Genomic DNA, 42492 nt, shown 5'->3' with positions numbered 1-42492 from the left:
TCCGGTCGGCGCTTTTTTTATGCTCTCTTTTTCTACTCTCCGGTGCGAGGTTTCGCTAGCCGCAGCGGTAAAGGCGCTCATCGGTTGCCACCAGGGCGAGCGGAATGTCCCAGCTTTCCATCGTTAGCTTTTCCACACACTGCAGCTGGTGCGCCACGCCCACCAGCTGTGGGCCGCTGCCTGGCCGCAGGTGCTTGAACGCGAAGGTGCGGTCGTAATAGCCCGCCCCCATACCTAGGCGTGCCCCACTTGGGTCAAAGGCCACCAGTGGTACCAGAACGATGTCCAGCTTCTGAGGCCTACGGGCCTCGCTGCGGCTAAATGCTGGCTCGGGGATACCGTAGCGGTTGCGATAGCGCAACGGCGCACCGTGCCAGCGCAAAAACGTCATGGTGTTGCGCCCCGGGCGCGGTAAGGCGGGCAGGTAAAACTGTTTGTCCGGGAAGCGTGTGTACAGTGCGCGGGGGTCGATTTCTCCATCCATGGGCCAGTAGATACCGATATGCCGTGCGCGTTTAAGCTCGGGACTGCGAGCGATGCGCAAGCACAAATGCCGGCTGGCGAGTCGTTGTTGGTGAGGGGAGAGGGCACGGCGCGCGGCGCGTATCTGTTTGCGCAGTTGGTGTTTATTTGGGAGCGCTGAGAGATCGGGCATCGACTTACAGGTATGCGCAGGTATGCGCGCTCCACTGCGTTCCGCAGCGAAAGCGCGAGCATGGGAATTAGGAGCCCCGAAGATGCGGCTGAAGACATAGCCTTGAACCGTAAGGCTCAAGGTGGGGGTCTCCGGGATGCATAAGGCTTTCCGCTACATGGCGGACTTGCACACCAACACCCGCTGGAAACCTCCAGGGTAGAATTATCGGCTCAGGACATAGTCAACTGGCCAACACTTCAGGGCGAGTAAGCAGTATACCTCTTGTGGAAGGTCTTGGCTAAACGCACTTTCGCGCCAAAATGGACTTTTTTACGCTAGTCAAGTTTGTGGCGCGCAGCGGGGAAGGGGCTAACTTAACGCGTTAGATGTTGTCGAACTTGTTCAGGGCAGCCTGAACTTTTTCGTGCAGTCGGTCGAGCATCTGCTCTTCCACGGGCTGGCGTGCGAGGTCGGCTTTGGCCTGAATCAATTCGTGTGCAATATTCAGCGCAGCCATCACCGCGATACGCTCGGCGCCGATCACGGAGCCGCTATTGCGAATTTTCGCCATTCGCTCATTGAGTAATTTTGCGGACGCCTGCAGGCCAGCCTGCTCATCTTCAGAGCAGGCAACCCGATACTCTTTGTCGAGTATGGTTACTGCGACGGTGGCGGATTGGTTGGTATTACTGCTCATGGATCATCAGGGCTCGGGCGTTTTGACTCTTGCTACCAGGATTTAGATTCTGATGTCAGCCGTCAGGGTTGATGCCTTTCAGGCGGTTGATGATGGTCTCAACACGGCTGCGGGCAATTTCGTTGTTTTTAATAAGTCGTTGACGCTCTTGCTGCCACAGGCCTTCCTGCTCGCGCAGGGCCTGATTGTCGGCCGCCAGCTGCTGATACTGCTGAATCAGCGTGTCTAGCTTGAGTTCTAACGCCTGTACTTTGTCCATAATTCCTGCGTATCGTGTGCGCCGCCTGCTCCAATGACCTGCGCAAGTCGGGGTATTCCGCTACTATATTGCCGGTATATTGGAGGGTCAATTACCTGCAATAGGCGTATACCCGCACGATCGCCCGCCGGGGGAGTGAATTAGCTATTATTTCGCCAGATTGGCGATTTATTCGCACATTTAAATTTGCGGTAAAGATTATTGCATGTGCGGGTGGTTAATTCCCGGCGCTAACGCAAGTTTTCAAGTTCCTGTCACCAATGCTGGAAAAGCGTAAGGCACATTAGCCGAAAGTCAGTGACTGGAAACTGGCAGTGTTAGTAGTGAAGGTAGGGCAGGAGAGGTGGTGCCCGCCCGATACACTCGCTGTGTCGTGAACACGGCCCCACGTAACGTCTTGGTTTTTTGGAGTATGTATGTCCGCAAAAAAGTTGTCGTTTGATGACCTCGCCAATCAGATCGTCGCTGCGGGAGGCAAGGTTGGCCCAAGTGAGTTACACGGATTTATCTGTGGGTTACTTGCCGCGGGTGCCCGTCCCGATGCGGCGCGCTGGCAGAAAGAAGCCGGTGAATTTCTCGACCTGGAAGCGGTACCTGCAGACCTGAACAGCGGCGTACAGGCTCTGGCAACAAAAAGCCTGCACGACTTTTCCGAAAAAGATTTCTCGTTTGAACCGCTGCTGAGTGACAGTGACGAACTGGCGGAGCGCGGCCAGACCCTGTGCCTGTGGTGTGAGGGTTTTCTGCATGGCTTTGGTGTGGGCAAATACAGTGAAAAACTCCTGCCCACTAGCAGTGAGGCGCTAAAAGATATGGCAGAGATTGCCCAGCTGGATGCCGAAGGCATGGAAAATGGTGCCGAGCAGGAGCGCCAGCTGTTCGAGGTGCAGGAGTATGTACGTATGGCCGCGCTGAATATTTTTGTCGAATGCAATAATGCTTCAGTGGGTGATCCTGCCGCGGCAGCGAAGAAGCCTGCCGGCCCAACTCTGCATTGATATCTCACCGTCAGCGTCCTGAATGAATATCTCGAAAGCCGAATACGCCCGCCGCCGTCAGCGCTTGGTGGATGCATTGCCGGAAAACAGTGTCGCCATCGTTCCTGCCGCGCGGGAACAGCTGCGCTCCCGCGATACCTACTTTCCGTTCCGCCAGGATAGTGATTTTCTCTACCTGACGGGGTTTAGCGAGCCAGAATCCCTGCTGGTCATTGCGCCCGGGCGTGCCCAGGGCGAATCCGTGCTGTTTTGTCGCGAGCGCGATGCAGACAAGGAAATGTGGGATGGCCCACGCCTCGGGCCGGAGCGGGCGGCGGAGAGCTGCGGTCTGTGCGATGCATTCCCGATCGGTGACCTCGACGATATTCTTCCCGGCTTGCTCGAGGGGCGGGAATTTATCTGCTACACCATGGGCCGTTACCCGCAGTTGGACCGGCGGCTGCAAGCCTATCTGCAAGCCATTGAAGGTGCGCCGGGTAGTAGCGGTGCACCGCAGATGGTGAGCCTCGACCCGCTACTGCACGATTTGCGCCTGTTCAAAAGCGCGGCGGAAATTCGCCTGATGGCGCGCGCCTCCGAGATCAGCGCGGCAGGGCATCGCCGGGCGATGCAGGCCTGTCGTCCCGGAGTGTACGAATACCAGCTGGAAGCCGAATTGCTGCATACCTTTGCCACTGAGGGTGCACGCGAGCCGGCTTACCCGAGTATTGTGGGCAGCGGTCGCAATGCTCTGGTCATGCATTACATCGCTAATAATGCACAGTTGAAAAAAGGCGACCTGGTTTTGATCGATGCGGGCTGTGAGTTTCGCGGCTACGCCGCCGATATTACCCGCACCATTCCTGTCAGTGGCCGGTTCAGTGGCCCGCAAAAAGCGGTGTATGAAATTGTGCTCGCGAGCCAGCAAGCGGCGATTGAAAAAATTCGCCCGGGGCATGACTGGGATCAACCACACCTCGCCAGTGTTGCAGTTATTGTGCAGGGATTAAAAGATCTGGGGTTGTTGCAGGGCAATATTGACGGACTGATTGAGTCCGGTGCTTACCGGCAGTTTTATATGCACAGAGTCGGTCATTGGCTGGGCATGGACGTGCACGATGTGGGTGATTACAAGGTGCATGGGCAGTGGCGGCAGCTGGAAGTTGGGATGGCGATGACGGTGGAGCCCGGTATTTATATCGGCGCGGATGCAGTGTCTGTGGCGGAAAAATTCCGCGGCATCGGCATTCGTATTGAAGATGATGTAGCGTTGACGAAAGAGGGCTGCAAGATCTTGTCTGCGGATGCCCCAAAATCCATTGCCGATATCGAACAGCTGATGAGCGCCGGTGATTTGGTTCAGGAAGCCCTGTTATGACTGACAAGCAAATGGTCGACACGCAACTGACCGACGTTGCCATTGTTGGCGGCGGCATGGCGGGGGCCAGCCTGGCACTGTTGTTGGCTCACCACTGCCCGGGGCTCAAAGTGACGTTGCTCGAGCGCCAGTCGATTGTTGCCGATGCGGGTGAGCTCAAACTGCCGAGCTTCGATACCCGTGCCACCGCCATTGCTGCGGGTAGCCTGCGAATTTTTGACGAGCTGGGTCTGTGGTCTGAATTGCAGAAGTACGCCGCACCGATCCGTCGGGTCCAGGTGTCTGATCGCGGTCACAGCCTGGGCGCCAGTTTGCAGGCGCAGCGGGAGGAGGATGCGAGCTTTGCAGGTATGCTCGGCGCGGTAATCGAAAATGCGGCCCTGGGGCCGATGCTGTATCGCGCCCTGTCAGCGTCCGCGGTGGATGTGTGGGCGCCCGCCGAAGTTGCCAAGGTGGCAATGCACCCATCGGGGGCCCGCCTTGAGGTGCACCGTGATACGCAGGCGACCCGCCTGGATACCCGCCTGCTGGTGGTCGCCGATGGTGCGGATTCCGCGTTGTGCCGCGAACTAGGTATTGCCACCGAGAAAGTCGATTACCAGCAACACGCACTGGTAACCACCGTGGGGTTGCAGCGTGACCATGGCGGGGTGGCCTATGAGCGCTTTACCGAGCGAGGTCCCATGGCCCTGCTGCCGCTGCCCAAGCGCGACGATATGCACCGGGCAGCGTTGGTGTGGACGTGTGAAAGCGGCAGTGAACAGGCGCTCACAGACCTGCCCGAAGCCGATTTTTTGCAGCGCCTGCAGGACAGTTTCGGCTGGCGCGCGGGGCGTATCGTGCGCGCAGGCAAGGTGCACAGTTACCCGCTGACCCTGTCGCTGGCGCGTGAACAGGTGCGCCGCGGGGTGGCGCTGGTGGGCAATAGCGCGCACTTTCTGCACCCGGTGGCGGGCCAGGGGTTCAATCTCACCCTGCGCGACTGCGAAACCCTGGCGCGAGTGATCCGCAGGGAAATGGCGGCAAAAGGCGCGAACTTCGCGCAAAGTGGCCCCGGCGAGCTAGAATTAATGCAGCATTTTTGGCGTGAGCGCCAACAGGATCAGATGCTAACCATCGGTTTCAGCGATAAGGTCCCGTCCTTATTCGCGTCCCGCAACCTGTTGGTCAGCGGTTTGCGCCAGCTGGGCTTGCTGGGATTGGCGCTGGCGCCAACCGCGCGGGCTGCTTTTGCCCGGCAAGCGGCTGGGATTGCACGATAAGCACACTATAACAGTTCGGATTTCTGCGGCGGTTCGGCAATGGATCGGGTCGCCCACTCCCCTCAAAATTTCTTGTCCGGAGACACTCTGCCTATGAACAGACAGCGAATGGATGTGACCATCGTTGGTGGCGGCATGGTGGGTATGGCGCAGGCGGCTCTGCTGGCTGTGCGTTGCCCACAATTACGCATTTCGCTGTTGGAGGCGTCGACCGTGGAGCAGCCGGTGCGCCCGGATGCCTACGACGCGCGAGTCGTGGCGTTGACGGAAGCCTCGCGCAAATTACTGGCGGAGACCGGCGCCTGGCAGCTGATCGAGGGCAAGCGGGAATGCCCGTACACCCAGATGCGCGTGTGGGATGCAGAAGGTACGGGTTCGGTCTATTTCGATTGTCGGGATGTGAAGCTGCCCAATCTGGGGCACATCGTGGAAAACAATGTGATCCTTGCCGCCTTGCGCCAGCGTATGGAAGAGCTACCCAACGTGAGCATGGAAACCGGCTTTAAGCTAGAGAGCTGGTGGCGGGACTGCGGCTTATGGCACCTGCAGGCGCGCAGCCCCAATCGTGACATGATCGATGGCCTGGACGACCAGTCCCCGATACTCACTACCCGCTTGCTGGTGGGTGCCGATGGGGCCCGTTCGCGCGTGCGTGACTTGCTGCGCATCCGTACGCGGGATGTGGATTATCGCCAGACCGCGCTGGTGTGTGTGGCGCGCTGTGAACAGCCGCACCAGAACACCGCCTGGCAGCGTTTTCTGGATACTGGTCCGGTGGCGATGTTGCCGCTGGCCGGTCTGGGTGACGATAAGCATTGTGCGGTGGTCTGGTCCGCCGATGATGAGCTGGCCCGCGAGCTGGTGATGCTGGATGACCAGGCGTTTGCATTAAATTTGGAGAAGGCGATTGAAAGCCGTCTAGGGGCGATCGAGTCGGTCAGTGAGCGCTTTTCGTTTGCCCTGCGTGCGCGTCATGCCGAGTCTTACTTCGGCCCGGGTGCCGCATTGATTGGCGATGCCGCGCATAGTATTCATCCATTGGCGGGGCAGGGCGCAAACCTCGGGCTGATGGATGCCCAAGTGCTGACGGAAGAGGTGGAGCGCGCCCTGAAGCGAGGTATTTCCCCAGCGCATGCGTCGGTACTGGCGCGCTACCAGCGTCGCCGGCGTGGCGAGAATGCCTCTACCCTCAAAGCGATGAGCGCCTTTAAATCTCTATTCGGAGCGGGCGATCTACACTGGCGCTGGCTGCGCAACACCGGGCTCAGTATGGTGGATGCCAGCCCGATGCTGAAAAAACGCATTATTATGCGCGCAATGTCGGTTTAAGCTGTGCGCGAAGAGATGGCGCAACAGCACAAGAGCGAAACGCGGCAAACCAGCCGCGTTTTTTTATTGGCCCTGAATGCGCATTGACTGAACAAGGATTACCGTTTGAATCAGTGGATTACCATATGTGAATTTCCCCTGGGTCGAGACTTGTCTCCGCTCGCGGAATTTATTCGCCGTCACGAACTGCCCGTGCGTATCAGTGAAGAAAATAATGCGCAGGTGGTTGCCAGTTTGGTGCCGCAATTGGTGGAACCTTTGCGTGATTTGTTCGCTCGCTGGCAGGACGGCAGTGTGGATCTGGCCCGAATTGAGCTGCAGGTCCACGATCCTTCTGAAGAGCAGGGTGAAACTGAAAATGTAAATAGTGGTGGCGCAGTAGATAGTGCGGCCGCGCAACCTGTCACCGAGGCCGGCGCGAAAAAAACGGCGCGAGCCAAAAGTGCCGAACCCGTATCGGCGATCCCGCAGTGGCCATTGCAGCAGACCCCGGTATCCCTGTTGTTGATTGCCCTGTGTTTTATCGGTTGGTTTTTACTGCGCCAGGGCTGGGCCGAGCCTCTGGTGATTTACCCGGAGCAGCAGGGCGATTTCGATTTGCCCGGTTCAATATTGAGCCAGCAGCTGTCCCGCGGCGAGTTCTGGCGGCTGTGGACGCCGGCGATGGTGCACTTCTCGATTCCGCACGCACTATTCAACAGCCTGGGCATCTGGATTGTGGGGCGCTCACTGGAGGCGCGCGCGGGATCACTGTGGTTTGCATTGCTGGTGCTGATCAGTGCGCCGGTGGCCAACATTGCCCAGTATGCCTGGTCGCCGGGTAACTTATTTGGCGGTATGTCCGGGGTGGTGTACGCATTGATCGGCGCGGCGCTGGTAATCCAGCGCTGGCAACCCCAGTGGCGCGATGTGCCCGCAGCATTGATCTGGCTTGCGGTGGTGTGGTTGCTGGTGTGCATGACCGGGCTGGTGGATTACTTTATTCCCGGTGGCATTGCCAATGCCGCGCATGCGGGAGGGTTTGCCGCAGGGCTTCTGCTTGGGATACTGTTTTGCCTGGGTGGTGGTGCGCAGCGGTATTTCACTCCATCCACGCAGTCAGGCGATCTCAAAACAAATACCGGTCAAAAATCTTTCTAAGCACTTATGTTTTTACTGATTACTTATGTTTTCGTCGCGCTGGGATTCTCTTTTCTATGCTCCATAGCGGAGTCGGTAATTCTCAGTGTGACCCGCCCTTACATCCGCCTGTTGGAGCGTGAGGGGCACAGTTCCGGTAAAGTGCTGGCGCAGCTAAAAGATGATATCAATGCGCCTCTCGCAGCAATTCTCACCCTCAATACCGTGGCACACACGGTGGGTGCGGCGGGTGCCGGTGCCCAGGCAGCCGCAGTATTCGGCAACCAGTATCTGGGTATTGCCTCGGCCATTCTGACCCTGCTGATTCTGGTATTTTCTGAAATCATTCCAAAGACCCTGGGTGCAGTGTACTGGCGCCAGCTGGCACCAGCCACGGCGTATGTGCTGCGCTATTTGGTGATTGTACTGAAGCCGTTTGTTTGGCTGTCCGAATGGCTGACCAAAGGCCTGGCCCATGGCGCTACGCTCACTGGCTTCAGCCGCGAGGAGTTCGCGGTTATGGCGGAAATCGGAGAGGCGGAAGGGCAGTTGGAACGGCAGGAGTCCAGCATTCTGCACAATTTGTTTTTCACCCTGCGCGATCACACCGTGCGTGAGGTGATGACGCCGCGCACCGTGGTGTTTTCCCTGTCCCAGGATATGACGGTGGCAGAAGCCTATGAACAGGTCGAGAAGAGCCGCTTCTCGCGCATTCCCGTGTATGAACAGGAGGATGCGGATTTTGTGGTGGGCTTTGTGCTCAAGCAGGACCTGCTGCTGGCTTTCGCCCGCGGCGAGGGCGACACATCGTTACGCAGCCTGCGTCGGGATTTGTTGATGGTGCCGGAAACCGCAGCCATCTATCAGGTTTTCCACAAAATGTTGTCGCGGCGGGTGCAAATCAGTGCGGTGGTGGATGAGTACGGCAGTCTGGAAGGGCTGGTGGCGCTGGAAGATATTCTCGAGACCCTGTTGGGTGAAGAGATTGTCGATGAAGCAGACAAAACCCCGGACCGCCAGGAGGTGGCGAAACGCCTGTGGCGCATCCGCGCCAAGCGACATGGCCTGCGGGTAGATGACGAGGCCCAGCAAGAGCAGGAAGGAGAGCGGCCCCTGGAAAAGTTGGAAAAGGAGGTGCAATCTGAAGTCGACAAGCTACGGGTGGGCGATAGCAACGGCAGCGAGTCTGATGAAGAGGACGCGGCGCCGAACAAGGACGCCGGTGACTCGTCAGAAAAGCGAAACCCCTGATCGGGTTGTCGCAAGCCCCAGAACAACTCGGCAGCAGGTACACCACTTCAGTGGGGTGTGCGGCACAGATCAGCGAGCCGGGTCAATGGTTTCCCCAAGGCTGTTGTTCACCCGGAACCAGCCGGTAACACTGTAGCGGGGGCGGTGGCTGGTGAGCACTTCGTGGGGGAATTCCTCCGAAAGGAAAATCACCATCTGCCCGAACCTTGGTGCCACCTTCTCGAGCACCTCATCGGAGTCCGGCGCATAAATCTGTAATTCACCACCATCCTGTGGCTGCCAGTTCGGCGTCAGGTACAGCACCGTGCTCACCACCCGATTGGTACTGCCCTTGAACGCATCCATGTGCTTTTTGTAAAAATTGCCGCGGTTGTAGCGCGCGTAGTGGCACTCGTAGTCGAACAAGCCCAGAAACAGGCGCCGGTTCAATCCCAGCCGTAATGTCTCCGCCCAGCTCAGATACGCCGCCACCGCCGGATTCGACTTATCCAGCCAAAAAATCTCATCCGTGCGTACAAACTGGTTCAGCTGGTGTTCTTGCTCGCGGCCAATACCCGCTGCCTGGAAACGCTCTCGATCGATCGAGCGGAAATGCCGCAGCATGGACCCGAGTAGCGAAGGCGGCAGCGGTGCCGGCAAGACAATATAACCGGTCTCACGCAGCGCGCAGGCAATACGATCCAGCGGATCGTCATCATTGGGGCCGCGGCGCCAGTCGCGTTCGGCATAAGCCTGCGGAAGTACTTCCGCAGTGGAAAAGGCAGCGTTCAATCAGGGGACTTCCTCAGGGGCTGCGCGGGAGGGAGAGGCGGTGTGGCGCCGGGCGCAGCGGGTTGAACAGGGGCGGCTTTATAACCCCGCCTGCACCGCCGCGCCAGAACTATTTATGTGTAGGAATCGATTTATATGTAGGTATCGATTTATATGTAGGAATAGGTAGTTCCGTTACTGGCCCAAAACCAGGTTCCAGTTGGTCAGCAGAACAATAATGGTCACCGTGCCTATCAGCAGGTTCATGGGGATCCCCACTCTCAGGTAATCGGAGAAGCGGTAGCCACCGGGGCCGTACACCATCAGGTTGGTCTGGTAGCCCAGGGGCGTGGCGAAACTGGCCGATGCTGCCATCATCACTGCAAACATAAACGGTTCCGGATTCAGGCCCGCACTGGCGGTAATCTGCAAGACGATGGGTACCATGATGATGGCCGCCGCATTATTGGTCACCATCTCCGTAAGTAATGAAACGCACAGGTAGACCAGAATCAGCATCAGCCAGGGATGTCCGTACGACAGCGAAATGACTCCCTCCGCCAATACCGCTGCGACACCGGTTTTCTGCAGCGCGACCCCCAGGGCGAAGGACGCGGCGATGGTGATCAGCACTGGTAAATCGAGACTTTTTTGCGCCTGGTTCACCGAGCAGCAGCGGGTAATCAGCATGGCGCCCGCGCCAATCAACGAGGCGTTCAGCATGCTGACCAATCCCGTGCCCGCCGCCAGGACGATGGCGATCAGGATCAGCCAGGCGGTGAGGCCTTTCTCATGGCGGGGGCTTTCTGCTTCCAGGTCGTTGATCAGCAGGAAGTCTTTGCTGTAACGCTGGCGCAGCACAAAGCCCGGGCGGGCTTCCAGCAGCAAGGTGTCACCGGCCATCAGTTTGGTGCTGCCCAGGTTGCCGGCTACGCGCTCCCCCTGCCGCGCGACCGCCAGTACCGCGGCGCCGTAGCGTTTGCGAAACTGGGCGTCGCGAATACTGGTACCGACCACTTCGCAGTGGGGTGAAACGACCACTTCCACCAGCCGGCGCTCTTCAAATCCGGTTTCCAGTACGGCTTCTTCGTGATCGTGATCGGAAGGGACGATACCGCGCATACGCAGCAGGTCGGAAATGGCCTCGGTGTCGCCGGCGAATACCAGGCGATCCCCACCGCGGAGTTTTTCTGCCGAGCGCACCGGGGTAATCACATGGTTGTCCCGCTCAATTTCCACCAGATACACCCGGCGCAGTCCACGTAGGCCCGCGTCTTCCACGGTCTGGCCTACCAATGGCCCGTTGCCATCGATTGCCACTTCGAGGGTGAATTCGCGCAGGTTGCCGAACGGGGTTTTTTCGCGACGGTCCGGCAGCCAGCGGGGGAAAAAAATGAGCATAAAGGCCACGCCAACCAGCGCAGCGGGCAGCCCCACTGCGGCGATGGAAAACAGTGAGAAGCCTTCATTGCCTGTGATGGCCTGGTACTGGCCGTTAACCACCAGATTGGTGCTGGTGCCGATCAGGGTGAGGGTGCCACCGAGGATGGCACCGTAGCTGAGCGGAATCATCAGCTTGGAGGGGGCAATATCGATGCGCTTGGCCCAGGCGTTCAGCGCTGGGATCATGGTGGCAACCACCGGGGTATTGTTCAGATAGCCAGAAAGCGCCACCACGGGTGCAAATACCCGCAGCATGGCCGCGCGCGTGCCTTTGGGACGCCCCAGCACGTGTTTCACCAGCATATCGATACCGCCGGAGGCGTGGATGCCGGTGGCGACAACGAACATGGCGGCTACGGTAATCAGGCCGCTGTTACTGAATCCAGACAGGGCCTCGATGGGGGTGAGAACACCGCTGACGCTCAACAGGGTGAGCGCTGCCATCATCACCAGATACGCGTGCACGCGGGTGAAAATGAGAGTGGCCAGTACGGCAAAAACAAGAGAAAGGGAAAACCAGCCAGACCAATCCATAGCGGGGACGCGTTGTTCTAATTCCGATGACGGGTAAAACTACTGCAAACGCCTTAGTACCAAAAGTTCTTTTTTTGCATATTTATATAGCGTGCCGCCAAATGTGGTGGCGCTTTCATCGCTGTTGCCAGGATTTTTATCGACCAACAGCGGTGTACGCCTGGCCAATCTCCCGGCAATACCCTTCACAGGGCCCAGCAAGTAATATTTTTCACTGCGGCTGCTAGTCTTTGCAGAGTATTGGCATCTGGTATCTGCCGCTCTGCCGCCGGTAGAATACGCCGCTTTAGCGATTGCCCGCGCCAGCCCTCGGCAAGTGGCGCTGCCTCTGGGGTTACCCGAGGCCCCAGGCAATCACTAGCAAGGCAAACACTCGATTGGGGAATCTGCTCAGAATGGGAAATAAAACCGCGCTCTACGATGCCCACGTCGCCATGGGCGGCAAGATGGTGGACTTTGGTGGCTGGGACATGCCATTGCACTATGGCTCACAGCTCGAGGAGCACCACAAGGTGCGCCAGGATGCCGGCATGTTTGATGTCTCCCATATGACCGTCGTAGATGTGGATGGCGCCGGTGCACGGGACTATCTGCGTACCCTGCTCGCCAACGATGTGGCCAAGCTGGACGGTAACCCGGGCAAGGCCCTGTATACCGGCATGCTCAACCCGCAGGGTGGCGTGGTGGATGACCTCATCGTTTACCTGCGAGACCCCGGCTATCGCGTGGTGGTGAATTGCGCTACCCGTGAAAAAGACCTGGCGTGGATGAATGAGCAGGCCCAGGCATTTGATGTGACCCTGACAGAGCGCCCGCACCTGGCCATGGTGGCAATTCAGGGCCCGCAGGCGATCGAGAAGGTGAAAGAGGTGATGGGCATTGACTGGACCGCCGCCATCACCGATCTCAAGGTGTTTAACAGTATTGCCCGTGGCGACTGGTTTATTGCCCGCACCGGCTATACCGGTGAAGATGGCCTCGAGATTATGCTCAATAACGAGGATGCGCCGGGCTTCTGGCAGGCGCTGGCGGATGCGGGCGTCGCACCTTGCGGCCTCGGCGCGCGCGACACTCTGCGTCTCGAGGCGGGCATGAACCTGTACGGCAACGAGATGGATGACGATACCTCGCCGCTGCAGGCAAATATGGCTTGGACCATCGGATGGGAGCCGGAAGATCGTCAGTTTATCGGCCGGGAAGCGCTGGCGCAGGAAAAGGCCGCTGGCGTCGAGAACAAGCTGGTTGGCCTGGTGCTCGAAGATCGCGGTGTTTTACGCGCAGGCCAGAAGGTTGTGGTGGACGATACGAATCGCCGCGGTATCATCACCAGCGGAACTTTCTCACCCACTCTGGGCTTCTCCATCGCAATGGCCCGCGTACCGGTGAGTGTTGGTGACTCCGCGCAAGTAGAAATCCGCAACAAGCTGGTTCCGGTGCGGGTAGTGAAACCGAGTTTTGTGCGCAACGGCAAACCACTGGTCTAAGCGCGTCGCTGCACTTTTTGATGAATACACTGTTTATCGCTTTTTTTGAGCTTATTTGAGGGAAGAACCCATGAGCGAGATTCGCAACGAACTGAAGTACGCCTCCAGCCACGAGTGGGCGCGGTTGGAAGAAGACGGCACGGTAACCGTCGGTATTAGCGATCACGCCCAGGACGCACTGGGTGATGTGGTTTACGTAGAAACCCCGGAAGTGGGCCAGACTCTGTCTGCCGGTGAAGAGGCGGGTGTGGTTGAGTCTGTGAAGGCCGCCAGCGACATCTACGCACCGATTTCCGGTGAAGTCGTTGCGATCAACGAAGCGCTGGAAGATGAGCCGGAAACCGTAAACTCCAGCCCTTACGACGATGGCTGGTTCTTCCGCGTGAAGCCCAGCGACGAAGGCGAGCTGGACAAGCTGCTGGACGCGGATGCGTACAAGGCAGAGAGCGAAGAGGGCTAATTGCCGTTTCGCTGACGAAAAAACGCCGGGCATTGCCCGGCGTTTTTGTTTGTCCAATTTTGTTTGTCCAATGCGTCAACCTGTCACGAATCGGAGCTGGTTTCCGTTTGCTGTGGCTGCATCAGCCCACCGATACCAAGGTCCTGCAGGTAGCCCAGCAGTTTTTCTTCGATCTGCTCCGGGCTCTCCATTTTCAGCACCTGCTGCAGCAGGCGGTCCAGGTCGGACTTGTTGACCTCGCGCAGGGCCGCCTTGACCCGCGGCAAGTTGGTCGCATTCATCGACAGCACATCGTAGCCCATGGCCACCAGCAGCAGAGCGCCGCCCGGTGATCCCGCCAGCTCACCGCAGATACCCACCTTGGTGCTGGTCTCGTGGCAAGCGGTAACCACTTGCAGCAGCGCCTGCAGCACCGCAGGGTGCAGGCTGTGATAGATGCTCGCGACCCGACTGTTGTTGCGATCCACCGCCAGCAGGTACTGGGTTAGGTCGTTGCTGCCCACCGACAGAAAGTCGACCCGTTTGGATAGTTCGCGGGCCTGGTAAACCGCCGAGGGAACTTCGATCATGATTCCCAGTGGCGGGCGCTTGATGGCATAACCCTCGTCCAGCAGCTCATCGTAGGCGCGATCCACCAGTTTGCGTGCCGCCTCCACTTCGCCCACCCCGGTCACCATGGGCAGCATGATGCGCAGGTTATCCAGCCCGAGACTGGCCTTCATCATGGCGCGCACCTGGCCAAGGAAAATTTCCGGGTGGTCGAGTGTGACGCGAATGCCGCGCCAGCCAAGGAAGGGGTTGGTTTCCTCGATGGGGAAGTAGGTGAGGGCCTTGTCGCCGCCGATATCCAGGGTACGCATGGTTACCGGACGGGGGGCGAAGGCCTCCAACTGCTCCCGGTAGATCTCGCGCTGCTCCTCTTCCGACGGGAAGCGATCCCGCAGCAGGAATGGCACCTCGGTGCGGTATAGGCCGACACCTTCGGCGCCGCGCTCCAGCGAGCGCACCACGTCAGCCATCAGGCCGGTGTTTACCCACAGTCGCACCCGGTGCCCGTCGGCGGTTTCCCCGGGCAACTGCGCCAGATGGTCCAGGTTGCGCGCCAGTTCCCGCTCTTCTGCCACAATGGCCTCATAGTGGCGGCGCAGTTCTGAACCGGGCTGCAGGTGCAGGCTGCCACGATAACCGTCGACAATCATGTCCACGCCATCGATCTGTTCCCAGGGCAAATCCTGCGCCCCCATCACCGCGGGAACGCCCATGGCGCGCGCGAGAATGGCCACATGGCTGTTGCCGGAGCCTTTTACCGACACCAGTCCCGCGAGCTTCTCCCTGGGCACGTCTGCGAGCACCGAGGCAGTCAGCTCCTCGCCGATCAGGATGGTGTTGTTGGGGTAGTCGCGCTGGCTCTGCTCTTGCTGGCGCAGGTGCATCAATACCCGTGCGCCCAGGTCGCGCACATCCGCGGCGCGGTCACGGAAATAGGAGTCGGACATGGCCTCAAAGCGGCGCACATGCTCAAGCATTACCTCTGCCCAGGCACGGCTGGCGGTTAGCTTTTGGCGAATCCGCTCGCACACTTCTACCGCGATGGAGCTGTCATCGAGCATGCTGATATAGGCATCGAACAGCGCGCGCTCTTCTCTGTTTAGCTCGCCCTTGAGACGCTCGCCGACCTCGCGAATTTCGCTGCGGGCCGCAGACAATGCTTGCTGGAACAGCGCCAGCTCTGCATCCACATCCATGGCGCAGGCGAAGGGTACGGTTGCCAGGTTGGCCGGCGGTGCGACGATATGGGCGCGGCCAATGGCGATGCCCGGAGAGGCCGCGAGGCCGTTGAACTTCGCCTCGTTGCGCTGCTGGCCCATGGTGGCAAGGGCACCGGTGGCTTCCGCATGGGCAATAACCCCGGCGAGCTGCGCGGACAGGGTGACCAGGAAGGCTTCTTCACCTTCATCAAAACGACGGCGCTCGGCCTGCTGTACTACCAGCACACCGAGCACGGAGCGGTGGTGAATAATCGGGGTGCCGAGGAAGGCCGAGAAGCGCTCCTCGCCGGTTGCAGGGAAGTACTGGAACGCCGGGTGCGCTTCCGCGTGTTCCAGGTTGATCGGCTCCTCGCGGGTGGCCACGTTGCCCACCAGACCCTCACCGGGCGCCATGTGTACCTGGCCGACCGAGTCTTGATTCAGGCCCTCGGTGGCCATCAGCACGTAGTTGCCAGAGTGCTTATCACGCAGGTAGACCGAGCAAACGCGCGTTTGCATCACCTCGCGCACCTGGCGGACGATAATATCCAGCGCCGACGGCAGGTCCCGAGCGGTATTCACTTGCTGAACGATACTGCGTAATGATCCGAGCAAAATGGCTGTCCTCGCCGTAATGCGGAGTCAGGCTGGGCTGCCTCCATCGCTGGCTCGCGCGACTATGTCACGATTATGGCGCGACTGTGTCGTGACTGTGGCGCGGTACCCGCATGTCCCTGGGGTGCCGCGGTAACAGGGTTACTGGTCGCGCTTCAGCCAGCGTCTTTCCAATTGTATTTGTGTGGGCGCCAGCTCTGTGAGGGCGCGCCGGTAGACCTCGCGTTTGAAGGTCACCACTTTGGTCAATGGGTGCCAGTAACTCACCCATCGCCAATGATCGAACTCCGGTTTGTAGCCGTTGTTGAAACTGATGTTGCTCTCATCTGCATTGAGCTGGAGCAGGAACCACTTTTGCTTTTGGCCGATACACAGGGGTTCCGAGCGGCGCCGCACCAAGCGTTGTGGCAGGCGGTAGCGCAGCCAGCCACGGGTACAGCCGAGCATGGTGACCTGGCTGCGGGTCAGGCCGACCTCCTCGTAAAGCTCCCGATACAGTGCCTGCTCCGGGGATTCACCCGGATTGATGCCGCCCTGCGGAAATTGCCATGCGTCCTTGCCGCCTACCCTGCGCGCCCAGAGAGCCTGGCCGCGCGCGTTCAGAACAATGATGCCAACATTTGGGCGGAAGCCCTCGCTGTCGATATTGCTGCTGTTGTCCGAAGTCGCACCAGCATCTGCCGCCTGCTTGCGCTGTGTCTTGTTGCCGCCAGAGCGGTCGTTGCGCGCGGAAGACCTGGTGGGTTTGCGGCGGTTTTTTCGCCCGGCGGGTGTGTGCTTGCCGTCGCCCAAAATACCGTCCTCAATCTTTGCGGTGCGCAAGCCGGGCGCCGAGTTCATCTCGACCAGCCGGCCGGGCGTAACACACCCAGCGCACCATAATGTCCTGCATTGTTCCACAGCGGTCGAATTACAGCAATTCAGTGACGGCGGTCGATGTATCCCGGCAGTCGGCAGGGTAAACTCTGCCGCCCCCTGACAGGGAAGCCTGGTTAGTGGCTGCATTGCTGCCTGGCCGCGGAGGCGACGGGATTGGCGCGAAAAGATTGTGTCAGGGCGCCGTGGGCGACAGCCGTGCCCTATAGTCAATAAAGGAGAATTTTTGTGCAGCTGGCGATTTTTGACCTCGACAACACATTGATTGGCGGCGACAGCGACCACGCCTGGGGCGAGTTCCTGGTGCAGCGCGAGTGTGTGGACGGGGAGCGGTTCCGCAGCGAGAACGATCGCTTCTATCGGGACTACCAGCAGGGTGCCCTGGATATCTTTGCGTATCTTTCTTTTGCACTGGAGCCATTAGCCCAGCTGTCGCGCGGGCAGTTGCAGAACCTGCAGCAGGAATTTATGCAGGAGGTCATCGGCGACATCTGGCTGCCTCACGCGGAAACCCTGATCCAGCGGCACCGCGACGCGGGGCACCACATCATGATTATCACCGCCACCAATCGCTTTGTGGTGGAGCCGATCGTTGCGCGCCTGGGAGTGGATACCCTGTTGGCGACGGAGCCTGAAGAGGTGAATGGCAAGTTCACCGGCCAGGTGGCTGGGCAGCCGTGTTTTCAGGAGGGCAAGGTGTTGCGCCTGCAGCAGTGGTTGGATACCTACCCCCAATTCGCCGCGGGGCAAAAGTGGTTTTATAGCGATTCCATCAACGATTTGCCCCTGCTAGAGCAGGTAGAGTTCCCCGTTGCGGTGGACCCCGACAGCCGGCTGCGTGAGGAAGCGCTCACTCGTGGATGGAAAGTGATCAGCCTGCGCGGTGACTACGAAGATTTTGCCAGTGCGATGGACTGGTAAAGTCCACCGCATCGATTTTTTCAATATCACAGTAAATACAGGGTCTTAGGGGTTGTTTGTGCAGATAAAAAACGCAGTACCCGGGATATGGTCTTGTCAGGGGCGTGCAAAACGTCATTCAAGTGGCGCAAAGCGACTGGTCCAGACACTGCTTCTAGGCGGATTGTTACTGGCTGCCAGCGGGTGTGAGCGCAAACCGGAAGCAGATGGCGCGCAGGAGGAGGCATCCGCCACTCCGGTGCAGGCCGTTAATGCGGCCGCTGCGAACGCCTACTCGGCGGAATACTGGCAGGCCGGGCAAGCCCAGGTCATTGATGCGCAAGCCGCCACCCAGGCGCTGGATCGCGCGGTCACCCAGTTGCTGATGGTGCCCTCGGAGGATCATCTCGAGTCCGCCAAGTTGGCATGGCTGGATGCGCATCGCGAATTTTCTGCGGCGCTGCCGTTTATCAAGGTCGCCTTCGCGCCCTCGCAGCTGCAGCAGCAGGGCCAGGATTTGCTGATGGCGCTGAACAGCTGGCCGGTACAGGCGGGCTATCTGGATACCGTGCCCGGCTACTCGACCAGTGGCATCGTGAACGATACCGCGATCGAGCTGACCCTGGCCAACCTGCGCAAGCAGCACCGGTTGACCGCCCATGAAGAGGCCAGCACCGGCTTTCACGCCCTCGAAATTATGCTGTGGGGGCCTACCGGTGAGCGCACAGCCGATCAGTTCGCCGAGTCCAGTGGGGGCGAGGAACCCAAGGCGCAGGCGTCCAATCGACGCCGAGAATTGACCCGGCTGATTACCCAGGGTATCAGTGAAGACATGTCGCAACTGGCCAATCGCTGGCCGGTCACCGCCAATGACCTGTCGCGCTTCTACCTCGCGCGAGAACCCGTTGCCCGTTTGCAGTGGATTCGCAGTGCCCATGTTGATCTTCTGCGGAATGAAATCTTGCCGCGGGTACCGGAGAGCTCCGAGAGCGACGTAGAAAGCGGTTTGGCGGCAAACTCCAAGCAGGCACTGCTGGCCATTTTGCGCAATTTGCAGGTGGCCTGGTTGCCGGGCGAGGGCTCCGGGCTGGCAGATATGTTGCTGGACCAGCACCAGGCTGCGGCACTGGCGGAGACCTTTGGTTTGCTGGAGGCGCGGTTGCTGAAGATGGAAGACCCCATCGAGCTGGCGGAGCCAGCAGAATTGCAGCGCAGCCGCCAGCAAGTGGAAAAACTGCTGGGATTAATTTCTGGGGATACCAAGGTGCCGGCTCGGGAAGAGGATATGACCCCGGTGAGTGTCACCTTGCCGGAGGAGTGAGCACCGGCGAACCGATTCCCGACGGCAAACGCAAAAAACCCAGGCAAAGCCTGGGTTTTTTGTTTCCCGGTTAAGTCCGGGGTGGGGCGCGGTCAGTCGCTTACCAGCGACGAACCGGGCCGGTGTCTACGTGTACGAAGTTACTCTTCGGATAGTAACCCACGCCACCTGCTTTCAGGTCCAGCGCCGCTTTGCGCACTTTAGACAGGGCGACACCCGGCATGCGGATATCCAGTGCCATGCCTCGGGTGTGGTAGCTGCGTCGCGCCACACCACGGCCAGCTGCGCGGAGCTTGGCGTTGGTCTTGGGAGAACGGTATCCGGAGATAATCTCGATCTCACCGTTGTAGTTCAGCTTTTCCTTGATCTTGTACACGATGTCGAACAGTTTCGGGTCCATTCGTGTTACTTCGTTGGCGCGGTGGTCGCGCAGCAGTCGGTTGAACTGCTTGAGGCCGCTACCGTCGTAGTCGCCATTTGCCCAGTAGGCCGTGTTCAGGCGCTCACCGGTGTGCAAGTTACGCATTTTCAGGTTGCGCGACTTACCCACTTTTGCCATTGCGGGGCCGGCTGAAACCGCCGCCGCAGTTGCTGCAGAAACTGCTAAAAACCTGCGTCTGGAAAGTTCTTTCATACCCTGTTACCGCCTTTGGTGTCGTAGTGAGTTGTGCTTTCATAAGCCTCTAGTCTTCGAGAAGCTTCCGGTGCCACTCGGTATGGATGCACTGTACAAAAAATAACCTTTGGTTACAAATCGATCAGCGTTAATGACGAATTGATCGAAGAACAGGCTGGCGATTTTTTTCTATCACGCTACGCACTGAGGATTTTTTTTGCTTTGCCGGGATCACGGATCCCCTAATTTTTGGTGACAACGCTGTCATCGTTGGGAAATTGTTTTTCTGTGACCTGAAAGTTCTGAAAAGGTGGGCTGCGGGGGTATGTGCTGCGATAGGCGCTAGGGATACGCTGGCTAGGGCCGCGGAGTAGGGGGAAGCGCCCTGTAGTGGGGTGTGAAACGGGGCGCTCAGGCGGCTGCCAGTGGGCCTGCTAGCTTCAGGGGTAATTAAGGAGCCTAGCGGTCCCGGTGATAGATGTCGGGCCGGAACTGCACCTGGCCCAGATGATCGACCCACGCGGTGAGATAGGTAATAAAGAGTTTGGGCGGGTTTTCCACCTTGATGGTGACTGATTCGTCTCCCGTGGTCGCCTGTGCGACCCGGGTTCTGTCCCACCCCTGTTTCCCCAGCAGGGCATAGGCCAGCTCTTCTGGCTGCTGGAGCCGGATGCAGCCATGGCTGAAGGCGCGATGGCGCTGCTCAAACAGGCTCTGCGCCTGGGTATCGTGCAGGTAAATGGCCTGCTTGTTGGGGATAACAAACTTCACCCGCCCGAGGGTATTACCGGGGCCGGCGATCTGGCGCAGCGTGGCCTTGCCACGGGCGGCGCTCTCGAGACTTTTTTCATTGATGGGGGTGGTGGTGTTGGTGCCGTAGCGGATTACCCGGTAGCCGCGTTTGTGCATGGCTTCGGGGAAGTTCCGCGCCTTGGGCAGCAGGTCGGTCAGCAGGATGCTGCGCGGCACCGTCCAGGTGGGGTTGAACACCACCGATACCACCCGGGTATTCAGGTCCGGGGTGCGTTTACTGCTCTTGCCGACCACGGTCTTCATGGACAGCACCACCTGCTGTCCGTCGATCAGTTGCAGCTGGTAATCCGGCACATTGACGAAGATATAACGATCGCCGGGCTTGCTGGGGAGCTTGTCCCAGCGCTCCGCATTGATCTCGAGGATTTCTGCCAGCTCCTGCGGTGACCGTGACAGCGCCTCCAGCGTAATGCGGTTGGCAGTGCCGGTCACTTCGATGCCATGGCGGCGCTGGTAGGACTCCACTGCACGCTGCAGTCCCGCGTCAAAGCGATCGTCGGCCGAGGTTGCGGGTGCGAGCGGCCCGAGTGGGCCCTGATAGTCCCCATACAATTTCAAAATGGCCCGCAGCTGCGTCACTCTTGGCCCCTGGTCCCCGGCGCGCAGGGGGGTGCCGGCATCGATCGGCTGCCAGTTCTGTGCCAGCGTGCGGTAGCGCACTGCCTTCTCGCGCAGGGCATTGCCGGCAGAGGCGAAATCGATGGCTCTGTCGGCCGCGACCACCGGTGGCAGGGTGCTTTGCTGCTCGGTGTTTGCTTCCAGGGGTTGTGGATTGGATACGACAACATCGGTGTTGGCGGTCGCTCCGTGCGTGCGCGATGTAACGTTTTCGGCAAGTGCGCTCAGTGGGATTAGGGCACAAAAACCCATCACCACCAGTGAGTGCCGCGCATTCAGGCTGAGACCGGGTGGGTTGGTATTTGTCAGGCGTTTATTAATGCACATCTAACTCCCCCCGTGGTTATTCGGTAGTGTTCTTATCGAGCTGGTAAACGTCCGGGCGAAAATTCAGCAGGCCTTCCTCATCCACCCATGCCGTCCAGTAGACAATATGGACCGGGATGGGCTGGTCCAGCTCTACCGAGCGGGTGCGGCTGCCGGTGGTAAAGCGCGCTAGTCGTTCCTGGTCCCATTTGCCAGGCCGGCCCTGGTTTGCGAGCACAATCTGCGCCAACTCCCGCGGCTTTTGCAGGCGCACACAGCCGTGGCTAAAGGCGCGCTGGCTACGCCCGAAGAGTTCTTTTTTCTGCGTGTCATGCAGGAAAATCGCTTGCTGGTTGGGGATGATGAACTTGAAGCGCCCCAGCGCATTGCCCTCGCCACCCCGCTGGCGCAGGGCCACGCCACCCAGGCGCAAAGCGCGCAGGTTGGCGCCGCTGAAGGGCACGGCCTTGCCGCGATTATTGATGAGACGGTAGCCCCCGGCGGTCAGGGTGCCGGCGCCTTTGGGTAACAGTTCCTTGAGCGCGATACTGCGCGGCACCGTCCAGGTGGGGTTGAACACCACCCGGGTCATGCGCGTGCTCAACAGCGGCGTCTGGTGCTTGGTCTTGCCCACCACCACGCGCATGCGGTATTGCTCTTGCTCATTCTCCATCAGGCGCAGGGTGTATTCGGGAATATTCACCACCAGATAGCGCGGCCCCAGGTCTTTGGGGGTTTGCTGCCAGCGCGTCATGTTGGCTTCGAGTGTCTTCAGGCGTTTCTCCGGTGGGGTATTCAGCGCATCGCGGGTGCGCTTGTCGACGACGCCATCGGCGCGCAGCCCATGGCGGCGCTGGAAGCGTTCAACGCCCATGCGCAACTGTTGATCGAAGAGATCGGCAGCAGGCGGGGCTTTGGCGGTGGTCTCAGTGGTGTTGATCTCGGAGGCACTGGTCTCGGAGGCACTGGTCTCGGAGGTGCGGGGCGAGGTCGCCGCCGCCATGTCGGTGGAGAGGGGCAAGTCGCCATACTGCATCAGCAGGCTGCGCAGTGTTTTCACGCGTTCGTCGCGCACTCCGGGCGCCAGCGGTTGCCCCGCGGGCAGCGGCTGCCAGATACCGGTGTCGCTCAGGGACTGGTAGCGCGCCAATTCCTCGCGCATCAACGCATATTGGCGCCCGTAAGGGGTGTAGGGACTGTAAGAGGCGCTCTGGTCGGAAACCGCGGCGCCTCCGGCGCGCTTGCGCTCGGCAGAGTGTTTTTGGCCGGCGGGAGCTGGCTGCTCGGTCTGGTCTGAGAGAGTTTGTGGTTCTGGTGCTGACTGTTGCAGCGCGGTCGTATCGAGGGACAGCGACAGTAGCATTGCCGCACTGAACGTGACCGGATATCCCAACTTGTTGCCCATTGCTGACCCCTGTCTATGCCGGGGCAGCTCGCGCGGCCCCTCATTACCAATCGAACAGCGCACGGTGTGCGAGCGCTGTGCATTAATTGGTAATTTGTGACCGGAATGGCGGCAAATACGATTCGGGTATGCGGATTGAGAATGTCCGGTGGTTTAGGAATATAGGGCGTTGAATTGGGCCGGGTGCTTCCTGCACCCGGCGGTTTCAAGAGCAGTGAGAGAAGTATCAGAACTGGTTGGCGGTGAGACCGTCCTTGCCGTAGATGTCGGGGCGGAAATGCATGCGTCCCTGTCCGTCGACCCATGCAGTCCAGTAGGTCAGGTACACCTTCACATTCTTGCTCATGCGCACCTCGGTGGTGTCGTCACCGGTGGTCAGCTGCTCGATGCGGTAGCGACTCCAGTCACCAGGTTCTTCCTGCAGCAGCACCTGGGCCAGCTGGCGGGGTTTCTCCAGGCGAACACAGCCGTGGCTATAGTCACGATCGGTGAGGCTGAACAGGCTTTTGGCGCGCGTATCGTGCAGGTAGATCTCGTCGGAGTTGGGGATCTCAAACTTGATCCGCCCCAGAATATTCTGCTCGCCGCCTTTCTGGCGCATCAGGAAACCACCAGCGGCTGCTCGCTTCAGGTTCTGGGAGTTCAGCGGCAGGTATTCACCGCTGCCATTGACCACGCGGTAGCCCAGGTTTTCCATGCCATGGGGGTTGGCGCGGGCTTTGGGCAGGATTTCGCTTACCAGAATGCTGCGCGGTACCGTCCAGGTTGGATTGAAGACCACCCGTGACACGCGTGTGTTGATTTCCGGAGTCTGGTGGACCTTCTTGCCGACCACCACATTCATCGACAGCTTGATACGATCCTGTTCCACATAGTTCAGGCGGTATCCGGGGATGTTCACCTGAATAAAGCGGTTGCCCAGGTTGGCCGGCAGTTTCTCGCGGCGGCGAATATTGGTTTCAATAATACGCGCGCGGGCGGATGGCGAGATGTTCATGCGCTGGCGGGTCTGTTTGCCCACGATGCCATCGGGTTTTAGACCGTGGCGTACCTGGAAGCGCACCACTGCATTGTGCAGGCGCTGGTCAAACTTCTTGCTGTTGATGTCGTCACCGAAACCGTAATAGTCCCCGTACACCGTCAGCATATTGCGCAGGTGAATGACATTCGCGTGCTTGGCACCCAAAGTCATCGCCGGCCCGGCGGGCAGCGGACGCCAGCGGCCGGATGCAGCCATATTGCGATAGCGGGCGAGTTGCTCACGCAGGGCCTGAGCATCGTTGCCGAACGGAGTGCTTTCTTCGACATACAAGCCTTCGCCATGGGATGGTGTCAGGCCTGAGCCTTCATCTGCCAGGCTGCGAAAGCGCGGCATCACCCGCGGATAGGAGCGGTTCGTGGTGTGAGCGCGCGGATAGCTCCGGGTCGAATAGCGCGCACTGTGACTGGTGCTATAACGCGACCCGCTGCTGTAAACCTGACGGCCCTGGGACGAGCGCTGGGTATAGTAGCGCGAGCGGTTCACCGTCGTGTTACCGCGGTTGTAGCCACGGAAATACTGGCGGCCGGAATCGTTGCCATAGCTATTGCTGGCAAGCTGCAGCCCGTCGAGCAGGTCGGCGGCATCGCTGCTGTGGCTGGCCATTTTGAAGCCGCCCTCGGTGAGGTTCACCGGGGTGATGTGTTTGTTGCGCATGCGCAGGCCGGGATGGCGCTTGGGTGCTTTGGGGCGCAACTTGTCGAGCTGGGTGTCCTGCGCGTAGGAGATAAAGGCGTCGGTCAGCAAGACGTCGAGCACCGCCGCCATTTGCAGCCGCTGCGGGGTATCGCGCAGGGTGCGGTCGAAGTAACCCAGGTGGTAACGGTAATCCACCATGCTGCTGGGGTTGCCAGAGCTCGACGCGGTCAGCTGCTTGAGCAGGTCATTCGCCGTATCGCTGAGGCTGTAGTTATCAAACCACAGCAGGCGATAATCCGTGCGGCGGTAGATGCGGCGCACGGCAATCGGATTGAAGATTGGGTCCTGGGCGGGCCAGGCATCCGGGTTGTGCTCCAGCCAGTTCACCAAATGCGGACGCACGGCATTCTCCGGTAGCACCGGCACCGTTTTCTGATTGGCAGTGAAAGCGTAATAGAGGGCAAACACGCACAAGCTGCCGAGAAAAATAAGCGGCAGAACCGATTTGCGTTTGCGACGCTCTGGAATGAAATATGACATGGTACCTCAGCGATACTGCAGGGCGCCGGTTTACAGTGCGGAAGCCGGGGCCCGATCGTTCATACCTTCCCAACCTTCGGCGCGCCTCTCCTCGACAACCCGGTGAACATGTTCACCGTCAGCGCACCTTAGCCGAGCATCCCGCGCGACCTTCCTTTTATTAAGACGAATCGTGAGAACGACTTGCGCGTATCTCAACGTCCGCCTGCCTGTGCACTTAAGTATGGCAACAAATGTGAGATTTGCTTGGCGTTAGATTCATTTGATCTTGTGCCAGCTATTGGATGCAGATTGTGGCCTTAGCCGGCGGGTGGGCTCAGGCGAAAGTAGCGCGGTGCGCCGATGCGCTGACCGTTTTCGTATCCCTGTTCCCAAAACTGGATGCCACCGTCCCGATCCACTGCGACCAGTGAACTGACTCGCGTACCGTAGCCGGCGGCAAGCGCTGACCCGGTGGGCGCGTCGCCGTCGGCAATGCGCACAAAAATGGAAGACAGCGCGCTCTCCAGCGCCGTGCCGACCCCGGTACTGGGCAGCTCTGCGTCTGTCGCGCGGCGCGCGTCTGCCAGTAGCGCCAGCGCCGGGGTCACAAAATTGTCTTGATCCAGCGCGCAGGGCAGGTCCGCGGTAAGTGTGCGCAGGGCCGCACAGCCGTGAACCACCTTGGGCCACGGCGCGTCGGGCGCCCCGTTGGAAATGCCGTGCACGCCCGCGGTGATGGCAAACGGCTGATGGCGATTGCCGGCGCACACCAGTGCCGGGTTGCTGTCGTCGTCGAGCAGGCTGGCATCGAACAGGAGTGTATTGAAGCCCCGGTAGCGAGGCCCCTGTATACCCTGGGCGAAGGCGCTGGGCGTGAGGTCACCGGTGAGGAAATTGACCGGAATCTCCCCGCGCGACAGCGCATCGTCAGGTTCCGGTACTGCGGGCTCACGCATATTGGTGACCGCAGCGACGCGTCCATTCGGGGCGACCCCTAGCCAGGTCCCACCGGCCTCGAGGTCGCGACCGGCAGTAATCGGCTGGTCATGCCAGGGGCCTGCGGCTTGTGTGGCGCGGGCATAGAACTCATCCCGGTTGGCCAGCACAAGCAGGGGGAATTGGGGGTGTTGGCGGTAGGCTATCAGTAGTAGGCACATGGAAATTCCGCTCCCGGCCAATCCCGGGCTTTTACTGGCAATGGGTTTCCAACCATAATAACGCCCACTTTCCACAACCGCGGTTTCAGCATGCTGACGTACCCCGAGATAGATCCCGTTGCGGTGGCCATTGGCCCGCTCAAGATTCACTGGTATGGCCTGATGTACCTGGCCGGCTTTGTCGCGGCGTGGTGGCTGGCCATGCGCCGGGCGCAGAAGCCTTGGTCACCGGTGATCAAGTCCGAGGTTGAGGATCTGATTTTGTTCTGCGCCATCGGCGTGGTGGTGGGTGGCCGCTTCGGATACATGTTCTTCTACAACTTCAGCGAGCTGTTGGCCCACCCGCTCAGCCTGTTCAAGGTGTGGGAAGGGGGGATGAGTTTCCATGGGGGCCTGATCGGCGTGATGCTGGCGGCCACCATTTATGCCCGCAAAATCGGCACCACCTTCCCGGCGCTGATCGATTTTGTCGCCCCGCTGGTGCCCATTGGCCTTGGCCTGGGGCGCCTGGGCAACTTTATCGGTCAGGAACTGTGGGGACGCGAAACCGACGGCCCCTGGGGGATGGTGTTCCCCCGCGACCCGGAACTGTTGGTGCGCCACCCGTCACAGCTGTACCAGGCCTTCCTCGAGGGGTTGGTGTTGTTTGTGGTGTTGTGGATCTATTCCAGCAAACCGCGTCCGCGCCTGGCGGTCGGCGGCCTGTTTATCCTGCTGTACGGTGTTTTCCGCTTCCTGGTGGAATTCGTGCGCCAGCCGGATGTGGGTATCGAGGTGATGTTCGGCTGGCTGACGCGCGGCCAGCTGCTGAGCCTGCCGATGATCGTGGCCGGTATCATCATCCTGGTATGGAGCTACCGCACCCAGCCGCTGCCGGAAGGGCGCGGTCAGGACGAGGGCGCTACCGCCCCGGCATCCGGCGATAGCGCAAAGAGTAAGGGCGGCACAAAGCTGAAAAGAAGCGCTGCCAAGTAACTGATTTCAAGAATACGCAATTAGCAAATAGATGAAGCAATACCTCGAATTGATGCGCCATGTGCGCGACAACGGCACCCTGAAAAGTGACCGTACCGGCACCGGTACCCGCAGTGTCTTCGGTTACCAGATGCGCTTTGACCTGGCGGAAGGTTTTCCGCTGGTCACCACCAAAAAGTGCCACCTGCGCTCGATTATTCACGAGCTGCTGTGGTTCCTGCAGGGCGATACCAATATCGGTTACCTGCAAGACAACGGCGTGCGTATCTGGGATGAGTGGGCCACCGAAGAGGGCGATTTGGGCCCGGTATACGGATACCAGTGGCGCTCCTGGCCCACTGCGGATGGCCGGCATATCGACCAGATCAAGGATCTGGTGCAACAGCTGAAGACCCGGCCGGATTCCCGCCGCCTGATTGTCAGCGCCTGGAACCCTTCTGATTTGCCGGACGAGGGTGTGTCGCCGAGTGCGAATGCGGCGGCCGGGAAAATGGCGCTGGCTCCGTGTCACGCCCTGTTCCAGTTTTACGTGGCCGACGGCAAGCTGTCCTGTCAGTTGTACCAGCGCAGTGCCGATATTTTCCTCGGTGTGCCGTTCAATATCGCCTCCTACAGCCTGCTCACTCTGATGCTGGCACAGGTTTGCGGGCTGCAGCCTGGTGACTTTGTTCACACTTTTGGCGATGCGCACCTGTATTCCAACCATATGGAGCAGGTCGAGGAGCAGCTGTCGCGCCAACCCCTGCCTAAACCGCAAATGGTGCTGAACCCCGAGGTGAAGGACCTGTTTGCGTTCCGTTTTGAGGACTTTGAGCTGAAGGGCTACGAGGCCCATCCGCATATCCCCGCGCCGGTGGCGGTGTGATGGCTGCGCCAAAGACCCCCATTGCCATGATTGTGGCAATGGCGCGCAATGGCGCGATTGGCCGCGAGAACACCCTGCCGTGGCGCATCTCCGGGGACCTGCAGTTTTTCAAGCGCACCACCCTGGGCAAGCCTGTGGTGATGGGGCGCAAGACCTTCGAATCCATCGGGCGCCCGCTGCCCGGCCGGCAGAATATCGTGATTACCCGCAATAGCGCGTGGGCCGCGGAGGGAGTGGAGGTTGTGTCTTCGCTGGAAGCTGCAATCGCACTCGCCGATACCGCCGCTCAGCAGGCGGGGCTGGCTGAACTGATGGTCATCGGCGGTGCGGAGATCTACCGCCAGGCCCTGCCGCTCGCCCAGCGCCTGTACGTGACGGAAGTCGATGCCGAGGTGGCGGGGGATGCGTTTTTCCCGGATATCGATAAAACCTGGAAAGAGGTCTCGCGGCACTGTTACCCTGCCTCGGAGCGAGATGAATACAACTACTGCTTAGTCCAGTACGACAGGTTTATTTAAATACAATTTGACCAAAAAACACTCTTTCGGGTAGATTTGGTCAAATGTTGCACAGAGTGGATGGCTGCAAATGTGTGCATGAACCCCGTGAGTGTTACCCGGGTGTTACCTTGCTACACAGGCGGCTCGACGTAGTCAATCGGCATTTGAATAATCAAATCGGCTGTTTACAATGTGCGGCTCTTAGCTGTCTTCAAACCAATAAACTACCGCGTTGTGGCAGCTAATCCATCGCGACCATGTTGTGAAATATTGAACCCACTGGGGGGTCTAATGAAAACCAAGCGATTCATGGCTGTGGCGCTGACCACTGCGCTGTCTGCCGGCGCACTGTACGGTAGCGTAGCCACTGCGGATACAATCGACACCGTTCTTAAGGTTGGCCAGCAGAAAACTGCCGCCGCAACTGCATCTCAAAAGCGCATCGACAAGATCGCTCAGGAAACCTCTGACCTGCTTCAGCAGTTCAAAGTAGTGAACAAAGAGATTGACGGTCTGCGTGTGTACAACCGTCAGCTCGAAAAGCAGCTGGCTAACCAGCTGACCGTGATCAAGGACCTCGACGAGTCCATCGATCAGGTAACCGTTATTGAGCGTCAGATCCAGCCTCTGATCCTGCGTATGCTGGACGGCCTGGAGCAGTTCATCGAACTGGACGCACCGTTCAAGCTGGCTGACCGTAAGGCCAACCTCGAAGCGGTTAAGAACAATATGGACCGTTCCGATATCACTGTAGCGGAGAAATTCCGTCAGGTACTGGAACTGTACAACTTCGAATCTGAATACGCGCGTAAGATCGACAGCTACGGCGACACCCTGAACGTGAACGGTCAGGATCGTGAAGTAAACGTACTGCAGATCGGTCGTATTGCCCTGGTAGCTCAGACTACCGACTCCAAAATCTCCCTGGCTTACGACAAAGAGCAGAAAGCTTGGGTTGAGATTGATTCCGGCGACTACCGCCGCGCAATCATGGAAGGTCTGAAGATCGCCAAGAAGCAGGCCACTCAAGCAATCATGACTATGCCGATCCCGGCTCCGGAGGCTGCACAATGAAAATCTCTATCGCCAAGCGCGTACTAGCGGTTGCAGCCGCTGGCCTGTTCAGCGTTTCTGCTGTTGCACAGGACAAAGCTTCCAACCTGGACCAGCTGCTGAAGATGGTACAGAGCTCCAAGGTTGCTGAGTCTGCCGAGCACAAAAAGCGCGAAGCCGACTTCCGTCGCCAGAAAGCCAACCAGGGCTCTCTGCTGCGTCAGGCCGAGAACACCCGTACTTCTGAAGAAGCCCGCTCTGCGGCGCTGGAAAAGAAGTATGAAGAGCAGGAACTGCTGGTTCAGCAGAAGCGCCAGCAGCTGGACGAGCGTCTGGGCTCCCTGAAAGAGCTGTTCGGTCACCTGACCTCTACTGCGGGCGACCTGCGTGCGAACATGGATACCTCTCTGGTTTCCGCTCAGTACCCGGGCCGTGCCGAGTTCCTCGATCAGCTGATCGACAAAATGAACTCCGCGACCAAACTGCCTACTATCCAGGAAATCGAGCGTCTGTGGTACGAAATGCAGCGCGAGACCGTGGAATCTGGCAAGGTTGTTAAGTTCAACACCACCGTAATCCTGCCCGACGGCGAACAGGCCGAACAGGAAGTTGTCCGTGTTGGTAACTTCAACATCGTTTCCAACGGCAAGTACCTGGAAATGAACGACAGCCAGAAGCTGGCCGAGCTGATCCGTCAGCCAGAAGGCAAGTTCCAGAGCATGGCGGCTGACCTGCAGAATGCGAGCAGCGGTTTCTCCCCGTTCGGCGTTGACCCCACTGGTCCTACTGGCGGCTCCTTGCTGAAAGCACTGATCGCTAGCCCGAGCCTGTCTGAGCGCTGGCACCAGGGTGGTATCGTTGGCTACATCATTACTGGTGTAGGTGTTGTTGCGGTACTGCTGGCCATCTGGCGCCTGATCGTGCTGTCTGGTGTAAACGCCAAGGTTAACGCCCAGCTGCGCTCCTCTACTCCGAACACCAACAACCCGCTGGGTCGTGTTCTGTCCGTAGCGGAAGAGAACAAGGGTGTAGACGGCGAAACTCTGGAACTGAAGATGGAAGAAGCGGTACTGAAAGAGCGTCCGGCCATCGAATCCGGCCTGAACCTGCTGAAGATCATCGCCATGGTAGCCCCGCTGCTGGGTCTGCTGGGTACCGTTACCGGTATGATCATCACCTTCCAGGCGATCACCATCTTCGGTGCGGGCGATCCTAAAGCGATGGCTGGCGGTATTTCCTCTGCATTGATTACCACCGTTCTGGGTCTGTGTGTTGCGATCCCGACCGTACTGCTGCACACCATCGTGAATGGCCGCGCCAAGCGTATCCTGCACATCCTGGACGAGCGTAGTGCCGGTATCGTGGCAGAAAACGCTGAGCGTAAGTAACAGGAGGCGGCAACATGCACGCATTGAATGACGCATGGGCCGCCGTTGTCGCCTTTATGGCGTCGGGCGGGCCAGTACTACTCCTGATCGCCGGCCTGACCTTCTTTATGTGGACGCTGATTTTCGAGCGGTTCTTCTACTTCAAGGGTGGCCTGAAGCACGATGTTCAGGGCGCCGTGGACACCTGGGAAGCACGCCCCGAGCGTAAATCCTGGAATGCCCACCAGATCCGCTACGCACTGGTTTCCCGGGTATCCGAGAAAATTCAGAGCAATATGGACATGATCCAGACCTGTGTTGCCCTCGCGCCGTTGTTCGGCCTGCTGGGTACCGTTTGGGGCATGATCAACGTGTTCGAAGTTCTCGCGATTACCGGCGGTGGTGATGCGAAGCAAATGGCCAGCGGTGTATCTATGGCTACCATCCCGACAATGGCGGGCATGGTAACCGCACTGTCTGGGGTATTTGCTAACACCTATATCACCCGTACCGCGGAACGTGAAACCCAGCTGCTGGAAGACCATCTGACGATGGATCACTAAGGCACCACAATAGCGTTGCCGAGGCGGTGCAAACCGCACTGGCAGCCGAGAAGGTTTAGCCAACAAGTGAGCTTTCATCTGCACCCAGTGCAATGGAGGCTCCGGGCCAAATCTCGCTATTAGCATTTCGCTAGAGAGAGTTGCAATGAGCAGAAAAAAGAATACGGCTGAAGAAGAAGGGCAAGCAATTGACCTCACGCCCATGCTGGACGTGGTGTTCATCATGCTGATCTTCTTCATCGTCACCGCGACCTTTATCAAGGAGCCGGGTGTCGACGTAATCAAGCCGGAAGCGACAACCGCTGATCTCAGAGCCGCCTCAATTCTGGTAGCGATTAACGACAACAACGAAATCTGGATTGCCAAAGAGAAGGTAGATGACCGCCTGGTGAAAAACACCCTGGAGCGGCTCTACGCGGAAAACCCCAAGGGGTGGTTGGTGATTCAGCCCGATAAAAAGGCGAGTATCGAGAAGGTTGCCCTGATCGCAGATGCGGCCAGAAAAATCGGAATCGATAAAGTGTCGGTCGCTACAGAGAAGAGTTAACAGCTATGAACCCGGTAAGACTATTAGGGGCGGGTGCGTTGGCAGTAGTCACCACCATTGCCCTGATCTTCACCATGCATGCGCTGATCGAAGCAAACATGAAGGCTCCCGATGAGGAAGAGCCGATCAAGGTTGCGGACGTCGTCATGCCGGATACCAAGATCGAAACCCAATACGACACCAGCAAGCCGGATAAGCCCGACGAGCCGGAGCAGCCGCCGCCCGATATGCCGGAGCCGGAGTTTGACCAGCCGGATGTAGACAATGCCCTGAACATGTCTGCACCAGCGGCCAACTCCAACCTGCAGGTCGGTGGGATCGGCGGCTTCGCTTCTGAAGGTGACTACCTGCCGATCGTAAAGGTACAGCCGCAGTACCCGCGTCGCGCGCTTCAGCGTGGCATCGAGGGCTGGGTGGTTGTCGAATACACGGTAACCAAGAACGGTTCTGTACGTGATCCACGTGTTGTGGAAGCGTTCACCCTGGACGGTAAACCCACCACGATTTTCAATCGTGCTGCGGTCAAGTCTGCGCTGAAGTACAAGTACAAGCCGCGGGTTATCGATGGCGAGCCGATTGAAGTACCTGGTGTAAAAACCAAAATCAGCTTCAACCTGGCCAAGAACTAATAGGGGACGCATATGAATATGACGACCGTGACAAAGAGCCTTTCCCGGCTTGTCCTGCGCACATCCGTAGCGCTACCCCTGGTTTTGGCACCTGCGGTTAGCGTAACCGTGCTGGAGGCTGTGGGTGTGTCTGCTTCTTTTGCCCAGGCGGAAGCGCAGAGCGAGAAGAAAACCCGCAAGACCCCGTCGATGCGCGAGAGCGCGTTCAAGTACCTGGGCAAGGCTCAGGAAGCGGCGGACGCGCAGAACTGGCCGGCCGCCCTGGCCGCCCTGCGCGAAATGGAGTCGAACAAGTCCAAGCTGAATGGTTTCGAAACCGCACAGATGTACTTCTACTTCGGCTTTGTGAACTACAGCATGGAGAAGTACCCGCAGGCGATCTCCTACTACAAGCAAGTGCTGGCGCAGGGTGTAGAGAACCTGCCGGTGGCGCTGGAGGTCAATACACTGCTGACCATTGCCCAGCTGTACTTCGTAACCGAAGACTACAAGCAGGCAATTAACTACCTGAACCGCTGGTTCAAGGCATCTGATAGTGTTAACGCGGACTCTTACGCGCTGCGCTCCCAGGCTTACTACCAGCTGGGTGACAATGCCAAGGCGCTGTCTGATATGAATCAGGCTGTGTCCATGTACAAAAAAGAAGGCAAGGTGCCCAAGGAAAACTGGTACAGCATGCAGCGTTTCTTGTACTACGACAAGAACGACTACAAGCAGGTGGCCAGTATTCTGGAAGAGCTGGTGAAGCACTATCCGAAAGGTGAGTACTACAAGCAGCTGGCGGGCATGTATGGTGAGCTGAAGCGTGAAGACGATATGCTTCACATGATGGAAGCGGCCTACCTTGCCGGTGCCCTGCAGAAAGAGAAAGAGCTGTTGAATATGGCTTATCTCTTTATGGGTGCTGAAATGCCGTACAAGGGCGCCAAGGTCATCGACAAAGGTATGAGCGAGAAGAAGATCGAGCGTACCTCCAAGAACCTTGAAACTCTGGCGCAGGCCTACCAGATGGCTCAGGAACTGCAAAAGTCTATTCCGGAGCTGGAAGCTGCAGCGAGCTTGTCTGACAAGGGTGAGATCTACTCGCGTCTCGCGGGTATTTACCTGGACCTGGACAAGAACCAGCAGGCACTGGAGATGGGCGCCAAGGCGCTGAAGAAGGGCAGCATCAAGCGTCCGGACCAGCTCTACATCGTACTTGGTATGGCTAACGCCAACCTGAAGAAGTACGACGCCTCCTTGAACAACTTCAAGAAAGCGCTGGATGACAAGCGCTCCGAGAAGTTCGCCAAGCAGTGGATTACTTTCGTAGAGAAAGAGCAGGAGCGGGAAAAACAGCTGGCTATGTAATATGTGTTACATGCCGGAGGTTTTCTCCGACCGAAAAGGCCGCACTTTGTGTGGCCTTTTTTTATACGCCTATTTAACGAGAGCAACTGACTAAGTGGCGCTGGCGCATTTTGTGACCAATAAATGCGAATTATTTGCAATATCGCCAGATTCAACTAAACCTGTAAATAGCTGATCAGCTTTTTCCATCGCCGCGCCTGTCGGGTTTTGGCGCAGCACCGTAAACAACACCTGAAAATAACAAGGAGAGGTGTTATGGAACTGGCTTATCCGCTCAATTCCACGTCGTTTCAATCACTACCCATTCGTACTGCGACGCAATCGATGGTTGTATTACGCAATGGCGCCATGGCCCTGGGGGTTACTGGTTTATTGCTATTCGGTATGTCGCAGCTTATTGCGACCGATCTGCAAGAACCACCAGTAGAGGAATCGCCAACAATCGCGCCCATTCACTTGCCGAAGCTGAAGCCGACCGTTATTCGTGATACGCGTGTGGCCAAGCCCCAGGAGTTACCCCCGCCGATAACGCCAACCACGGTTGAGCACACGCTAGATCCGGGCGATATGCCGATCGTATTTCAGCCGCCAACAACAACCGGCACAAAAGTCGATACTTCCATTGTGACTGCGGACCCGATGCCAATCTACAAGCCAGCACCGCGCTATCCGCGCAGAGCGATGGCAAGAGGGGTTGAGGGCTATGTCGTAGTGGAGTTCACAATTAGCAAAAACGGCTCCGTGAAAAATCCATCTGTAGTCGGAGGGTACGATGCCTCGGGCACGCCAACGGATGTGTTCAATCAATCGGCGCTAAGGGCCGTAGAGCGGTTCAAATATCGTCCCCCGGTAGTGGATGGTAAACCGGTGGAAAGACACGGTGTCCGCAACCGAATTTCGTACAAGCTTGCGGAGTAACTTAACGGAGTAACGACAGTACCTCCCGCTACTCAGGTAGCGGGAGGTTACGTTGATAGTCGAAATAACTATCTGGTTAACTTTTCAGTAGTTTAACCATCGCCTGCCCGACCCCACCGGCGGATGCCGGGTTTTGCCCGGTGACCAGACGCTCCTGCACCAGGACATTTTCACCCCAGGGATCCACTTCGTGGAACTGCCCGGCTTTGCTGCTGATCGCGTCCTGCAGTACAAACGGAATCTGGTCGATAGTGCCGAATTCTTCCTCTTCACGGCGGGTAAAGCAGGTTACCGTTTTACCGCTCATGATGTTGCTGCCGTTGGCCAGGGTGACTTCCAGCAGGCCCGCGGGCCCGTGGCACACCGCGCCCACGACCGCGCCCGCGTCATAACGCGCGGCGGTAATGCCAGCCGCCGCTTTATCGTGGGCGAGGTCGTTGAGCAAGCCGAAACCGCCAGGGTAGAAGATCCCCTGATAGTCCTCTGGGTTGATGTCCGCGAGTCGCTTGGTGTTGGTCATCGCCGACAGCAGGCCGCCGTCCGCCAGCATGGTGCGGTTCACCGCGTCGTCGATGTCAGTCCCATAGATTGGGGCATTGCCTCCGGCGATCGAGGCCAGGTCGTAGGTGAAGCCGGCGTCGTTGAGTGCATGCAGCGCATGGGTTAGTTCTGGCGCATAGGTCCCGTTATCTTCGGCGTCACCTAACTTCGCGCTATTGGTCACAATTACCAGGATTTTCGTCATTGGTATCACTCCTCAATTTCAGTGGGCCCATGTTAGGCATTTCCCTGTAGGGGGGTAATCCCCTTAAAATGCAAAGCTTTATTGCTGGAGTGCAACAATGGCGCAACTAGATGGGTTGCCTGAATTTCTTGCCGTGGCGGAAACCCAGGGCTTTTCTTCGGCCGCGCGCCAGCTGGGGGTTTCGACGTCGCACGTGTCACGCAAGGTCAAGGCCTTGGAGACACGGCTTGGGGTTTCCCTGGTGGCGCGTAGTACCCGCATCGTGCGTCTGACCGAAGCTGGGCAGCAATACTATGACGAGTGTCGGGACCTGATGAATGGCCTCGAAGCCGTGGAGGAGCAGATTGGGCGCCAGCGGGGTGCCTTGGCCGGGCGGTTGCGTGTGTCTGCTGCGGGCGAGTTTGCCGAGCGTTACGTGGCACCGGCACTCATGCGGTTCGCCCTGGGGCATCCTGATTTACAGGTAGAGATCGATTTTAACAGTCGGCTGGTGAACTTCGTTGAAGAAGGGTTTGATCTGGCGGTGCGTTACGGGGATCCGCAGGACTCGCAACTCATCGCGCGGCCACTGGTTGCGCGCGCCTTGAAGTGCATGGCCAGTCCGGCGTACCTGGCCGCACATGGGACCCCTCAGCAGCCTCAGGATCTCACCTACCATTACTGCATTATCGCGAATAGTGATCGCTGGCGCTTTCGCGAGCGCGACGGGGAAACCGAGGTGCGTATATCGGGGCGCTGGCGCGCCAACAGTGGGCGCAGTGTAGTTGCGGCCTGCCAAGCGGGGCTGGGTATTGCCTATTTGCCCGGATCGAGTTTTGGCGAGGCAGCGCACGATGGCACCTTGAAGCCGGTGCTGGAGGGCTACTGGGCGCCGGGCCCGAATACCTGGCTGGTCTACCGCGATCATCGGCATCTGCCAGTGCGGGTGCGTGCCGCAATTGATTTTTTGTTGCAGACGTTCGCGGACTGGCGTGAGGAAGAGAGAACGAAGCCTGCCAATACCGGTGGTAAATAAAAAGGGACGCAGTGCGCCCCTTTTTATTTACGGTGTCATGCAGTTGCCGTTTGCTGCGCTCAGTCGATTTCCCGCACCGCACCCTTGTCAGCACTGGTAGCCAACAGCGCATAAGCTTTGAGCGCGCGGCTCACTTTACGCGGACGCTGCTGCACCGGCTTCCAGCCCTGCGCTCCCTTGGCGTTCATGGCCTCGCGACGGCGGTGCAATTCTGCTTCCGGAATATCTACCTCAATCAGGCGCTTTGGAATGTCGATGCGCACCAGATCGCCGTCCTGCACCAGCGCGATATTGCCACCACCCGCCGCTTCCGGGGATACGTGACCGATCGACAGGCCGGACGTGCCGCCGGAAAAGCGGCCGTCGGTAATCAGCGCGCAGGATTTGCCCAGTCCCTTGGACTTCAGGTAGCTGGTGGGGTACAGCATTTCCTGCATACCCGGGCCTCCTTTCGGGCCCTCGTAGCGCACGATCACCGCTTCGCCCTCTTTAACCTTGCCCTCAAGAATATGCGCGACGGCATCTTCCTGGCTTTCCACCACATGTGCGGGACCTTCAAACTGCCACAGTTCCTCTTCCACGCCGGAAGTCTTTACCACGCAGCCGTCTGGAGCGAGGTTGCCAAAAAGTACGGCCAGGCCACCTTCGGAAGAGTAGGCGTGCTCGATTGAGCGAATACAGCCCTGCTCGCGGTCGCCGTCCAGGTTGTTCCAGCGGCAGTCCTGGCTGAATGCTTCCTGGGTCGGAATACCGGCCGGGCCCGCGCGGAAGAACTTGTGTACGTCCGGATTATCGGTACGGCGGATGTCCCACTCTTCCAGCGCATCTCGGAAGGATTTGCTGTGCACCGTCGGCAGGCTGGCATCAATCAGTCCACCGGCTTCAAGTTCACCGAGAATCGACATCACGCCGCCGGCGCGGTGCACGTCTTCGATGTGGTACTTCTGGGTGTTCGGGGCGACTTTACACAGCTGCGGAATCTTGCGAGACAGGCGGTCGATGTCCGCCAGGGTGAAATCGACTTCGCCTTCCAGCGCTGCGGCCAGCAGGTGCAAAATGGTATTGGTGGAACCGCCCATGGCAATGTCCAGGGCCATTGCATTGGTAAACGCAGCGCGGTTGGCGATGCTGCGTGGCAGGGCAGATTCATCGTCCTGCTCGTAGTAGCGCTTGGCCAGGCTCACGATTTCGCGACCGGCGCGCAGGAACAGCTGTTCGCGGTCCGCATGAGTGGCGAGGGTGGTGCCGTTACCGGGCAGGGACAGGCCCAGAGCCTCGGTCAGGCAGTTCATGGAATTGGCGGTGAACATACCGGAACAGGAGCCACAGGTAGGGCAGGCCGAACGCTCATACTCGGCCACTTCCTCGTCGGTGGCGGAATCGGTGGCCGCGATCACCATTGCATCAACAAGATCCAGCTTGTGGTCGGCGAGCTTGGTTTTACCCGCTTCCATTGGGCCGCCGGAAACAAAAATCACCGGAATGTTCAGGCGCATGGCGGCCATCAGCATCCCCGGGGTGATCTTGTCGCAGTTTGAGATACACACCAGTGCGTCGGCGCAGTGTGCATTCACCATATACTCCACGGAGTCAGCGATGATTTCGCGGCTCGGCAAGCTGTACAGCATGCCGTCGTGGCCCATGGCGATACCGTCATCCACCGCGATGGTGTTGAATTCCTTGGCGACACCGCCGGCCTTTTCAATCTCCCGCGCGACAAGCTGCCCCATATCCTTCAGGTGCACGTGCCCCGGTACAAATTGGGTAAACGAGTTGGCCACGGCAATAATGGGCTTGTGGAAGTCTTCATCCTTCATGCCGGTGGCGCGCCACAGGGCGCGGGCGCCGGCCATATTGCGGCCAGCGGTGGAAGTGCGTGAGCGGTACTGAGGCATAGCGGTACTTTTTACGTGACGGTTAAACGTGATACGTGACGGTCAAACGTGATCATCTACAGATAGATTGCGTTCAGCGCGGGCAGGTCTGGTGTGCCCGGCAGCGCCACAGGTTAGCAAAATGAAACGTGTTGTGCGCGCTTGGTGAAACGGTGCGAGGCGGGCGAAAGAACTGTCCGTTTTAGCTTGGTCGCCAGGCAAATTTATTGCGTTGCGAGCCGCTTGCATAAGACGCGTGAATTTCGCTGAATGTTGTACAGCGATTTACGACTGGTGGGCAATTGGGATACGTCGACCTGGGCAAACCCGCGCTCGATAAACCAATGCTCGGTTTGCGTGGTGAGCACGTAGAGTTCCGATAAGTCCAGCGCGCGCGCCTGCCGTTCAAGGTGCTGCATTAATTTAGCACCGCGGCCGCCACCGCGAAATTCCGGGTGAATAGCCACGCAAGCAACTTCTGCGGCGATGGTGTCGCCCTCGTCGTCGAGAATCGGATACAGGGCAGCGCAGGCCACCGGGGTACCATCTACTTCCACGAGCGTGAAATGGTCGATCTCCGCCTCCAGCTTTTCCCGCGAGCGCCGCACCAGCACACCCTGCTTTTCCAGTGGGCGGATCAGCCCGAGAATACCGCCGACATCCTGGATGCGTGCGCGCCGGATAACCTCGTAACTGTCCCGGTAAATCATGGTGCCGGTACCTTCCCGGCTGAACAGTTCCTGCAGCAAGGCGCCGTTGTCGGCATAACTTAGCAGGTGGACCCGCTGGGTGCCGGCACTGCATGCGGCGATTGCGCAGTTCAGGGTTTCACTACTGATTTTTTCCGCGACATCCTCGGCCTGGTGAATACTGAGGTCGTGTACCGGCTCCCCATCCACGTCCAGTTGCGGCAAGTCGCGGAACAGAATCAGCTTCTCTGCCTGCAGGGCCTTGGCGGCTTCGGCGGCAAGGTCCAGATAGTTGAGGTTGAACAGCTCACCGGTAAGCGATGTACCAAAGGGCGAGAGCAACACCAGGGAGTTGTCTTGCAGCGCCCGGGCGATGGCCTGTTCGTCGATGCGCCGTACTTGTCCGGTCCAGCGCATGTCGGTGCCGTCAATAACCCCTACCGGGCGCGCACTGACAAAGTTCCCGGAAATGACTTTAAGCGCGGCACCTGCCATGGGCGAGTCGGGCAGGCCCTGGGAAAAGGCGGCCTCGACTTCGAGCCGCAGTTTACCGACGGTGGCCTTAATCACCTCGAGGGTTTCCCGGTCGGTAATGCGTGTGTTGCCAAGAAAGCGACTTTTGATCCCCGCCTGTTGCAGCGCACTGTTTACCTGGACGCGTGCGCCATGCACGAGGACCAGTTTTACCCCGAGGCTGATCAGCAGCGTGAGGTCGTGCACCAGATTGCGAAAATTCTCGTCGGCAAACCCCTCGCCGGGAATCGCGACCACCAGGGTTCGTCCGCGCAAATCGTTGATATAGGGCGCGGCGTTTCTGAACCAGTTGAGTGTGGTGGTTTCGGTGTTCACGTTCTTTGTGTTTCGATAGTTAAGTTCGCTTCGGTCACAATATACCGCACTTTATGCGGCATTCGGATTTTGATCTCTACTCAAATGGCGAAAAATTGGATTCGGCTGGAGAGCAGGTGTCGGTATCGGATAGGGCCTTGTGAGGCCCTCTAAAACAGGGATGTTTTAGAGGAGCCCCCAGGGATGGGTTCACGGCGTGCCTCACAAGGCCCTATCCGGTAGCGGCACCGCCACTGGCTTTGAACAGAGTTTCCGTCAAAGGCAGAACCTTCCGATCATCCCTTTCAGTGTCTCCACCATCGGGTCAATACGTTCCAGGCCAAGATACTCATCCGGTTGGTGGGCCTGGTCGATATCGCCGGGGCCAAGCACAATGGTCTGCATGCCAAGCTGCTGTAAAAAAGGCGCCTCGGTGGCAAACGCCACACTTTCCGAACTGTGGCCAGTGAGCTGTTCCGCGACCTTGACGAGTTCAGAGTCGGCGGGCTCTTCAAAGGCGTCGACCCCGCCGATCAGCGAGTCCATTTTCAGCTGGATTTTTTCGTCCGTCATTGCGCCTTTAAGGCGCTGGTGCAGCTCACCGCGCAGCGCGTCCATGGACATGCCTGGCAGGGGGCGCAAGTCGAACTGCAGTTCGGTGTGGCCGCAAATTCGATTGGGATTGTCGCCGCCATGGATACAGCCCAAATTCAAAGTGGGGACCTCCACCGCAAACCCCGGGTTTTGGTAGCGTTGCTGTATTTCATTGCGGAACTTGATTACCTCCCCCATCGCCGTGTGCATGGCTTCCAGAGCGCTGGCGCCATAGGCCGGGTTGGAGGAGTGGCCAGCCTGGCCGGTGATGCGCAGCCGCTCCATCATCATGCCCTTATGCATACGAATGGGCTTGAGGCCGGTGGGCTCGCCGACAATCGCGTAGCGCGCCTTGGGTAAGCCGGCCTTCACCAGCGCGCGGGCGCCGGCCATGGAGGTTTCCTCATCCGCGGTGGCGAGAATAATCAGTGGTTGTTGCAATGGCTTGTCGACAAAAGTCTTGGCAGCTTCGATGGCGAGAGGGAAGAAACCCTTCATATCGGTGCTGCCGAGCCCGTAAAAACGGTTATCGCGCTCCTGCAGCTGGAATGGGTCCGACTGCCAACGGTTGTCGTCGTATGGCACGGTATCGGTATGCCCGGCGAGGACCAGTCCGCCGTCGCCCTGTCCGAGGGTGGCGATCAGGTTGGCTTTGTGGGGCTGGTCTTGCAGCGGCATGATTTCAACGGCAAAGCCGAGAGTTTCCAGCCAGGCCGCCAGCAAGTCGATGACGCCGCGATTGCCCATGTCGAGTTTGGGGTTGGTGGCGCTGACACTGGGACTGGCAACCAACTGCTGGAGCTGGCTGGGTACATTCGGCAGCGAGCGGATACTCATGGTGGCCTTCCTTGTGCATTACCTGGGGGTGATATGCGGCTGTATTTATTCTAACGACGTTATTACTTCTGCCGATCTCTGGCGCTCTTTCAGCGTAACAGGTTTGCCGGACAGGCGGCGACCTATCTGAAATTGCATAAACTGCTCATAGGTATCTTGCTTGGGGTTGTCGCACTGGGCGACAGCAATACAGTTATGCACAGGGCGGCAGCTGCGTGGGTCAGAGATTGAAGGCAGAGAGTTTGAAGCCAGAGAGTGTGGATTTAGAGGGTGTGGATAAAACGGGCCTTGTCGCACTGACAAAGCTTTGCGCCCGCCTGGCGAAGGTGCGCAGCTTTAGTTTCAATGCGAGCAACGGCCCCGGCTCGGCCACCAACTGGCGTGGTCACGGACGCGGGGATGTGGCAGTGGAAAACTTTGGTGCGCATACGGTATTCACCGAGCAGGCAAAATTTACCGACGCCGAAGGGCACAAAATTGCGCTAAGTAATAGTTACCGCTGGACCCGCTGCGTTGACTTTGTACGGCTGGAGCAGGTGCAGGGCGATCGGCCAGTCTTGCTGTTTAATTTCGTGCCAGTTACTGCCCATGGATTTCGCCATCAGAATACCCACCAAAGTGGCGCAGATACCTATACTGCAGATTTGATTCTGCATGCTGATGAGGTCGAGCTGATCTGGCAGATTCATGGGCCGCAAAAAAATGAGCGGCTGCACTACCACTACTGGTGAGCCTTCTCGCAGACACAAAAAAGGGGAGCCGAAGTGGCTCCCCTTTTTTATCTCACGTTACCGGTGATCAGCCGAACACGCCTTTGAAGAAGAAGAAGAACAGGATCGCCAGGCCTGCGCCCGCCGGCAGGGTGATTACCCAAGAGGCGGCGATGGTGGTGATCATACGCAGGTTCAGTGCGCCAATACCGCGCGCCAGACCAACGCCGAGTACCGCTCCCACAAGGGTGTGGGTGGTGGAGATGGGCAGGCCGGTG

The 42492-nt window shown here is 58.7% G+C and carries 39 protein-coding genes and 1 other RNA gene (1 of these 40 running past the window's edge); 22 read left to right on the top strand and 18 right to left on the bottom strand.

Annotated elements, in window-relative coordinates; translation table 11 throughout:
- Positions 1-55 precede the first annotated feature (55 nt).
- The 4 genes from AS89_RS0107255 to AS89_RS0107245 all read right to left on the bottom strand — a co-directional run bounded on the left by AS89_RS0107255 (position 56) and on the right by AS89_RS0107245 (position 1593).
- Positions 56-655: a 5-formyltetrahydrofolate cyclo-ligase gene (locus tag AS89_RS0107255; RefSeq protein ID WP_033230104.1), complete on the bottom strand. Its 600-nt coding sequence runs from the start codon at positions 653-655 to the stop codon at positions 56-58.
- A gap of 69 nt (positions 656-724) precedes the next feature.
- Positions 725-904: non-coding RNA, 6S RNA (gene ssrS, locus AS89_RS18400), on the bottom strand.
- 115 nt (positions 905-1019) lie between these two features.
- A complete protein-coding gene (locus AS89_RS0107250) occupies positions 1020-1334 on the bottom strand; it encodes a cell division protein ZapA (RefSeq protein ID WP_010131827.1) in 315 nt (104 codons plus the stop codon).
- Between the two features lie 55 nt (positions 1335-1389).
- Positions 1390-1593 carry a TIGR02449 family protein gene (locus AS89_RS0107245; protein WP_010131826.1) on the bottom strand — a complete coding sequence of 68 codons (204 nt, stop codon included), beginning with the start codon at positions 1591-1593 and terminating at the stop codon, positions 1390-1392.
- 416 nt (positions 1594-2009) lie between these two features.
- Here AS89_RS0107245 and AS89_RS0107240 point away from each other — a divergent pair, with 416 nt between their 5' ends.
- The 6 genes from AS89_RS0107240 (at position 2010) to AS89_RS0107215 (ending at position 8909) form a co-directional block, all read left to right on the top strand.
- A complete protein-coding gene (locus AS89_RS0107240) occupies positions 2010-2591 on the top strand; it encodes a UPF0149 family protein (protein WP_010131825.1) in 582 nt (193 codons plus the stop codon).
- Between the two features lie 22 nt (positions 2592-2613).
- Positions 2614-3948, top strand: a complete 1335-nt coding sequence (gene pepP, locus AS89_RS0107235) for a Xaa-Pro aminopeptidase (protein ID WP_010131824.1) — start codon at positions 2614-2616, stop codon at positions 3946-3948.
- Positions 3945-5210: a 2-octaprenyl-6-methoxyphenyl hydroxylase gene (gene ubiH, locus AS89_RS0107230; protein WP_010131823.1), complete on the top strand. Its 1266-nt coding sequence runs from the start codon at positions 3945-3947 to the stop codon at positions 5208-5210. Before pepP ends, ubiH begins: the two co-directional genes overlap by 4 nt.
- A 93-nt stretch (positions 5211-5303) precedes the next feature.
- A complete protein-coding gene (locus AS89_RS0107225) occupies positions 5304-6539 on the top strand; it encodes a UbiH/UbiF/VisC/COQ6 family ubiquinone biosynthesis hydroxylase (protein WP_029249863.1) in 1236 nt (411 codons plus the stop codon).
- A gap of 105 nt (positions 6540-6644) precedes the next feature.
- The gene (locus tag AS89_RS0107220) at positions 6645-7679 is read left to right on the top strand and encodes a rhomboid family intramembrane serine protease (protein WP_010131821.1); all 1035 of its coding nucleotides are present in this window, start codon (positions 6645-6647) and stop codon (positions 7677-7679) included.
- A gap of 6 nt (positions 7680-7685) precedes the next feature.
- Positions 7686-8909 carry a hemolysin family protein gene (locus AS89_RS0107215; RefSeq protein WP_010131820.1) on the top strand — a complete coding sequence of 408 codons (1224 nt, stop codon included), beginning with the start codon at positions 7686-7688 and terminating at the stop codon, positions 8907-8909.
- A 69-nt stretch (positions 8910-8978) separates the two neighbouring features.
- On the opposite strand, the gene AS89_RS0107210 is transcribed toward AS89_RS0107215, so the two are convergent.
- Both AS89_RS0107210 and AS89_RS0107205 read right to left on the bottom strand, forming a co-directional pair.
- On the bottom strand, positions 8979-9680 hold the full coding sequence (locus tag AS89_RS0107210; RefSeq protein ID WP_010131818.1) for a 2OG-Fe(II) oxygenase: 702 nt from the start codon (positions 9678-9680) through the stop codon (positions 8979-8981).
- A 174-nt stretch (positions 9681-9854) separates the two neighbouring features.
- The gene (locus tag AS89_RS0107205; RefSeq protein WP_010131817.1) at positions 9855-11636 is read right to left on the bottom strand and encodes an SLC13 family permease; all 1782 of its coding nucleotides are present in this window, start codon (positions 11634-11636) and stop codon (positions 9855-9857) included.
- A 395-nt stretch (positions 11637-12031) separates the two neighbouring features.
- Between AS89_RS0107205 and gcvT the strand changes: the two genes are divergently transcribed.
- Positions 12032-13120: a glycine cleavage system aminomethyltransferase GcvT gene (gcvT, locus tag AS89_RS0107200; protein ID WP_010131816.1), complete on the top strand. Its 1089-nt coding sequence runs from the start codon at positions 12032-12034 to the stop codon at positions 13118-13120.
- 70 nt (positions 13121-13190) lie between these two features.
- A complete protein-coding gene (gcvH, locus tag AS89_RS0107195; protein ID WP_010131815.1) occupies positions 13191-13580 on the top strand; it encodes a glycine cleavage system protein GcvH in 390 nt (129 codons plus the stop codon).
- 83 nt (positions 13581-13663) lie between these two features.
- On the opposite strand, the gene ptsP is transcribed toward gcvH, so the two are convergent.
- Positions 13664-15943 carry a phosphoenolpyruvate--protein phosphotransferase gene (gene ptsP / locus AS89_RS0107190; RefSeq protein WP_010131814.1) on the bottom strand — a complete coding sequence of 760 codons (2280 nt, stop codon included), beginning with the start codon at positions 15941-15943 and terminating at the stop codon, positions 13664-13666.
- Positions 15944-16084: 141 nt separating this feature from the next.
- Positions 16085-16588: an RNA pyrophosphohydrolase gene (locus AS89_RS0107185; RefSeq protein ID WP_029249862.1), complete on the bottom strand. Its 504-nt coding sequence runs from the start codon at positions 16586-16588 to the stop codon at positions 16085-16087.
- 459 nt (positions 16589-17047) lie between these two features.
- Here AS89_RS0107185 and AS89_RS0107180 point away from each other — a divergent pair, with 459 nt between their 5' ends.
- Together AS89_RS0107180 and AS89_RS0107175 are read left to right on the top strand one after the other, a co-directional pair.
- Positions 17048-17740 (top strand): HAD family hydrolase, encoded by a 693-nt coding sequence (locus AS89_RS0107180; RefSeq protein WP_010131812.1) that lies wholly within the window; start codon positions 17048-17050, stop codon positions 17738-17740.
- A 58-nt stretch (positions 17741-17798) separates the two neighbouring features.
- On the top strand, positions 17799-19040 hold the full coding sequence (locus AS89_RS0107175; protein WP_237709649.1) for an imelysin family protein: 1242 nt from the start codon (positions 17799-17801) through the stop codon (positions 19038-19040).
- A gap of 100 nt (positions 19041-19140) precedes the next feature.
- On the opposite strand, the gene AS89_RS0107170 is transcribed toward AS89_RS0107175, so the two are convergent.
- The 5 genes from AS89_RS0107170 to AS89_RS0107150 form a co-directional block, all read right to left on the bottom strand.
- Complete coding sequence (locus AS89_RS0107170; protein WP_010131809.1) at positions 19141-19599, bottom strand: DUF882 domain-containing protein; 459 nt, start codon at positions 19597-19599, stop codon at positions 19141-19143.
- A 516-nt stretch (positions 19600-20115) separates the two neighbouring features.
- On the bottom strand, positions 20116-21414 hold the full coding sequence (locus AS89_RS17125; RefSeq protein ID WP_010131807.1) for a L,D-transpeptidase family protein: 1299 nt from the start codon (positions 21412-21414) through the stop codon (positions 20116-20118).
- A gap of 16 nt (positions 21415-21430) precedes the next feature.
- Positions 21431-22798, bottom strand: a complete 1368-nt coding sequence (locus tag AS89_RS0107160; RefSeq protein ID WP_010131805.1) for a L,D-transpeptidase family protein — start codon at positions 22796-22798, stop codon at positions 21431-21433.
- A 226-nt stretch (positions 22799-23024) separates the two neighbouring features.
- Positions 23025-25016, bottom strand: coding sequence for a L,D-transpeptidase family protein (locus AS89_RS0107155; RefSeq protein WP_010131804.1), 1992 nt, complete (start codon positions 25014-25016; stop codon positions 23025-23027).
- Between the two features lie 299 nt (positions 25017-25315).
- On the bottom strand, positions 25316-26155 hold the full coding sequence (locus tag AS89_RS0107150) for an NRDE family protein (protein WP_010131803.1): 840 nt from the start codon (positions 26153-26155) through the stop codon (positions 25316-25318).
- Between the two features lie 90 nt (positions 26156-26245).
- On the opposite strand from AS89_RS0107150, the gene lgt reads away from it, so the two are divergent.
- The 10 genes from lgt (at position 26246) to AS89_RS0107100 (ending at position 34922) form a co-directional block, all read left to right on the top strand.
- A complete protein-coding gene (gene lgt, locus AS89_RS0107145; RefSeq protein WP_010131802.1) occupies positions 26246-27130 on the top strand; it encodes a prolipoprotein diacylglyceryl transferase in 885 nt (294 codons plus the stop codon).
- Between the two features lie 31 nt (positions 27131-27161).
- On the top strand, positions 27162-27995 hold the full coding sequence (locus AS89_RS0107140) for a thymidylate synthase (protein ID WP_010131801.1): 834 nt from the start codon (positions 27162-27164) through the stop codon (positions 27993-27995).
- Positions 27995-28513 carry a dihydrofolate reductase gene (locus AS89_RS0107135; RefSeq protein WP_010131800.1) on the top strand — a complete coding sequence of 173 codons (519 nt, stop codon included), beginning with the start codon at positions 27995-27997 and terminating at the stop codon, positions 28511-28513. Before AS89_RS0107140 ends, AS89_RS0107135 begins: the two co-directional genes overlap by 1 nt.
- Positions 28514-28786: 273 nt before the next feature.
- Positions 28787-29569, top strand: coding sequence for a DUF3450 domain-containing protein (locus AS89_RS0107130; protein WP_010131799.1), 783 nt, complete (start codon positions 28787-28789; stop codon positions 29567-29569).
- Entirely contained in the window at positions 29566-30936 is a 1371-nt protein-coding gene (locus AS89_RS0107125) for a MotA/TolQ/ExbB proton channel family protein (protein ID WP_010131797.1), read from the top strand. Before AS89_RS0107130 ends, AS89_RS0107125 begins: the two co-directional genes overlap by 4 nt.
- Positions 30937-30950: 14 nt before the next feature.
- Positions 30951-31478 carry a MotA/TolQ/ExbB proton channel family protein gene (locus AS89_RS0107120; RefSeq protein WP_010131796.1) on the top strand — a complete coding sequence of 176 codons (528 nt, stop codon included), beginning with the start codon at positions 30951-30953 and terminating at the stop codon, positions 31476-31478.
- A gap of 145 nt (positions 31479-31623) precedes the next feature.
- Positions 31624-32025, top strand: coding sequence for an ExbD/TolR family protein (locus tag AS89_RS0107115; RefSeq protein WP_010131795.1), 402 nt, complete (start codon positions 31624-31626; stop codon positions 32023-32025).
- A gap of 5 nt (positions 32026-32030) precedes the next feature.
- Positions 32031-32654, top strand: a complete 624-nt coding sequence (locus AS89_RS0107110; RefSeq protein WP_010131794.1) for an energy transducer TonB — start codon at positions 32031-32033, stop codon at positions 32652-32654.
- Between the two features lie 12 nt (positions 32655-32666).
- Positions 32667-34004: a tetratricopeptide repeat protein gene (locus AS89_RS0107105; RefSeq protein ID WP_010131793.1), complete on the top strand. Its 1338-nt coding sequence runs from the start codon at positions 32667-32669 to the stop codon at positions 34002-34004.
- Positions 34005-34259: 255 nt separating this feature from the next.
- Entirely contained in the window at positions 34260-34922 is a 663-nt protein-coding gene (locus tag AS89_RS0107100; protein WP_010131792.1) for an energy transducer TonB, read from the top strand.
- A 76-nt stretch (positions 34923-34998) separates the two neighbouring features.
- Here AS89_RS0107100 and AS89_RS0107095 read toward each other — a convergent pair whose 3' ends face one another.
- The gene (locus AS89_RS0107095) at positions 34999-35667 is read right to left on the bottom strand and encodes a type 1 glutamine amidotransferase domain-containing protein (RefSeq protein WP_010131791.1); all 669 of its coding nucleotides are present in this window, start codon (positions 35665-35667) and stop codon (positions 34999-35001) included.
- A 97-nt stretch (positions 35668-35764) separates the two neighbouring features.
- Here AS89_RS0107095 and AS89_RS0107090 point away from each other — a divergent pair, with 97 nt between their 5' ends.
- Positions 35765-36682 carry a LysR family transcriptional regulator gene (locus tag AS89_RS0107090; protein WP_010131790.1) on the top strand — a complete coding sequence of 306 codons (918 nt, stop codon included), beginning with the start codon at positions 35765-35767 and terminating at the stop codon, positions 36680-36682.
- A 59-nt stretch (positions 36683-36741) separates the two neighbouring features.
- Here the strand turns inward: AS89_RS0107090 and ilvD are convergent, their stop codons facing one another.
- From ilvD to argE, 3 genes are all read right to left on the bottom strand, one after another.
- The gene (ilvD, locus tag AS89_RS0107085) at positions 36742-38577 is read right to left on the bottom strand and encodes a dihydroxy-acid dehydratase (RefSeq protein ID WP_010131789.1); all 1836 of its coding nucleotides are present in this window, start codon (positions 38575-38577) and stop codon (positions 36742-36744) included.
- A 203-nt stretch (positions 38578-38780) separates the two neighbouring features.
- On the bottom strand, positions 38781-40094 hold the full coding sequence (gene argA / locus AS89_RS0107080; protein WP_010131788.1) for an amino-acid N-acetyltransferase: 1314 nt from the start codon (positions 40092-40094) through the stop codon (positions 38781-38783).
- 255 nt (positions 40095-40349) lie between these two features.
- Complete coding sequence (gene argE, locus AS89_RS0107075; RefSeq protein WP_010131787.1) at positions 40350-41504, bottom strand: acetylornithine deacetylase; 1155 nt, start codon at positions 41502-41504, stop codon at positions 40350-40352.
- 215 nt (positions 41505-41719) lie between these two features.
- Here argE and AS89_RS0107070 point away from each other — a divergent pair, with 215 nt between their 5' ends.
- The gene (locus AS89_RS0107070) at positions 41720-42235 is read left to right on the top strand and encodes a DUF6314 family protein (RefSeq protein WP_138976371.1); all 516 of its coding nucleotides are present in this window, start codon (positions 41720-41722) and stop codon (positions 42233-42235) included.
- A 67-nt stretch (positions 42236-42302) separates the two neighbouring features.
- On the opposite strand, the gene AS89_RS0107065 is transcribed toward AS89_RS0107070, so the two are convergent.
- A protein-coding gene (locus AS89_RS0107065; protein ID WP_010131785.1) for an inorganic phosphate transporter crosses the window boundary here: on the bottom strand, positions 42303-42492 show its 3' portion. The gene runs 1085 nt beyond the window's last position; 190 of the gene's 1275 nt are visible here — the last part of the coding sequence; its start codon lies off the right edge, out of view — the gene reads right to left on this strand; the stop codon is at positions 42303-42305.

The organism is Microbulbifer agarilyticus S89, assembly GCF_000220505.1.
GTDB lineage: Bacteria > Pseudomonadota > Gammaproteobacteria > Pseudomonadales > Cellvibrionaceae > Microbulbifer > Microbulbifer agarilyticus_B.
The sequence above is the reverse complement of the archived record's forward strand: the minus strand, read 5'-3'. Positions and strand labels throughout refer to the sequence as shown.

Bases quoted from the DNA above. Each gene is read 5' to 3' on its own strand.
- AS89_RS0107255 (WP_033230104.1), bottom strand. From the start codon at position 655: ATGCCCGATCTCTCAGCGCTCCCAAATAAACACCAACTGCGCAAACAG.
- AS89_RS0107250 (WP_010131827.1), bottom strand. From the start codon at position 1,334: ATGAGCAGTAATACCAACCAATCCGCCACCGTCGCAGTAACCATACTC.
- AS89_RS0107245 (WP_010131826.1), bottom strand. From the start codon at position 1,593: ATGGACAAAGTACAGGCGTTAGAACTCAAGCTAGACACGCTGATTCAG.
- AS89_RS0107240 (WP_010131825.1), top strand. From the start codon at position 2,010: ATGTCCGCAAAAAAGTTGTCGTTTGATGACCTCGCCAATCAGATCGTC.
- pepP (WP_010131824.1), top strand. From the start codon at position 2,614: ATGAATATCTCGAAAGCCGAATACGCCCGCCGCCGTCAGCGCTTGGTG.
- ubiH (WP_010131823.1), top strand. From the start codon at position 3,945: ATGACTGACAAGCAAATGGTCGACACGCAACTGACCGACGTTGCCATT.
- AS89_RS0107225 (WP_029249863.1), top strand. From the start codon at position 5,304: ATGAACAGACAGCGAATGGATGTGACCATCGTTGGTGGCGGCATGGTG.
- AS89_RS0107215 (WP_010131820.1), top strand. From the start codon at position 7,686: ATGTTTTTACTGATTACTTATGTTTTCGTCGCGCTGGGATTCTCTTTT.
- AS89_RS0107205 (WP_010131817.1), bottom strand. From the start codon at position 11,636: ATGGATTGGTCTGGCTGGTTTTCCCTTTCTCTTGTTTTTGCCGTACTG.
- gcvT (WP_010131816.1), top strand. From the start codon at position 12,032: ATGGGAAATAAAACCGCGCTCTACGATGCCCACGTCGCCATGGGCGGC.
- gcvH (WP_010131815.1), top strand. From the start codon at position 13,191: ATGAGCGAGATTCGCAACGAACTGAAGTACGCCTCCAGCCACGAGTGG.
- AS89_RS0107170 (WP_010131809.1), bottom strand. From the start codon at position 19,599: ATGGCAAAAGTGGGTAAGTCGCGCAACCTGAAAATGCGTAACTTGCAC.
- AS89_RS17125 (WP_010131807.1), bottom strand. From the start codon at position 21,414: ATGTGCATTAATAAACGCCTGACAAATACCAACCCACCCGGTCTCAGC.
- AS89_RS0107160 (WP_010131805.1), bottom strand. From the start codon at position 22,798: ATGGGCAACAAGTTGGGATATCCGGTCACGTTCAGTGCGGCAATGCTA.
- AS89_RS0107155 (WP_010131804.1), bottom strand. From the start codon at position 25,016: ATGTCATATTTCATTCCAGAGCGTCGCAAACGCAAATCGGTTCTGCCG.
- AS89_RS0107150 (WP_010131803.1), bottom strand. From the start codon at position 26,155: ATGTGCCTACTACTGATAGCCTACCGCCAACACCCCCAATTCCCCCTG.
- lgt (WP_010131802.1), top strand. From the start codon at position 26,246: ATGCTGACGTACCCCGAGATAGATCCCGTTGCGGTGGCCATTGGCCCG.
- AS89_RS0107140 (WP_010131801.1), top strand. From the start codon at position 27,162: ATGAAGCAATACCTCGAATTGATGCGCCATGTGCGCGACAACGGCACC.
- AS89_RS0107135 (WP_010131800.1), top strand. From the start codon at position 27,995: ATGGCTGCGCCAAAGACCCCCATTGCCATGATTGTGGCAATGGCGCGC.
- AS89_RS0107130 (WP_010131799.1), top strand. From the start codon at position 28,787: ATGAAAACCAAGCGATTCATGGCTGTGGCGCTGACCACTGCGCTGTCT.
- AS89_RS0107125 (WP_010131797.1), top strand. From the start codon at position 29,566: ATGAAAATCTCTATCGCCAAGCGCGTACTAGCGGTTGCAGCCGCTGGC.
- AS89_RS0107120 (WP_010131796.1), top strand. From the start codon at position 30,951: ATGCACGCATTGAATGACGCATGGGCCGCCGTTGTCGCCTTTATGGCG.
- AS89_RS0107115 (WP_010131795.1), top strand. From the start codon at position 31,624: ATGAGCAGAAAAAAGAATACGGCTGAAGAAGAAGGGCAAGCAATTGAC.
- AS89_RS0107110 (WP_010131794.1), top strand. From the start codon at position 32,031: ATGAACCCGGTAAGACTATTAGGGGCGGGTGCGTTGGCAGTAGTCACC.
- AS89_RS0107105 (WP_010131793.1), top strand. From the start codon at position 32,667: ATGAATATGACGACCGTGACAAAGAGCCTTTCCCGGCTTGTCCTGCGC.
- AS89_RS0107100 (WP_010131792.1), top strand. From the start codon at position 34,260: ATGGAACTGGCTTATCCGCTCAATTCCACGTCGTTTCAATCACTACCC.
- AS89_RS0107095 (WP_010131791.1), bottom strand. From the start codon at position 35,667: ATGACGAAAATCCTGGTAATTGTGACCAATAGCGCGAAGTTAGGTGAC.
- AS89_RS0107090 (WP_010131790.1), top strand. From the start codon at position 35,765: ATGGCGCAACTAGATGGGTTGCCTGAATTTCTTGCCGTGGCGGAAACC.
- ilvD (WP_010131789.1), bottom strand. From the start codon at position 38,577: ATGCCTCAGTACCGCTCACGCACTTCCACCGCTGGCCGCAATATGGCC.
- argE (WP_010131787.1), bottom strand. From the start codon at position 41,504: ATGAGTATCCGCTCGCTGCCGAATGTACCCAGCCAGCTCCAGCAGTTG.